Origin of the sequence: Rhodanobacter sp. PCA2 (genome assembly GCF_013620825.1) — a bacterium.
In the GTDB taxonomy this organism is placed as follows: Bacteria; Pseudomonadota; Gammaproteobacteria; order Xanthomonadales; family Rhodanobacteraceae; genus Rhodanobacter_A.
In genome coordinates this window covers 57672-110295 of the sequence record NZ_NJIC01000019.1, presented here as the reverse complement: position 1 = coordinate 110295, position 52624 = coordinate 57672, and the positions used below count along the sequence as shown (strand labels likewise).

Annotated in this window: 39 protein-coding genes (1 of these 39 running past the window's edge); 10 read left to right on the top strand and 29 right to left on the bottom strand. The window is 68.7% G+C overall.

All coding sequences use genetic code 11. The features are described from left to right. Positions 1–273: ESPR domain-containing protein (locus tag PCA_RS07605; RefSeq protein WP_219918608.1), on the bottom strand; the 273-nt coding region annotated here is incomplete at its 3' end. A 256-nt stretch (positions 274–529) separates the two neighbouring features. Between PCA_RS07605 and PCA_RS07600 the strand changes: the two genes are divergently transcribed. Further along, on the top strand, positions 530–1306 hold the full coding sequence (locus PCA_RS07600) for a DNA-binding response regulator (protein ID WP_181301987.1): 777 nt from the start codon (positions 530–532) through the stop codon (positions 1304–1306). Positions 1307–1328: 22 nt separating this feature from the next. On the opposite strand, the gene PCA_RS07595 is transcribed toward PCA_RS07600, so the two are convergent. The 10 genes from PCA_RS07595 to abc-f form a co-directional block, all read right to left on the bottom strand. After that, the gene (locus PCA_RS07595) at positions 1329–4850 is read right to left on the bottom strand and encodes an ATP-binding protein (protein ID WP_181301986.1); all 3522 of its coding nucleotides are present in this window, start codon (positions 4848–4850) and stop codon (positions 1329–1331) included. 68 nt (positions 4851–4918) lie between these two features. Next, positions 4919–6439, bottom strand: a complete 1521-nt coding sequence (gene lysS, locus PCA_RS07590) for a lysine--tRNA ligase (protein WP_181301985.1) — start codon at positions 6437–6439, stop codon at positions 4919–4921. Positions 6440–6631: 192 nt separating this feature from the next. Continuing rightward, the gene (locus tag PCA_RS07585) at positions 6632–6982 is read right to left on the bottom strand and encodes a hypothetical protein (protein WP_181301984.1); all 351 of its coding nucleotides are present in this window, start codon (positions 6980–6982) and stop codon (positions 6632–6634) included. Positions 6983–7024: 42 nt separating this feature from the next. Then, positions 7025–8150, bottom strand: a protein-coding gene (prfB, locus tag PCA_RS07580; protein ID WP_181301983.1) for a peptide chain release factor 2 whose coding sequence is annotated in 2 segments (ribosomal slippage) — positions 7025–8074 and positions 8076–8150 — 1125 coding nt in all. Because the reading frame shifts where the segments join, the coding sequence is not laid out codon by codon here. 44 nt (positions 8151–8194) lie between these two features. Next, on the bottom strand, positions 8195–8473 hold the full coding sequence (locus tag PCA_RS07575) for a hypothetical protein (protein ID WP_181301982.1): 279 nt from the start codon (positions 8471–8473) through the stop codon (positions 8195–8197). 76 nt (positions 8474–8549) lie between these two features. Further along, the gene (asnB, locus tag PCA_RS07570) at positions 8550–10232 is read right to left on the bottom strand and encodes an asparagine synthase B (RefSeq protein ID WP_181301981.1); all 1683 of its coding nucleotides are present in this window, start codon (positions 10230–10232) and stop codon (positions 8550–8552) included. Between the two features lie 345 nt (positions 10233–10577). Further along, on the bottom strand, positions 10578–10952 hold the full coding sequence (locus tag PCA_RS07565) for an STAS/SEC14 domain-containing protein (protein WP_181301980.1): 375 nt from the start codon (positions 10950–10952) through the stop codon (positions 10578–10580). 201 nt (positions 10953–11153) lie between these two features. Beyond that, entirely contained in the window at positions 11154–12944 is a 1791-nt protein-coding gene (gene recJ / locus PCA_RS07560; protein ID WP_343204426.1) for a single-stranded-DNA-specific exonuclease RecJ, read from the bottom strand. After that, complete coding sequence (locus PCA_RS07555) at positions 12905–13828, bottom strand: phosphoglycerate mutase (RefSeq protein ID WP_343204425.1); 924 nt, start codon at positions 13826–13828, stop codon at positions 12905–12907. Before PCA_RS07555 ends, recJ begins: the two co-directional genes overlap by 40 nt. Then, complete coding sequence (abc-f, locus tag PCA_RS07550; protein ID WP_181301979.1) at positions 13829–15775, bottom strand: ribosomal protection-like ABC-F family protein; 1947 nt, start codon at positions 15773–15775, stop codon at positions 13829–13831. It abuts the gene before it with no gap. Between the two features lie 217 nt (positions 15776–15992). Here abc-f and PCA_RS07545 point away from each other — a divergent pair, with 217 nt between their 5' ends. The 6 genes from PCA_RS07545 to PCA_RS07520 all read left to right on the top strand — a co-directional run bounded on the left by PCA_RS07545 (position 15993) and on the right by PCA_RS07520 (position 20933). Next, entirely contained in the window at positions 15993–16346 is a 354-nt protein-coding gene (locus tag PCA_RS07545) for a hypothetical protein (protein ID WP_181301978.1), read from the top strand. Positions 16347–16503: 157 nt separating this feature from the next. Beyond that, complete coding sequence (locus PCA_RS07540) at positions 16504–17538, top strand: agmatine deiminase family protein (RefSeq protein ID WP_181301977.1); 1035 nt, start codon at positions 16504–16506, stop codon at positions 17536–17538. Positions 17539–17585: 47 nt separating this feature from the next. Next, on the top strand, positions 17586–18476 hold the full coding sequence (locus PCA_RS07535; RefSeq protein WP_181301976.1) for a carbon-nitrogen hydrolase: 891 nt from the start codon (positions 17586–17588) through the stop codon (positions 18474–18476). A 406-nt stretch (positions 18477–18882) separates the two neighbouring features. Beyond that, positions 18883–20115: a TraB/GumN family protein gene (locus PCA_RS07530; protein ID WP_181301975.1), complete on the top strand. Its 1233-nt coding sequence runs from the start codon at positions 18883–18885 to the stop codon at positions 20113–20115. Between the two features lie 120 nt (positions 20116–20235). Then, on the top strand, positions 20236–20571 hold the full coding sequence (locus tag PCA_RS07525) for a cytochrome c (protein WP_181301974.1): 336 nt from the start codon (positions 20236–20238) through the stop codon (positions 20569–20571). An 11-nt stretch (positions 20572–20582) separates the two neighbouring features. Beyond that, on the top strand, positions 20583–20933 hold the full coding sequence (locus PCA_RS07520) for a cytochrome c (RefSeq protein WP_181301973.1): 351 nt from the start codon (positions 20583–20585) through the stop codon (positions 20931–20933). A 123-nt stretch (positions 20934–21056) separates the two neighbouring features. Here the strand turns inward: PCA_RS07520 and PCA_RS07515 are convergent, their stop codons facing one another. Then, positions 21057–21665 (bottom strand): NfuA family Fe-S biogenesis protein, encoded by a 609-nt coding sequence (locus PCA_RS07515; RefSeq protein ID WP_181301972.1) that lies wholly within the window; start codon positions 21663–21665, stop codon positions 21057–21059. 154 nt (positions 21666–21819) lie between these two features. On the opposite strand from PCA_RS07515, the gene PCA_RS07510 reads away from it, so the two are divergent. Together PCA_RS07510 and PCA_RS17780 are read left to right on the top strand one after the other, a co-directional pair. Continuing rightward, positions 21820–22161, top strand: coding sequence for a 4a-hydroxytetrahydrobiopterin dehydratase (locus tag PCA_RS07510; RefSeq protein WP_181301971.1), 342 nt, complete (start codon positions 21820–21822; stop codon positions 22159–22161). Positions 22162–22163: 2 nt separating this feature from the next. Then, positions 22164–23669 carry a CPBP family glutamic-type intramembrane protease gene (locus tag PCA_RS17780; protein ID WP_181301970.1) on the top strand — a complete coding sequence of 502 codons (1506 nt, stop codon included), beginning with the start codon at positions 22164–22166 and terminating at the stop codon, positions 23667–23669. A gap of 45 nt (positions 23670–23714) precedes the next feature. Here the strand turns inward: PCA_RS17780 and PCA_RS07500 are convergent, their stop codons facing one another. Next, positions 23715–24719, bottom strand: a complete 1005-nt coding sequence (locus tag PCA_RS07500; RefSeq protein WP_181301969.1) for an RluA family pseudouridine synthase — start codon at positions 24717–24719, stop codon at positions 23715–23717. A gap of 342 nt (positions 24720–25061) precedes the next feature. Here PCA_RS07500 and PCA_RS07495 point away from each other — a divergent pair, with 342 nt between their 5' ends. After that, positions 25062–28109: an Rne/Rng family ribonuclease gene (locus tag PCA_RS07495; RefSeq protein ID WP_181301968.1), complete on the top strand. Its 3048-nt coding sequence runs from the start codon at positions 25062–25064 to the stop codon at positions 28107–28109. Positions 28110–28185: 76 nt separating this feature from the next. On the opposite strand, the gene PCA_RS07490 is transcribed toward PCA_RS07495, so the two are convergent. From PCA_RS07490 to PCA_RS07415, 16 genes are all read right to left on the bottom strand, one after another. Continuing rightward, positions 28186–28839 carry a response regulator gene (locus tag PCA_RS07490; RefSeq protein ID WP_181301967.1) on the bottom strand — a complete coding sequence of 218 codons (654 nt, stop codon included), beginning with the start codon at positions 28837–28839 and terminating at the stop codon, positions 28186–28188. 542 nt (positions 28840–29381) lie between these two features. Then, on the bottom strand, positions 29382–30098 hold the full coding sequence (locus PCA_RS07485) for a peptidylprolyl isomerase (protein WP_181301966.1): 717 nt from the start codon (positions 30096–30098) through the stop codon (positions 29382–29384). Next, positions 30095–30802, bottom strand: a complete 708-nt coding sequence (narI, locus tag PCA_RS07480) for a respiratory nitrate reductase subunit gamma (protein ID WP_219918607.1) — start codon at positions 30800–30802, stop codon at positions 30095–30097. The genes PCA_RS07485 and narI overlap by 4 nt, the downstream gene beginning before the upstream one ends. A 34-nt stretch (positions 30803–30836) precedes the next feature. Next, positions 30837–31454 carry a nitrate reductase molybdenum cofactor assembly chaperone gene (gene narJ / locus PCA_RS07475; protein WP_181301965.1) on the bottom strand — a complete coding sequence of 206 codons (618 nt, stop codon included), beginning with the start codon at positions 31452–31454 and terminating at the stop codon, positions 30837–30839. Further along, positions 31454–32995 carry a nitrate reductase subunit beta gene (narH, locus tag PCA_RS07470; RefSeq protein ID WP_181301964.1) on the bottom strand — a complete coding sequence of 514 codons (1542 nt, stop codon included), beginning with the start codon at positions 32993–32995 and terminating at the stop codon, positions 31454–31456. The genes narJ and narH overlap by 1 nt, the downstream gene beginning before the upstream one ends. A 10-nt stretch (positions 32996–33005) precedes the next feature. Then, positions 33006–36764: a nitrate reductase subunit alpha gene (locus PCA_RS07465; RefSeq protein WP_181301963.1), complete on the bottom strand. Its 3759-nt coding sequence runs from the start codon at positions 36762–36764 to the stop codon at positions 33006–33008. A gap of 102 nt (positions 36765–36866) precedes the next feature. Continuing rightward, positions 36867–39599, bottom strand: coding sequence for an MFS transporter (locus PCA_RS07460; RefSeq protein ID WP_181301962.1), 2733 nt, complete (start codon positions 39597–39599; stop codon positions 36867–36869). 843 nt (positions 39600–40442) lie between these two features. Further along, positions 40443–41282 carry a uroporphyrinogen-III synthase gene (locus tag PCA_RS07455; protein WP_181301961.1) on the bottom strand — a complete coding sequence of 280 codons (840 nt, stop codon included), beginning with the start codon at positions 41280–41282 and terminating at the stop codon, positions 40443–40445. 52 nt (positions 41283–41334) lie between these two features. Then, entirely contained in the window at positions 41335–42774 is a 1440-nt protein-coding gene (gene cysG, locus PCA_RS07450) for a siroheme synthase CysG (RefSeq protein WP_181301960.1), read from the bottom strand. 30 nt (positions 42775–42804) lie between these two features. Then, positions 42805–45510, bottom strand: coding sequence for a nitrate reductase (locus PCA_RS07445; RefSeq protein ID WP_181301959.1), 2706 nt, complete (start codon positions 45508–45510; stop codon positions 42805–42807). A 2-nt stretch (positions 45511–45512) separates the two neighbouring features. Beyond that, positions 45513–46745 (bottom strand): FAD-dependent oxidoreductase, encoded by a 1233-nt coding sequence (locus tag PCA_RS07440; RefSeq protein ID WP_181301958.1) that lies wholly within the window; start codon positions 46743–46745, stop codon positions 45513–45515. Further along, positions 46742–47089 (bottom strand): nitrite reductase small subunit NirD, encoded by a 348-nt coding sequence (gene nirD, locus PCA_RS07435; RefSeq protein ID WP_181301957.1) that lies wholly within the window; start codon positions 47087–47089, stop codon positions 46742–46744. The genes PCA_RS07440 and nirD overlap by 4 nt, the downstream gene beginning before the upstream one ends. A 3-nt stretch (positions 47090–47092) precedes the next feature. Next, the gene (gene nirB, locus PCA_RS07430) at positions 47093–49654 is read right to left on the bottom strand and encodes a nitrite reductase large subunit NirB (RefSeq protein WP_181301956.1); all 2562 of its coding nucleotides are present in this window, start codon (positions 49652–49654) and stop codon (positions 47093–47095) included. 26 nt (positions 49655–49680) lie between these two features. After that, positions 49681–51018, bottom strand: a complete 1338-nt coding sequence (locus PCA_RS07425) for an MFS transporter (RefSeq protein WP_181301955.1) — start codon at positions 51016–51018, stop codon at positions 49681–49683. A gap of 422 nt (positions 51019–51440) precedes the next feature. Beyond that, positions 51441–52421, bottom strand: a complete 981-nt coding sequence (locus PCA_RS07420) for an ABC transporter ATP-binding protein (RefSeq protein ID WP_181301954.1) — start codon at positions 52419–52421, stop codon at positions 51441–51443. Continuing rightward, positions 52421–52624, bottom strand: the 3' end of a protein-coding gene (locus tag PCA_RS07415) for an ABC transporter permease subunit (protein WP_181301953.1). 564 nt of this gene lie beyond the right edge of the window; only the last 204 of its 768 coding nucleotides appear in the window; its start codon lies beyond the right edge, outside the window; its stop codon occupies positions 52421–52423. The genes PCA_RS07420 and PCA_RS07415 overlap by 1 nt, the downstream gene beginning before the upstream one ends.

The window sequence follows — 52624 nt, the reverse complement described above, 5'->3', positions numbered from 1 at the left end:
CGACAGGGTCTGGCTGTTCTGCCGGATGGTGGTGACGTTGCCGGACTGCGTGATCTGGCCCGAACCGCTCACGATCTGGCCGCCGGTGGGCGTGTTGCCGGCCCAGGCGAGGCCGCTCATGCCCAGCGACACCGACAGCAGGCTGAGCATCAGCGGCAGGCGTGCAGCTGGACGGCCGCGATCCGTTCCGGCACCCTTGCCCTTCGCCAGTTCGGAAGCCGGCACCCAGGCGCGCAGCGTACGGTTCCAGCAAAGTCGGTAGATGTGGTTCATGGCGAAGACGTCCTGTTCAGGAAAATGAAAGGACGGCTTCAAAAACTGCCCGCGCGCGCACGGATACGCGCGCGGAATACCGCGATAATCGCTACCGTTTGGTGCAATGACGCGCCTGGAACCGCCCTGTGACGCCAGATTAGTGACGGACGTCAGTGCGCACTTTTGCCGCAGGGCGTGACGGCTTTGGCGGAACGCCCATCAGTCCAGAATCGAACCTGGCCGACAGGTGAAGACATCCCAGGGAAGACGTGGCATGGCAGAGAAGCAGGCGTTCGTGCTGATCATCGATGATCGCCCGGAAGACATCCGTGGCATCACCGAGTTGCTGCTTGCCGAAGGCATACGCATCAACCTGGCCACCGACGCCCAGCAGGGCTACCACCGCGCGCAGGCATTGCAGCCGGACATCATCCTGCTCGACGTGCGCATGCCGGGAGCGGATGGTTTCGCCGCTTGCCGCATCCTGAAGGCCGACCCGCAAACGCGGGATATCCCCGTCATTTTCTTCAGTTCGGCCAGCGCCGACAAAGAACGGCTTGAGGGCCTGCTCAACGGGGGAGTCGATTACATCCTCAAGCCCTGCCTGCCCATGGAGGTGCTGGCGCGGGTACGCATCCACCTGAAGCTTGCCGCCCGCAACATGGCGCCGCCCGCGCCGGCGGAATCGCCAGTCTCCCTGCATCCGGACGAGGTGACCCTGCGCGCGGCCATGGGGTTCATTCTCGCGAACCTGGCCGACTTGCCGCAGCTCGGCGAGATTGCGGGCAAGGCCGGCACGCATGGCAAGCGGCTGTCGGCGATTTTCCGCGAGCGGCTGGGCGTGACGGTGTTCCACTGGATTCGCGAGGAACGCTTGCGCCGTGGTCGCGAGCTGCTGGCCAATTCGCATCTTGGCATGCAGGACATCGCCGAGCAGGTCGGTTTCCGCAGCGCCTGCAACTTCACCACGGCCTTCCGCGAGCGCATGGGCATGACGCCCACGGCCTATCGCTCGAGCATGCACGTCGGCGACGACGACGCGGACGATTGAAACGCCCGCGGCGGCGAGGCTTTCAACGGCCCGACAGCCTGCCTTCGATCTCCTGCAGCAACTGCCGCACGCTGACGGGCTTGAGCAGCGCCGCATCGAAATCCAGCGTTGGATCGAAAGCATCCGGGCGGCGCGATGGTGCGGCGGAGCAAAGGATGACCGGCAGGTCGGCGCGTGTCTTGCGCAACTCCGCCAGCAACGCCCAGCCGTCCATGTCGTCCATGTATTGGTCGGCGATGACCATGGCTGGACGCTGCGTAGCCACGATTCGCAAGGCTTCCTCGCCACTGCTTGCAGGGAAACTGGCGAAGCCGTAGCTGTCGAGCAGGTCGCACAGCATGTCGCGGTTCTGCGCCTGGTCGTCCACCACCACGATCGCCTGGCCATTGCCGTCGTAGTCGGTCTCCATCGGATCGTCGCCGAGCAGGCTGGAGTCCACTTCGGCCTCGCTGGCGGTGTGGAAATCCAGCACGAAGGAGAATTCGCTGCCGCCCGTGCCCAGCCGGCTGGCCCGCAAGTGCGCATGCATGCGAGCCAGCCAATGCGTCACGATGGACAGGCCCAGTCCCCTGCCCTCGCGGTGCTCGACATTGCTGCCGCGCACGAACGGTTCCAGCAGCGATTCGAGCTTGTCGGCCGCAATGCCGATGCCATTGTCGCGAACGGCGAAGCCGAGGCGCACGCGTTCGGCGTCGCCCTGCACCACCTTCACGTCGAACTCGACCAGGCCTCCATGGGTGAATTTGGCGGCGTTGCCGAGCAGGTTCAGGAGAACGCGCCGCAGGCGGCGGAAATCGGCCTTGACGACCATCGGCAAATTGTCGTCGAAGCGATGGGTGAACTGGTTGCCGCCGCGCTCCGCCATCAATGCGGCCTGCGCCACGATCTCGGCAAGGAAGGCATGCAGATAGCCTGGCGCCTCGTCCAGTTCGGCGCTGGCGTGCTCGTCCTGCGCAAATTCCAGCAAATCGTCGATCAGCCCGATCTGCAGCCAGATGCTCTGCTCGATGATGCGTGGATAATCGCGCCGGGTGTCGCCGGCGCGCCACCGGTTCACGCATTCGATGATGTTGGCCAACGGCGAGCGCAGGTCGTGGCTGATCCTTGCAAGCAGGTCGTTGCGTGCATGCAACGCCAGCCTGAGCCGTGCCGTACGCCGCTCCACCGTGTGTTCGAGCCGGCGGTTTCTGGCCACCAGGGTGGCGTTGCGCCAGCGCCATGCAAACGCCACGGCGACACCGATCGGCAAGGGAAGCGCGAGCAACGGCGCCCACGGCGACTGCCACCACGGCGCAGTCAAGGTGAATGTCCACGCGGCGATAGCCGACGCATTTTCGTGGTTCAGGTCTATCGCCTGCACTTCGAAGCGGTAGGTGCCGGCATCGACCAACGGATAGGCCACGCTTCGATCGCTGGTCTCGTGCCACTCCTTGTCGACGCCTTCAAGCCGGTAGCGATAACGTACCGGATTGGCGGTGCTGTTGCCGGTGACGGCCAGATGCAGGGTGACGACCTTGTCCCGGTCGAATGGGGTCGCAGGAGCGGGCAAGAGATCCGTGCCGCCGTAATCCGCCGCAATGACCCTGGGCCGCCAGACGGGCGGAACCACCAGCCGCATGGGATGGGCGAGATGCGACAGGCCGGTCTTCGCGGCGATCCATACGGAGCCGTCGTCGTCCGCGTGGAAAGACAGGTTGCCCTGCTCGTCCAGCAACAACCCGTCGCGTGAGGAGAGACGCGTCCAGCGCGTGCCGTCGAATACCCCCACGCCGGTGGCATTGCCGGTCCACAACCACCCGCGCTTGTCGATCCTGAGGAAGTCGAGCCGCGTCCCGGCGCGCAGGATATCGCTGGCCGGTTGCACGAGCAGCTTGTGCGCCATGCTTATCTGCGACACCAGCAACCTGGCGTCTTTGGTGCTGATCCACAGTCGGCCATCGGGGGTGATGGCAATGCGCTCAGGCGCGATCGGAACGGTCCGCGACCCATGCGCGGAGTACAAGGCGACCTGCTCCCACTGCCCGTCGTGGCGATAGAGGCCGGTACTGCAGGCTGCCCAGATGCGCCCGGCATTGTCTTCGACGGCATCGGAACAACTGGTGCCCTGCTGGATATGGCCGGCACGCGTCACCACGGCGCTTTCCGGATCCAGGGTATCGATGCCGCCTTGGGTATAGATCCAGAACTTTCCCGTACTGGTGGCCAGCACGCCGCGGATGTAGGCCTTGAGCACGACCACCGTGGTCGGGCGGATGGCACCCGGCCGTCGCCGCGTGATTCGCCCATCGAAATGGAAGTGCCACATGGAACCGTCCGGCGCGGCCAGCGCCATGTGCGCCTGGCCCGGCGGCAACGAAGTCAACGGCCAGCGCTTGTTGCGCTGGTCGCCAGCGCCGGATCGCGAGTCGGTTTCGTCGGGCACCCAAAGCGTGAGCTCGTCGATGCGATGCAGGGCTGCGTACTCGGCCTGGCTCCATCCATCCCACGCGCCCCAATTCTCGACAGCCGCGTTTCTCGCCCAATGGAGCACGCCCGCACCGGAGTTACCCATCCACAGGCTGCCGTCGCTGTCGGCAAGCAGGGTCGATACGGGCAGCGCGGGGTGGTCCGGCACGATGCCTTGCTTGCTGCCGTACACCTTCCAATCCTTGCCTTCGAGACGTAGCAGGCCTGTCGTCGTGCCTACGACGATGCCGTCGTGGGCATCCTGCGCCAGCAGCCCGCTGGCGCCGTAAACCCATGCTTGTCCGGCGGGAAGACGCTGTTCGACAAAACCCGGTGCACCGGGCGCCATATGCAGCACCGTGCGATCCCCGCGCACCCACAGGGTCCCGTCGCGTGCAACCAGGATGTCCCGCCATGTATCCGCAGGCACGCCTTCCCGGATTCCGAAATGCCGGATCGCCCCGCGCTGGAGCCGGCAGAGTTCGTCGCCGCAGCTGAACCAGACCGCGTCTGCCTGCGTGGCCACGACACCAATCCGCTCCAGCAGCGGATCCTGCTGGCGCTGCTGGAGCGAAAAGAGCGGCTGCGCCGTCCAGTCTCCGCCAGCCTGTCTTGCCACGACCCGCAGGCCATGGCCGCTGACCACCAGCCGGGTGTGATCGGGTTTGACCGCCATCGTCTGGCCGGGGTCGGCAATCAGTGGATGCCCGTCTGGCTCGACGGTCGCAAAGCGCCCCTGGTGGTATACCTGCATGCCGACCGACGTGGCTATCCAGAGATCGCCGGAAGCATCCTGGCTCATGCCGACGACCGCAGAGGAGTCGAACCCCTGCGCGCTCCCCATGTGCAGGAAACCCACACCGTCGAAGACGTACAAACCCTTGTTCGTGCCAGTCCACACCAGCCTGTCGCGATCCTGGTACAGGACGCGAATGTCCTGCCGGTCCAGGCCCACGTCGACACCAAGAATGGCAATGGGCAGATCGACTGCACCGACCATGCACGCTTTCAGCACGCCGTACAGCAGCACGAACGCCGATGCGATGGCGCGCCAGCGCACTCGCCGCCCGAACAGGGCGGCAACGCACGGCATGATCATGTCCGAATCTGCTTGCAGTACACGGCGGGCCCCTTGCGACGCCAGGGCGCCAGAACGCGCCCCCTTGCTCAGGCCTCGGGCCGCATGTACGGGAACAGCAGCACGTCGCGGATCGAGGCGGAGTCGGTGAGCAGCATCACCAGGCGGTCGATGCCGATGCCGAGGCCGCCGGTGGGCGGCAGGCCCACTTCCAGCGCGCGGATGTAGTCGGCGTCGAAGTGCATGGCCTCGTCGTCGCCGGCGTCCTTGGCTTCCACCTGGGCCTTGAAGCGCGCGGCCTGGTCTTCCGGGTCGTTCAACTCGGAGAAGCCGTTCGCGATTTCCTTGCCGTTGACGAACAGCTCGAAGCGGTCGGTGATGCCCTTGTCGGTGTCGTTCTCGCGCGCCAGCGGCGACACCTCCACCGGGTGCTGGGTGATGAAGGTGGGCTGGATCAGGGTGTGTTCCACCGTCTTCTCGAAGATTTCCAGCAGCAGCTTGCCCCAGCCGTAGCCGTCCTTGACCTGCACGCCGAGGCGCTTCGCGTGCGCGGCCATGGCGGCGCGGTCGCGCAGTTCCCCGCGCTTGATGTCGGGGTTGTGCTCCAGCACCGCGTCTTCCATCGTCCAGCGGCGGAAGGCCGGCCCGACGTCGATGCCGGCACCTTCCCAGGTCAGTTCAGTGGTGCCGATCACCTGCTTCGCCGTCTCGCGGATCACGTTCTCGGTGAGGTCCATGATCTCGTTGTAGGTGGCGTAGGCCTGGTACAGCTCCAGCATGGTGAACTCGGGGTTGTGCCGGGTGGACACGCCCTCGTTGCGGAAGTTGCGGTTGATCTCGTAGACGCGGTCGAAGCCGCCCACCACGAGGCGCTTCAGGTACAGCTCCGGCGCCACGCGCAGGAACAGGTCGAGGTCGAGCGCGTTGTGGTGGGTGATGAAGGGCTTGGCCGTGGCGCCGCCGGGGATGATGTGCATCATCGGCGTTTCCACTTCCATGAAGCGGCGCGGCGCGGCTTCCAGCCACTGGCGGATGAAGCCGATGATGCGCGAGCGCTTCTGGAAGGTGTCGCGCGCTTCCTGGGTCACGATCAGGTCGACGTAGCGCTGGCGGTAACGCTGCTCCACATCGGCCATGCCGTGGTGCTTGTCGGGCAGCGGGCGCAGGCTCTTGGTGAGCAGGCGCAGCGCATCCACCTTCACCGACAGCTCGCCGGTCTTGGTGCGCATCAGCAGGCCTTCGGCGCCCACGATGTCGCCCATGTCCCAGCTCTTGAACGCCTCGTAGGTTGCCTCGCCCGCCGTGCCCTGGTGGATGAACAGCTGGATGCGGCCGGTCATGTCCTGGATCTGCACGAAACTGACCTTGCCCTGCACGCGCTTGAGCACGATGCGGCCGGCCACCTTCACCCGGCGCTGCGCCGCCTCGACGGCCTCGGCGGGGTACTTGTCCTTGTCGGCGTACTCGTCCTGCAGGTCGCCGACGAAGCTGTCCACCTTGAAGTCGTTCGGGAAGGCGATGCCCTGCCCGCGCAATGCCGTGAGTTTTTCGCGGCGCTCGGCGATCAGCTTGTTCTCGTCGACGGGCTGGGTATCGGTGGTCTCGCTCATGGGGCTTCCGTGGTGGCCGGCGCATTCATGCCGGCGGATGTGGGGGCTTCCGGGAATGGCTTGCGATTTCCGTACACGCCGAGCGTAGCTTGCGGCAGCAAGCGAAGTCGAAGCGACCGGCCATTCGCCCCCTTCGACTCTGGCCCTTCGGGCCGACGCTCAGGGTGAACGGGATGAAACATGTCGGAACGATCAATCGTCCTTGCCGAACACCTTCCTGGTCGCGTGTTTGGTGGCATCCCAGCCTTCTTTCGCGCCGTGGCCGACGGCGACACCGGCATCCCTGGCGCCATGGCCGACGGCGATGCCCGCCTTCTTCGCGCCATGGCCGATGCCGGTGCCGGCCTCCTTGGCGCCGTGGCCGATCTTGTGGGCGACATGCTTGGTGGCATGACCCACGGCCCGGGCGCCGTTGGCGACACCGTGGCCGACGTCCTTCGCACCCTGCTTGATCTCCTGGCCGGCGCTCTCCTGCGCGACCGCGCCGAACGCCGCCAGGGCGGCACAGGCAAACAGGATGCTGCAAATCTTCTTGGCATTCATGCTGGCTACCTCGTCTGTGGTTCGCGTGATCTTGGACCTTGCTCAGGCATCGACGCGCTTGGCGCCCGCGTCCAGGCCGGATTTCAGGCTGGCCTCGATGAACTCGTCGAGGTCGCCGTCCAGCACCTTCTGCGTGTCGGAACGCTCCACGCCGGTGCGCAGGTCCTTGATGCGGCTCTGGTCGAGCACGTAGTTGCGGATCTGGCTGCCCCAGCCGATGTCGGACTTGGTGGCTTCCAGCGCGTCCTTCTCGGCGTTGCGCTTCTGCACCTCGAGCTCGTACAGCTTCGCGGCCAGCATCTTCATTGCGCGGTCGCGGTTGGCGTGCTGGCTGCGCTCGGTCTGGCAGGCCACCACCACGCCGCTGGGTACGTGGGTGATGCGCACCGCGGACTCGGTCTTGTTGACGTGCTGGCCGCCGGCGCCGGACGAACGATAGACGTCGGTCTTGAGGTCGGCCGGGTTGATCTCGATGTCGATGTCGTCGTCGACTTCGGGCGACACGAACACGCTGGTGAAGCTGGTGTGGCGGCGGTTGTCGGAGTCGAACGGGCTCTTGCGCACCAGGCGGTGCACGCCGATCTCGGTCTTCAGCCAGCCGTAGGCGTAGTCGCCTTCCACGCGGAACGTGGCCGACTTGATGCCCGCCACTTCGCCGCCGGAGGCTTCCAGCAGCTCGGTCTTCCAGCCGCGCGACTCGGCCCAGCGCAGGTACATGCGCAGCAGCATCTCGGCCCAGTCCTGCGCCTCGGTGCCGCCGGCGCCGGCCTGGATGTCCACGAAGGCGTTCGCCGAATCCATCTTGCCGGAGAACATGCGCTGGAATTCCAGCTTGCCCACGCGGGCTTCCAGCCTGGCCACGTCGTCCACGACGGAGGCGACGGTTTCCTCGTCGCCGTCGGCGGCGGCCATCTCCACCAGTTCCCCGGCGTCGGAGAGGCCCGCGGTGAGTTCGTCGATGCCGGTGACCACGGTATCCAGGCGCGCACGTTCGCGGCCCAGTTCCTGCGCGCGCGGCGGGTCGTCCCAGACGTTGGGGCTTTCCAGCTCGCGGCTTACTTCTTCGAGACGCTCACGCTTGGTTGCGTAGTCAAAGATACCCCCTAAGCGACTCGACGCGGGCCGTGAGGTCCGCGATCTGCGCGAGGATCGGATTGGTTTCAATCATGGGAATGATGACGAACGGCAAAGGCCGGAAGAATAGCAGATACGTCACAGAGGGGACTGTCGCAAAGCCTGTAATCCGGCTTCGTCCGACGTCCGACCGCCGATGCCGGCCCGGGCGAAGCCGCCTCCTTCCCTGCCCGGGCCGTTGCCCGCACGAACGAGCGATTCCAGTCCCTGGTATACGGCCCCGCCCTCGCCCTTGCCGCGGGATGGGTGCTCCACCTCGGCAGGAAAATCTTCAGGCTGATCGCCTTCAGCGTCCTGGTGGTCTACGCGATCGTCGGCCTGGCTTGCCTGCTGGCCCGCATCCGGCACCCGTTCCATCGCCGTGCTGCTGTCCGGCAATGCCGACCTCGACGAGAACCGAGGCCCTCGCCAAGGTCGATGCACCGACGCCCCGTTACGCCAGCGCTTGCGCGTGCACCCCGCGTACCGCGCGTCCCGACGGGTCGGCCAGCGCCGCGAAGGCCGGGTCCCAGGCCAGCGCGGCGGGCGAGGAACAGGCGATGGACTTGCCGCCCGGCACGGTGGCGGCGCAGGCCTCGCCCGGATAGAACTGCTCGAAGATGCGCCGGTAGAAATACGCTTCCTTGGTGGCCGGCGTGTTGAACGGGTAGCGCGAGGCCGCCGCGGCGAATTCGCGATCGCTCACCTGCTGTTCGGCATGCGCCTTCAGGCCGTCGATCCAGCCGTAGCCCACGCCGTCGCTGAATTGCTCCTTCTGGCGCCACAGGATTTCCTTCGGCAAGGCGCCGTCGAAGGCCGCACGCAGCACGTGCTTTTCGATCTTGCCGTTGCCGGTCCCGCTCTTGTCGACCATTTTGTGGGCGGCGTCCATGCCCATCGCCACGTCGATGAATTCGAGGTCGAGGAAGGGCACGCGCGCTTCCACGCCCCAGGCCATCATCGCCTTGTTCGCGCGCAGGCAGTCGTAGCTGTGCAGCGCGTCGAGCTTGCGCACGGTTTCCTCGTGGAAGGCCTCGGCCGAGGGCGCCTTGTGGAAGTACAGGTAGCCGCCGAAGATCTCGTCGGAGCCTTCGCCCGACAGCACCATCTTCACGCCCATCGCCTTGATGCGGCGTGCGAGCAGGTACATCGGCGTGGCGGCGCGGATGGTGGTGACGTCGTAGGTTTCCAGGTGGCGGATCACCTCGGGCACGGCGTCCAGGCCTTCCCAGAAGGTGTAGACGAAGCCATGGTGCACCGTGCCCAGCGCATCGGCGGCGATCTGCGCGGCGGCGAGGTCGGGCGAACCATCCAGGCCGATCGCGAAGGAGTGCAGGCGCGGCCACCAGGCCTCGCTGCGGTCGCCGTCCTCGATGCGCTCGCGGGCGAACTTGGCGGCGCAGGCGGCGACCAGCGAGGAATCGAGGCCGCCCGAAAGCAACACGCCGTAAGGCACGTCGGTCATCAGCTGGCGGTGCACGGCCTGCTCGAAGGCCTGGCGCAGCTCGCCCGGCGCGGGCCCCTGGCCCCGGGTCGCCGCGTAATCGCGCCACGGCCTGGCGTAGTAGCTGCGCAGTTCGCCGGTGGCGCTGTCGTAGACGTGGCCGGGCGGAAACGTGGCCACGTCCGCGCACACGCCGGCCAGCGCCTTCATCTCCGAGGCCACGCACAGGCGGCCCTGCGCGTCGTGGCCCCAGTACAGCGGGCAGACGCCGATGGGATCGCGGGCGATCAGGTAGCGCTGCGCCGCGCCATCCCACAGCGCGAAGGCGAAGATGCCGTTGAGCTTCGGCAGGAAGTCTGCGCCGTGCTCGCGATACAGGGCGTTGATGACTTCGCAGTCCGAGCCGGTGGTGAAGTCGTAGCTGCTGGCGGCGCGCAGCTCGCGGTGGTTGTAGATCTCGCCGTTCACCGCCAGCGCCAGCGCGCCGTCGCGCGAACGCAGCGGCTGCGCGCCCGAGGCCGGATCGACGATGGCCAGGCGCTCGTGCACCAGGATCACGCCCGCATCCACGAACACGCCGCTCCAGTCCGGCCCGCGATGGCGCTGGCGCTGCGACAGCTCCAGCGCCTGCCGGCGCAGGGCGGCCAGATCGTCGCCCGGCTGCAGGTCGAACATTCCGAAAATCGAACACATGGCGAAGCTCCTCGGTAACGGTTGTGGGTGCCGCTCGGTTTGAAAGTGGCCACGGATGGCCGGAATGCAGTTGCGCGGGTGGATACGCGCACAAACGAAGAGGCCCGCACTGGGCGGGCCTCGATCGCGTGTCTGGTGGTGTTGCTTTCAGCTACGCGCGGGCCCGCCAACGATTGGCGTTGTTGTTCGCGCGATTGTTGTTGACGGCCGCCACGAGGCCCCGCGCGGCAGGCGCGGTGGCGTTCGGGAACGTGGCGATCATGAAGGTCATGCGCCGACTACAGCAGAACGCGGACGGTCGCGCAAGTGACGATTCGGCATGAGCGTGTTCGGCCGTCCATACGTTCAGCCATCCACGGGCTCGGCGATCCACTGTGCCGCCGCCTCGCGCTCGGCCAGCCCGAACAGGCGGAAGTCTGCCGGCACCAGGAATCGGGTCGCCTTGGTCGCGGTGCGCAGCCACGGCACGTCGGTGACCAGCGCCACCCGGTCCCAGCCGCTGATGTGGCGGATGCCCAGCATGAAGTCCTGCCACATCGCGCCGGCGTCGAAACCGGTGAAGTCGGGTTCCACCACGAACAGCATGCGCAGCTTGCGATTGAGCGCCAGCACCGCTTCCACGTCCGGCACGAGCAACTGTTCGTAATCGGCCGCGGTCACCTGCCCGTGGGCGCGGAAACCCAGCGCGCCGGGCGGCAGTCCATCGATCTGTTCCAGCATGGCGATCTCCGTTGCGGGCGGAGCGTCCAGTGTGGCGCAAGCGGCGTTAATTTGCTGCCGCGCGAATTTGCTGCCGCGCACGTCAGGGATGGTCTGATTCTGCTCGTCATCCCAGCGAAGGCTGGGATCCAGTGCCTGTAAGCCACGGAACACAAAGGCACTGGATTCCTGCTTTCGCAGGAATGACGAGCAGGCAGTCGGTTAATCCGACGGTTCGACATGCCGCAGCAACAGGCGCGGCGATTCCCGCCCCTGCCAGTCGTTGACGACCAGCTCGTAGGCGGCGCGCAGTCGCGGCGGCGGCGCAGCGGACCCGACATTGAACATCACCGCATCGTGCACGCTGCCGTCGCGTGGGTCGCGCAGGTTGAGCCGCCAGTGGCCTTCGCCCATCGGCTTCCAGTGCGCGCATTCGAACAGGTTGTCGAACACCGGCTCGGGGAAAGCCTGGCCCCACGGGCCGGCCTCGCGCAGCTGCCGCGCCAGTTCCAGCGACAGGCTGCCCACCGGCAGTTCGCCGTCGGTGTAGAGCGCGGCCTGCAGGCGTTCCGGCGCGATCAGCTCGCGGGCGGCGGCGTCGAACGCCGCGGCGAAGCGCGGGAAATCTTCCGTGCGCAGGCTCAGCCCGGCCGCCATGGCGTGGCCGCCGAAACGCTCGATCAGGCCGGGCTGGCGCGCGTCGATCATGGCCAGCGCATCGCGCAGGTGGAAGCCAGAGATCGAACGGCCCGAGCCGCGCAAGCTTGCCGTATCGTCTTCGCTGGCCGGCGCGAACGAAATCACCGGGCGATGCAGGCGTTCCTTCAACTTGGAGGCCACCAGCCCCACCACGCCCGCATGCCAGGAGGGTTCGTACAACGCCACGCCCACCGCATCGATGTCGCGCAGGCCGGCCGTCATCGCCTCGGCTTCGGCCACCATCGACGCCTGCAGGTCGCGGCGTTCGCGGTTGATCTCGTCGAGCTGCATGGCGTAACGGCGCGCCTGCGCGGCATCGTCGGTGAGCAGGCATTCCACGCCCAGTTGCATATCCTCCAGCCGCCCCGCCGCGTTCAAACGCGGCCCAACCGCATAACCGAGATCGCTCGCGCACAGCGTAGCCGCGCTGCGCTTGCCGCATTCGATCAGCGCGGCGATGCCGGCGCAGGCCTTGCCGCCGCGGATGCGCCGCAAGCCCGCTTCCACCAGCACGCGGTTGTTGAAATCCAGCGGCACGAGATCGGCCACCGTGCCCAGCGCCACCAGGTCGAGCAGCACGGAAAGATCGGGCTCGCCCTTGGCGAACGCACCGTCCCCGCGCAACTTCGCGCGCAAGGCCAGCAGCAGGTAGAACATCACGCCCACGCCGGCCAGGTTTTTCATGCGTGCGTCCTGCACGCAAGCGTCAAAAAGCGGGCGTTCCTGCCCGCACTCCCCAGGATTCACATTGGGGTTCACGAGTGCATCGCAGGCCGGCAACTGTTCGCCGGGCAAATGGTGGTCGGTGACGATCACCCGCATGCCCAGCGCCTGCGCCCGCGCCACGCCGGCCACGCTGGCCACGCCGTTGTCCACGGTGACGACCAGTTGCGGCCGCGGCTGCAGCGAATCGACCAGCGCCGGCGTGAGGCCGTAGCCGTGCACGAAGCGGTTCGGCACGGCGTAGCCCACACGCTTCGCGCCCAGCATGCGCAGGCCGCGCACGGCGACGGCGGTGCCGGTGGCGCCGTCGCAGTCGTAGTCGCCGGCGACCAGGATGCTCCAGTCGTCGCGGATCGCCTCGGCCAGCAGCGCGGTCGCCGCCTCCAGTCCGCCCAGCGATTGCGGCGGCAGCATGCGCTGCAGGCGGTGCTCCACGTCCGAAGGCTGCAGCGCGCCGCGCGCCGCATAGATACGCTGCAGCACCGGGTGCACAGTGGCGTCCCAGCCCGAGGGTTCGCCCTGCAGCGTGCGCCGGCGCAGCTCCGGCGCGTTCAACGCGGCGCCCTGCGCCAGAAACGCCAGCGATGCCACGGGCGCCACGACCAGCGCTCGCCGCCGGCGAACACCAGCTCCAGCGTCTGCCTTCGCGCCAACGCCTGCAACGCCGGCCACGCGTCGCGGGCGAATTCGCCGGCGGGCAGCTCCTGCAGGTCGATCAGCCAGCCGGCCTTGGCCATCGCCACGGCCTGCGGCGCGTACGCCCGGCCCGGGATGCCGGCACGCGCCGCCAGCGCGTGCAGCAATTCATCGTTGCCGACCACGCCGGCGAAGCGGCCGTGCAGCGGTGCGGGCAAGCGCCCTGCCCCCCACAGCCACACGCTGTTGACCGGCGCCAGGCTGCGCGCCTGCCGCGCGGCATTCAGCGGGTGCTGATGCAGCAGCACCTGCACCTCGTTCAGCAGCACGCGCCACGGGCGGCCTTCCGCGCCCTGCGGCAGGTGCTGGTACAAGTCCTCGCCCAGCGCCTGCGCGGGCGCGGCGAACGCCGGGAGCGCCGTACCCGGCGGCAGGCGCAACTGCCAGTGGGTAGGCGCGGTGATCTCCAGTTGCAGGCCGGCCTCGGCGAATGCCGGCTGCAACGCCTGCGCGAACGCTTCCGCCTCGCCCGGCGCCATCGGCATCGCGCCGCAGGCGAGCAGGCGCACGCCGGTCATGTCCGGCTGCACCCAGGCGGGATCGGCGTTGAGCCAGGCCGCGTCGCCCGCATCGCCGGCGAGGCGTTCGCGCAGCAGCGCCGCGGCCGGCAAGGGCGATTCCGCGCCGAAGCCGTGGGCGAGTCGGGCCATGCGGTCGCGCGCGTCGCCGTCCAGGCGATCCGCCTGCGCCAGCAGGCGGTGCAGCGGGTGCGCGCGGTCCACGTGCTCCAGCGGGGGCAGCCACACGCTTGCCGGATGCGTGTCCATCGGTGCGTCCACTCAGGCTTCCAGCACTTCGTACAAGCTCATCCACTCCGCTTCCAACGTTTCCTTCTCGCGGCGCAGTTCGGCCTGCTGCTGGCCCAGCTTCATCAGCGCAGCCGTGGAGCCGTTGTAGGTTTCCGGGTCGGCGAGTCTGGCCTCCAGCGCGGTCAGTTCGGCATCGATGGCGGCCATGCGCGTCTCGATCTTCTTCACGCGCTGGCGCGAGGCCTTTTCGTTCTCGCGCTGCTGGGCCGCGGCGCGGCGGCGTTCCTCCGGCGATTCGACCGGCGTTGCCGGCTTCGCCTCGGCCTTGGCGGCTTTCTTGTTCGCCGCGCCGCGCGAGCGCAGCCAGCGCGCATAGTCGTCGAGGTCGCCGTCGAACGGCTCCACCACGCCATCGGCCACGCGCCAGAAGCTGTCGCAGACCATGCCGAGCAGGTGGCGGTCGTGCGACACCAGCACCAGCGCGCCGTCGAAGTCGGCCAGCGCGTCGGCCAGCGCTTCGCGCATGTCGAGGTCGAGATGGTTGGTGGGTTCGTCGAGCAGCAGCAGGTTGGGTTTGTCCCAGGCGATCAGCGCCAGCGCGAGGCGCGCGCGCTCGCCGCCGGAGAAACCGTCCACCGACTCGAAGGCGCGGTCGCCGGCGAAGTTCCAGGTGCCGAGGAAATCGCGCAGCGCCTGCGCGGCCGCGTTCGGCGCCTTGTCCTGCAGGTGGTCGAACGGGCTGCGCCCGGCATGCAGGCTTTCCACCGTGTGCTGGGCGAAGTAGCCGATCTTCAGATCCTTGTGCGCCTTGCGCTCGCCACCCATCGGCGCGAGTTCGCCGACCAGGGTCTTGACCAGGGTCGACTTGCCCGCGCCGTTCGGGCCGAGCAGGCCGATGCGTTCGCCGGCTTCGAGGCGGAAGCGCACGTCGCGCAGGATGATCGCGGCTTCGCGGCTGGGCGCATCGTGGCCGGGCAGATGGTCGTCGCCTTCCTCGCGCGAACCGGCCGGGTAGCCGGCGGCGATCTCTTCCAGCTGCAGCATGGAATCGGGTACGCGGTCGGGCTGGGCGAACTGGAAGTGGAACGCGCGCTCGGCGCGCACGGCCTCGGTGCCGGCCATCTTCTCCAGCCGCTTCATGCGCGACTGCGCCTGCTTGGCCTTGCTGGCCTTGGCCTTGAAGCGGTCGATGAAGCTCTGCAGGTGCGCGCGCTCGGCCTGCTCGCGCTCGTGGGCGATCTGCTGCTGGCGCAACTGTTCGGCGCGCAGGCGTTCGAACGCGCTGTAGTTGCCGGTGTAGAGGCGCGCGCCGCCGTCGACCAGGTGCAGGGTGTGGTCGATCACGCCGTCGAGGAATTCGCGGTCGTGCGAGATGATCAGCAAGGTGCCCTGGTAGCGGCGCAGCCATTCTTCCAGCCACAGCACGGCGTCGAGGTCGAGATGGTTGGTGGGCTCGTCCAGCAGCAGCAGTTCGGACGGTGCCATCAGCGCGCGCGCCAGGTTCAGGCGTACGCGCCAGCCGCCGGAGAATTCCTTCACCGCGCGTTCGTGCGTTTCCGGCGCGAAACCCAGGCCATGCAGCAGCCGGCCGGCACGGGCGCGGGCGTCGTAGCCGTGCAGTTCCTCGATGCGGTGGTGGGCGCGCGCCATCGCCTCGCTGTCGCCGCGCGCCTGGGCGTCGGCTTCGTCGCGCAGCACGGCGGCCAGTTCGACGTCGCCGCCCAGCACGTAGTCGATGGCCGGATCGGGCAGCGCGGGCGTTTCCTGCGCCACCGAGGCCAGGCGCAGTTTCGCCGGCAGGTCGATGTCGCCGGCATCGGCCTCCACCTGGCCCTGCAGCGCCGCGAACAGGCTGGACTTGCCGCAGCCGTTGCGTCCGATCACGCCCAGCCGCCAGCCGGCCTGGATCACCAGGTCGATGTCGGACAGCAGCAGGCGGGCGCCGCGGCGCAGGGCAAAATGGCGGAACGCGATCATGGGATACGTCAATCGGGCGACTCGGCCGCACATGATAAGGCACCTCGCGATTTCGGGACGCCCACCGCCAGGCGCGCCGCTCCCCCAACCGCCCGGATCGAACCCGCCCCGGTGCGCGCAACGGCCATGTCCGTCACAGCCGCCGCGCCTGCCCGTGGATAGTCGCAAACAGTTCTGCTACAACGGCGCGGCCACGCCTTGCTGCGGAGAGGGGACCATGTTCAAGCATCGCCACGGGCTGCCCTTGCTGGCAGCATTCGCCATCGGCTTCGTCGCCGTCGGCTGCGCCGCGCCGCAGACGGCCCGGGCCGACAACCTGCTGATCCACCGCGTGCAGCAGGAAAAAGGCATGAACCTGCCTGCGCGCGGCATGAGCATGGCCCAGGTCGAGCAGCGCTACGGCGCGCCGCAGCGCAAGCTTTCGCCGCGCGGCGGCGACAGCAAGAGGCATCCGGTGATCAACCGCTGGGAGTACGCGAACTTCATCGTCTACTTCGAGCACAGCCACGTGGTCCATTCCGTACTCAACACGCCGGCCGGCAACAACACCCACCCCGCCTCCGCGAACTGAGTTCCGCCGGATCGCAACGCGGCCCGCGGCGACGCGGGCCGCGTTTTCGTGCCAAAGCCCTGGCAAGCAGGCCGAACGCGCGCCTGCCGTTTGTCATGCGCATTCGCTTAAAATGCGCGGCCCGGCGCCGCGCGCCGCCCCGCACGAGAACCCCGTCATGACCGACCCCCGCTGGCGCCTGCCCGCCGAATGGGAACCGCAAGCCGCGGTGCTGATCGCCTGGCCGCATGCCGGTACGGACTGGGCCGAACGGCTGGCCGAGGTGGAAACCACCTACGTGGCGCTGGCCGCGGCGGTGACGCGCTTCCAGCGGCTGATCGTGGTGGTGGCCGACGCCGGGGTGCGTGCGCATGCCGAGTCGCTGCTGCGTACCGCGGGCGTCGACTTCGGCCGCATCCGCTTCGTGGAACTGCCCTACGACGACACCTGGCTGCGCGATTCCGGCCCGGTCACGCTGAAGGCCGACGACGGCCGTTTCCAGCTTGCCGATTTCCGCTTCACCGGCTGGGGCGGCAAGTTCGGCGCCGAACAGGACGACGCACTGATCGCGGGCCTGGTCGATGCCGGCGTGTTCGGCAAGGCCGGGCACCGGCGCATCGACTGGGCGCTGGAAGGCGGCGGCATCGAGAGCGATGGCGCGGGCACCGTGCTCACCACCTGGAAGTGCCTGCACCAGCGCCACCCGGAGCAGAGCCGCGAGGCGATGAACGCGATCCTGGAGGACAGCCTGCACGCCGGGCGCATCCTGTGGCTGGACCACGGCTACCTCGAAGGCGACGACACCGACGCGCACATCGACACCCTCGCCCGCTTCGCGCCCGGCGAACACATCGTCTACCAGGCCTGCGACGACGCGGGCGACAAGCACCACGCCGAACTCGGCCGCATGGGCGAGGAACTGGCCGCGCTGCGCACCCTCGACGGCCGCCCGTACCAGTTGCATCCGCTGCCCTGGGCGCGGCCGATCATCGACGAAGGCCGCCGCCTCGCCGCCTCCTATGCAAACTACCTGGTGATCGACGGCGCGGTGCTGGTGCCCGCCTACGGCGACGCCGCCGACGACGAGGCCGCGCGCATCATCGGCAGCGTGCATCCGGGCCGCGACGTGGTGCAGGTGCCCTGCCGCCCGCTGATCTGGCAGAACGGCAGCTTGCACTGCATCACCATGCAGTTGCCGGCCGGGCTGGTATGAGGCGCATTCGCTAGAATGCATGGTTCGGTAGCACGAGGATTTCCCCGATGACCCGCAAGACGCTCAAGGTCGCGCTGCTGCAGGAAACCGACCGCGGCAGCCGCGACGCCAACCTCGACGCCATCGAGGCCGGCCTGCGCGAAGCCGCCAGTGCCGGCGCCGAACTGGTGCTGCTGCAGGAGCTGCACAACGGCCCGTATTTCTGCCAGCACGAGTCGGTCGAGCTGTTCGACCTGGCCGAGAGCATTCCCGGCCCCGGCACCGCGCGCCTCGGCAAGCTGGCCGAAGAGCTGAAGCTCGTTGTGGTGGCCTCGCTGTTCGAGAAGCGCGCGGCGGGCCTGTACCACAACACCGCCGTGGTGTTCGACCGCTCGGCGGCGATCGCGGGCAAGTACCGCAAGATGCACATCCCCGACGATCCGGCGTTCTACGAGAAGTTCTACTTCACGCCGGGCGACCTCGGCTTCGAGCCCGTCGACACCTCGGTGGGCCGCCTCGGCGTGCTGGTGTGTTGGGACCAGTGGTATCCGGAAGCCGCGCGCCTGATGGCGCTGGCCGGCGCGGAACTGCTGCTCTACCCTACCGCCATCGGCTGGGACCCGAACGACGTGCAGGACGAGAAGGATCGCCAGCGCGAGGCCTGGGTCACCGTGCAGCGCGGCCACGCGGTGGCGAACGGCCTGCCGCTGCTGGCCTGCAACCGCACCGGCCACGAGGCCGATCCCTCCGGCGTGGGCGCCGGCATCCGCTTCTGGGGCACCAGCTTCGTCGCCGGCCCGCAGGGCGAATTCCTCGCCAGGGCCGGCACCGACGAACGCGAATTGCTGATCGCCGAGATCGACATGCAGCGCAGCGAGCACGTGCGCCGCATCTGGCCGTTCCTGCGCGACCGGCGCATCGACGCCTACGGCGACCTGCTCAAGCGCTTCCGGGATTGAGCGTACTTGGGCGTTCGTCTTTGAACGCGAGAATCGCACGGGCGGCTGTCCATGGCCGCCCTACTTCCCTGCCTGTCGTCATTCCTGCGAAGGCAGGAGGCGCTTCACAACAGCGAAGCTGGTCATCCAGCGTCTTTGTGTTCCGTGGCTTGCAGGCACTGGATGACTCGCTGCGCTCGCCCCTTCGGGGCCGCCCTGCAGGCGTTCTGCGCGCTTTGCGCTTGTCCAGCTTTCGCTGGGATGACGAGCAACATCAGACCATCCTTGACCCTTTGCCCTTGACCCTCTGCGATCATCCTTGATCGCGGGAATCACGCGGGCAGCCGCCCTTGGCAGCCCTTCCGACTTGCTTCGTGCGGGGCGCATCCCCATGCTTGGATTCCTCCCGCAACCAGTACGCCCGCGCATGAGTGTTCCCGACCCCGCCCTGCCCTTGCCTTCCGTGCTGCAGGACCAGCCGCTCGAACGCGTGCAGCGCGATGGCGTGGAGTACGTGGTGCTGGGCACGGCCCACGTGTCGCGCACCAGCATGGAGGCGGTGCAGGCCCTGCTGGAACACGAGCGCTTCGACGCGGTGGCGGTGGAGCTGTGCGAAAGCCGCGCGCAAGGCATGCGCGATCCGGACGCGTTCAAGCGCATGGACTTGTTCCAGGTGATACGCCAGGGCAAGGCCGGCATGGTCGCCGCCAGCCTGGTGCTTTCCACGTTCCAGAAGCGCCTCGCCGAACAGTCCGGCATCCAGCCCGGCGCCGAGATGAAGGCGGCGATGGACGGCGCCGAGGCACGCGGCCTGCCGCTGTGGCTGGTCGACCGCGAGGTCGGCACCACGCTCAAGCGCGCCTGGCGCAGCGTGGGCTTCTGGCAGCGCTTCGGCCTGCTCGGCGGCCTGCTCGCCAGCGTGTTCGAGCGCGAGGAGATCGAAGCCAGCGAGATCGAGAAGCTCAAGCAGGGCGACATGCTGGAAAGCGCGTTCAGCGAGTTCGCCAGCGAGTCGAAGCCGCTGTACGAGAGCCTGATCGCCGAACGCGACGCCTACATGGCGGCACGCCTGCGCGAGGAAGCCGCGCGCAGCGCCGCCGACACTCCGCGCCGCGTGCTGGTGGTGATCGGCGCGGGACACCTGAAGGGCCTGTGCCAGCTGCTGCGCGAGCAGCAAGGCGATCCGGCGGCGACCGCCGCCGTGCTGGCGCAGACGCCGCCGAAGGCGCGCTGGCCGAAGTGGCTGGCCGCGGGCCTGGTGCTGGCGGTGTTCGTGGCGATCGCGTTCGCGTTCCATCGCAACACGGCGCTGGGCGCGCAGGCGCTCACCGCATGGGTGCTGTTCACCGGCGGCTTCGCCGCGCTGGGCGCGCTCGCCGCCGGCGGCCATCCGCTGAGCATCCTCGCCGCCTTCATCGCCGCGCCGGTCAAGCCGTTCCGCCCCGGCATTCCCGCCGGCGGCATCAGCGCGATGGCCGAAGCCTGGGTGCGCCGGCCCAGCGTGGCCGATTTCGACACGCTGCGCGACGACATCGGCCACTGGAGCGGCTGGTGGAAGAACCGCGTGGCGCGCACCTTGCTGAACTTCTTCCTGGTGAGCCTCGGCACCATCGTCGGCGAGTACAGCGCGGGCATCCACATTTTCCGCAGCCTGGTCTGATCGCGGGCTGCGCGGCGGTCCCGGCGGTGCGACATGTTGTCCATGCCGGGACGTGCTGTCTATACTGCACCGGTTGCTGTACTGATTTGCATCTGTCGCCGCAGCTGGGGAACGATCTCGATGATTCGATTGCAATTGCTTGGTCTGGCAGCCGCTGCCGCCTTGCTGGCCACCGCCAGCGCGCACGCCGAAGGCGGCGACAAGGCGGCCGGGCGCACGCTGGTCTACACCTGCGCCGGTTGCCACGGCGTGCCGGGTTACAGCAACGCCTACCCGGACTATCCCGTGCCGAAGATCGTCGGGCAGAACGAGCAATACCTCATCAATGCGCTGACCGAGTACAAGAACGGCGGCCGCACCTACCCGACGATGGCCGCGCAGGCGCAAAGCCTGTCCGATCAGAACATCAAGGACATCGCCGCCTACCTGTCCAGCCTTGCGCCGGCAAGCAAGTAAGAGGATTTCGCATGCAACGCGCATCAGCCCTGCTTTCGCTCGGCGCCGTCCTGGCGCTCGCTTCCGCTCCGCTGCTGGCCAACGGCAATGCCGCGAACGGCAAGACCAAGGCGGCCGCCTGCTTCGCCTGCCACGGCGCCGACGGCAACTCGATCGACCCGCAGTATCCGCGCCTCGCCGGCCAGTACAGCCAGTACCTGCAGCAGGTATTGCACGAGTACAAGAACGGCGAGCGCAGCAACCCCATCATGAAGGGCATGGTCACCACGCTGTCCGACCAGGACATCGAGGACATCTCGACCTACTTCGCCGGCCTGCCGACCAAGCTGGACACGCTGAAAGGCCATATCCAGGGCGACTGAGTCCGTCCGTTCCCGGAAACGAGAAACCCGCCGCGAGGCGGGTTTCTCGTTCAAGGAGTGCGGCCATGAATCGCCGCCCGTTCGATTTTCGCGATCGGGACGAACGCGAATACCCGCACCGGCTCAGCCCAGCGCCGACTTCCCTTCGTGCTTGCTGTAGTACGGCTGCTTGCCGCCGCTGTGGTCGGTAGCATCGCGCACCGCAGTCACCTCGGGCACGCGCTCGCGCAGGGTTTTCTCCACGCCCTGCTTCAGGGTGACGTCGACCATGCCGCAACCGTGGCAGCCGCCGCCGAACTTCAGCAGCACCACGCCTTCGGCGTCCACTTCAAGCAGCGTGACGCGGCCGCCGTGCGAGGCCAGCCGCGGGTTGATCTCGGCGTCCAGCACGTAGCGCACGCGCTCGATCACGCCGGCCTGCAGCCCGGGCACGTCGCCCTTGATCTTCGGCGCGCGGATGTTCAGCAGGCCGCCGGTGGCGTTCGGTTCGAAATCGATGCTGGCGCCATCCAGCCACGAGGCGCTGTCGCCATCGACATGGAAATCGAAGCCCGCGCACTCGACCGTCCATTCGTTGCCGGCCAGCTCGGCCGGCTCGCAGAACTCCAGCTCGCAATTGGCGGCCGGCGTGCCCGGTTCGGTCACGTGCAGGCGGATGCCCAGTCCCTCGCTGCCCTGCTGGTCCAGCAGGTGGCGAAAATGCTGCTGCGCGCGTTCGGAAATCTCGATCATGTTTCACCTGTGGCGGATGTCACGGCGGCCGCGTCAGCGCGGTCCATCGAATCAGCACCATTTTAGTACTGTTTTGCACGCGTTGCGGGCTTTGACATTTGGGCGCGCAACTTCGACGCTGCGCAACCCACCTTTGCGTCGTGACGGAGCCGCCATGAACATCCACGATTTCGCCAGCCAGCACTGCCAGCCGCGCAAGGGCAAGGAGCATGCACTGGGCGCGGACAAGATTACCCAACTGCTGCAATTGCTGCCCGACTGGGCGCTTGTCGCCGACGGCCAGGCGATCGTCAAGGACTTCCGTTTCCCCGATTTTCACCGCACGCTGGGCTTCATCAACGCGGTCGGCTACATCGCCAACCACGAGGATCACCACCCCGACATCGAGGCGGGCTACGGCCATTGCCAGCTGCTCTGGTCGACCCACGACGTGGGCGGGCTTTCGCTCAACGACATCATCTGCGCGGCCAAGGTCGAGGCCTTGCTGGCGCGCTGAGCGTGCGGCAACTTACCGCGCCGCCGACGCCCCGCTGGCGGGCCGCCGCAGGCTACGCCCTGCTGGTGGCGCTGCTGCTGTTCGGGCTGCACGAGCTGGCCGCACGCATCACCGCGGCCCACCTGCAGCGCGTGGCCAATCTTCAGGCGGCGCTGATCGAACACGGCCAGCCGCCGTGGCGGTGGCGGCTGCGCCTGCCGCACGATCTCGTCGCCGGCCGTGCGTTCGGCGCCGCCGACGTGCAGCGCGACGGCAACGGCCTGCGCATTCGCAGTCGCGACGGCACGCCGTTCGAGCTGGGGCTGCCGGTCACCGGCATGCTGGACGCGGGCCACTGGCCGCTGCTGGCGGTGGACGGCATGGCCGATGCGCCGTTCCGGCTGGGCGTGGCCTGGCAACCGCGACTGGGCCGGCCGGGTTGCCTCGCCTGGCAGGATGCGCCGGTCGCCGCCGGCCCGCTGCACGCTGTGGTCGACCTGCGCCGCCTGCAATGGCAGGGCGAGGGCTGCGCCGCACCGGAACGGATCGAGGTGCTGCGGCTGAAACTGGAACTGCCCGCCGGCATGTCGCTGCGCCTGGCCGAAGTGTCGCTGCGCCGCGCAACGCCCTTGCCCCTGCCCACGCAGCCCTCGCTGCAACTGTCGGCCGATCCGGCGACGGCGGCACGGCAACTTGCCGACCCTGCACTGCCGCCCGCCGCCTGGATTGCGCTGCCGGCGGGGGCCTCCGCCGAAACGCAGCTGGCCTTGCGCGAACAGGTGCGGCAGCAACGGCCGGGGGCGCTGCTCCTGCCGCATGGCGTCGCGCCGGAAGCGGCGGGCGAAACCGGCGCACCCGCCTGGCTGCCCTGGGCCGGCGCGACGGGCTATCTGCTGGCGCTGATCGGCTTGGCCGTGTGGCCGCCATCCCAGCCGCGGCGGCGCTGGCTGGAACTTGCCGCCTGCATGGCCGGTCCGCTGTGGCTGGTGATGGGCCTGCACCTGGGGTTGCGCCTGTCGCCGCCCAGCCTGCTGTGCTTTGCCGGCGCCGTGCTGTTCGCCGCGCACGCCGAGTGGCGGCAGCGGCCAGCCGACTGGCGCTGGGTGGGCGACTGGCGCGACTGGCTGCCGCCCTTCGCCCTGCTGCCATTGGCGGTATTGCTTGGCATTTTTTTCGGCCACCCCGGCAAACCGCCCACGCCTGGGCATGTCGTGCTCTACCCGCTGTGGGCGATCCTGCAGCAATGGCTGATGCTGGCCGTGGTGCTGCGCCGCCTGGAAGGCGGTCGTCTCCCGGCCGGCCTCGCCGTGCTGCTCTGCGCCCTGGTGTTCGCGCTGATGCACACGCCGAACGGCGTGCTGATGCAGCTCTGCCTGCTGGCCGAACTGTGGTGGGCCTGGTGTTTCCGGCGCTCGCGCGCCCTGCTGCCGGTCGCCGCGGCGCATGCCGCCTGCGCGCTGGTGGTGGAAGCCAGCCTGGCGGGCGGCCTGCTGCGTTCGCTGGAGGTCAGCGCCCGTTTCTTTCTTTGATTTGAAAAGTGCAGCCATGGATGGCTGCCCGTTTGATTCTCGCGATCAGGAATGATCGCCGCGGGATTTCAGCGCCTGGACGTACGGCAGGTGCTTGCCCTTCACCGCCAGCACGTCGAGGAAATCCTTGAGGTCGTCCGGCAACGGCGCCGAGAAGCTGTAGAGGCGCCCGTCCAGCTCGAAGCTGAGATGCGCGGCGTGCAGGAACAGCCGCTGCAGCCCCATCTCGCGGAAGCGCTTGTTCATCTCGCGGTCGCCGTATTTCGGATCGCCCGCCAGCGGATGGCCGATGTGGGCGGCGTGCACGCGGATCTGGTGGGTACGGCCGGTGCCCAGGGTGGCCTGCATCAGGCGCGCGCCGGGGTACTGCTCCATTTCGCGGAAGAAGGTCAGCGCCGGCTTGCCGTCCTCGCTGACCCGCACCATGCGCTCGCCGCCCTGCAGGGCGAACTTGCGCAGCGGCGCGTTCACGTCGAATTTCGCCTTGGACGGATGGCCGACCATCAAACACAAGTACTGCTTGGTGACCTCGCCGGCGCGGATCGCCGCCTGCAGGCCGGTCAGCCCCGCCCGCGACCTCGCCAGCACCAGCACGCCGCTGGTGTCGCGATCCAGCCGGTGCACCAGTTCCAGCGACTCGTGCGGGCGCGCCGCCCGCAGCAGCTCGATCGCGCCGTGGCTGACGCCGCTGCCGCCATGGCTGGCGATGCCCGAGGGCTTGTCGATCACCAGGAAGTGCTTGTCCTCGAAGATCACCGTCTCCGCAAGGGACGAGACCAAGGCGCCCGGCGCTTCCCGCCCTTCCGGTCGTTCTGCCACCCGGATCGGCGGAATTCGCAGCATATCGCCGTCACTTAGCCGCGTATCGGGCTTGGCCCGCTTGCCGTTCACGCGCACCTGGCCGGTGCGCAGCAGCCGGTAGATCATGCTTTTCGGCACGCCCTTGAGCAGGGTCGCCAGTGCGTTGTCGATGCGCTGGCCGTCCCGCTCGGGGCCGATCGCCACTTGACGCACACCGTGAGGTACGTCGCGGGAAGTTGCCGTCTGCATTGAAAAAAACCTGTCGGAATAGGATACTGGTCGAGCGTCAATCCCAGCCCACCGAGACCGGTTCGGGCCGGGGCCCCGCCCGTCACGCCGGCGAGGATTGCGCCGCCTGCCCAAGGACGATCCCGGGCAACGGTCGCGACTCCCTTTCATCGTAACGGTTCGGGCTGCCGTTTGCCCGAAGCCTTGCGGCCACGGTGCGGCAGGCGCAGCTGACCGAACATCCGGGCGCCGGGAACGGCGCCGTCACATGAGCCGCTCCCCCGCTGCGGCGCGATCCCCGGCAGGCCGCCATCACGGCGCCACCGTGGCACGCGACGCGCGGGCGAGCCGAGGAAAACTACAATGAAGCGCATGTTGATCAACGCAACTCAGCGTGAAGAGTTGCGTGTGGCCATCGTCGATGGCCAGAACCTCTACGATCTCGATATCGAAATCCCCTCCCGCGAACAGAAAAAGGCCAACATCTACAAGGGCCGCATCACCCGCGTCGAGCAATCCCTGGAAGCCTGCTTCGTCGATTACGGCGCCGAACGCCACGGCTTCCTGCCGCTGAAGGAAATCGCCGACCAGTACTTCACCCCCGGACTGAACCCGCACAAGTCGGGCATCCGCGAGCTGCTGAAGGAAGGCCAGGAAGTCGTCGTCCAGGTCGAGAAGGAAGAGCGCGGCAACAAGGGTGCCGCCCTGACCACCTTCATCTCGCTGGCCGGCCGCTACATGGTGCTGATGCCGAACAACCCGAAGGCCGGCGGCGTCTCGCGCCGGATCGAGGGCGAGGACCGGCAGGCGCTGAAGGAAGCCCTGGAGCACGTCACCGTGCCCGACGACGTGGGCCTGATCGTGCGCACCGCCGGCCTCGGCCGCGACGCCGAAGAGCTGCAGTGGGACCTGGACTACCTGCTGACCCTGTGGCGCTCGATCTCCGACGCCGCCAGCAAGCGCAAGGCGCCGTTCCTGATCTACCAGGAATCCAAGCTGTTCATCCGCGCCCTGCGCGACTACCTGCGCAGCGACATCGGCGAGATCCTGATCGACGAGGAAGCGCTGTACGAGGACGCGCGCGAGTTCATGCAGCAGGTGATGCCGACCTCGCTGCGCAAGCTCAAGCTGTACAAGGACGACACCCCGCTGTTCAGCCGCTACCAGATCGAGACGCAGATCGAGAGCGCGTTCGATCGCCAGGTGCGCCTGCCCTCCGGCGGCTCGATCGTGATCGACCAGACCGAGGCGCTCACCGCCATCGACATCAACTCGGCCAAGGCCACCAAGGGCTCGGACATCGAGGAGACGGCGTTCAACACCAACCTCGAAGCCGCGGTGGAGATCGCCCGCCAGTGCCGCATCCGCGACGCCGGCGGCCTGATCGTGATCGACTTCATCGACATGGACAGCCCGCGCCACCAGCGCGAGGTCGAGGAAAAGCTCAAGGACGCGCTCAAGCTCGACCGCGCCCGCGTGCAGGTGGGCCGCATCAGCCGCTTCGGCCTGCTGGAGCTGTCGCGCCAGCGCCTGCGCCCCAGCCTCGGCGAAGCCACCCAGATCGTCTGCCCGCGTTGCGAAGGCCACGGCCACATCCGCAGCGTGGAATCGCTGGGCCTGTCCACCCTGCGCCTGATCGAAGAGCACGCGATGAAGGACAACACCGGCCAGGTGCTGGTGCAGGCCCCGCCGACGGTGGCGAACTTCCTGCTCAACGAGAAGCGCGCCAGCGTGGTCGAGATCGAGCTGCGCCACAAGGCGCACGTGGTGATCGTGGCCGACGACAAACTGGAAACGCCGCACATCGAGATCCAGCGGATCAAGGAAGCGGACATGGGCGAGCACAGCAAGCCCAGCTACGAGCGCCTCACCGCGGTCGACGCCACGCCGATCCCGAAGATGGGCCAGGCGCTGGGCAGCAACGAGCAGCCCGCGGTCAGCGGCATCGTGCCCGCCACGCCCGCCCCGGTGCGCGAGGAGGCCCCCGCGCCGGCTCCTGTTCCGCAGCCGGCGCAGGCACGCCGTCCGGCGGCGCCCGCGCCGGTCGCGCCGCCCGCTCCCGGCGGCGGCATCATCTCGCGGCTGTTCGGCTGGTTCCGCACCAGCGCCGCCGCTCCGGCTGCAGCGCCCGCGGCGGCCCCGGCCAGCAGCAATGGCAGCGGCAGCAGCAATGCGCGCGGCAATCGCCAGCAGCAACAGCCGCGTCGCGACGAACGCAACCGCAACGCGCAGGGCGGCAACGGCAACGGCAACCGCCAGCGCCGCGACGGCTCCGCGTCGGGCAAGTCGAACCAGCCGCAGAACGCCCAGCAGTCGAACCGCGGCAACCGCCAGCAGGGCGGCGAGAACGCCTCGCGCCAGCAGCAACCGCAGGCGAACGCCCAGGCACCCAGGCAGGAACGCCAGCAGCAGCCGCGCAACAACGCCGCCGACGGCAAGCCCGCCCAGCAGCAGGAACGTGCCGAGCGCAAGGTCGCTGCCGCCACTGCGGTAGCCGCCGTCGCGGTCGCGAAACCGGGAGCGCCCAGCCCGCAGCCTGCAGTCGCCGCCGTTGAATCGGCGCCCGACGAGGTCAAGCTGATCGCCGCACCGGTCGCGGCCGGCGAGGAAGCCGGCGACGCCGCACCCGCGGATGCCGAGAATCCCTCGCGCCGCCGCCGTGGCCGCCGTGGTGGCCGCCGTCGTCGCCGCCATGAGGACGGCGCCGTCGGCGCGACGCCGGAGGCCGGTCAGCTCGGCGAACTCGACGACGAGGATCGCGACGAGTCGGAAACCGGGAGCGAGGAAGCCAAGCCCGCAGTTGCGGCCACCGCAGCCGTCATCCCCACGCCGGTGGTTGCCGACGCGGAGGCCGGCGAAGCCGCTGCCGTGCAAACGGCGGCCACCACGCCCGAACCCGTCGCGCCGCGCCCCGCTCCCGCACCGCGCACCCAGCCGGTGCAGGTGGAGCGCCACGAGCCTGCGCGCGTGGTGCTGACCGAAGCGCCGCTGGCCGCCGCCGTCGCCACCGCCTTCAGCCTGCCCCCATTGCCGCCGATTCCGGAGAAGTCCGCACCGGCCGCCACTGCGGCGACGGATACGGCGCACCCGGTCCAGACGGATGTTTCCGCCCCCGATCCGGTGGATCAGGCGGTTGCCTCGCCGGCCCCGGCTGATGTCGTGGAAACCCGGGAAGCTGCAGCCGAGCCAGTGGCCCCGGCGCCTCTCGTCGAGGTCCGGGAAGAGCCGGCGCATGCAGCCGTCAACGGCCATGCAGCGCCCGCGCCCGCCGTCGTGGTGCAGCCGCGGCAGGGCGACCTGCTCGGTCATCCCGCGGTCGAAGATGTACCTGCCGCCGAAGCGGAACCTGCGCCTGCACCCGATGCGTCCGCAGAAACCGCCGACGAGCACCGCAAGGACGCCGCGCTCTGAGCGCTGCGCCATGTGTGGACAAAAAAGCCGGACCCAGGTCCGGCTTTTTTGTGGGCGCGATTCCGCTGCGTCGGACTCAGGAGCCGACCTGGTGGTTCGGGGCATCGATCAGGCCGTGCGCCGTCATCAGATGGGCCAGCCCCAGCACGTGCTCCACGTGCAGCTTCTCCATCAGCCGCTGCTTGTAGGTCGATACCGTCTTGGGGCTGAGGTTGAGCTGCTCGCCTATCATCGTCAGCGGCTTGCCGCGCACCAGCATCATCGCCACTTCCAGCTCGCGACTGGACAAGGCATCGAACGGCGAGCTGCTGCCGTCCAGCGTCGCCAGCGCCAGTTGCTGCGCCACCGCCGGCGCCAGATAGCGCCGGCCCGTGGCGACCTGGCGCACCGCCGTCACCAGTTCCTCGGCGTTGCAGCCCTTGGTCAGGTAGCCGAACGCGCCGGCATCGAGCAGGCGCTTGGGAAAGCGCCCGTCGTCGACCACCGTGACCACCACGATGCGCGTGGCGAGTTCCGCCCGGTTCACCCGCTCGGTGAGCTCGATGCCGCTCATGCCCGGCATGTGCACGTCCACCAGCGCGATCTCGGGCTTGAGGCAGCGGATCAGGCGCATGCCCTCCTCCGCGCTTGCCGCTTCGCCGCAGACGGCCATGTCCGGCTGTTGCTGCAGAATCATCCGGAAACCCGTGCGCACGAGTTCGTGGTCGTCGATGAGAACGATCTGGATCATGACCTACCCTCCTTGATGGGGCGCTCCCGGCCTCCGATATGCCACGGTGTGGTGGTGCATGTGCACCCGCGCACAACACCGCGCATGGATGGAAACTAGGCGGCTTTGCCGCGGTATGCAAGCAGAAAAATGCGTCGCGATTCGCAGCATCCTGCGGGCCGCGACAACGCCCCTGCAAAGGATATTCCGTGCGATACCGGCACGGCGACGGATCGAACGGACAGGGTCTGCGCCATGCATCCTACGCGTGCCCCAGCGACTCGCCTGCACGATCCCTGGGCCGATACCCACACGCGTGTGGTCTGCGCCCTTCGCGATCCAGCTCGCGGACCAACCCGTGCCGGCCGCTGGCGCTACGCGCGTGCGAGGCATCGCCGGACGATCGCCCCAACCCTGCGCCGAGCGGACGTCTCGCGCCCCGGATGCGGGGCAGCTCCGCAACACGGGAAGTGATCGAACGCTGCCCGGGAAGCCCACCGTCCTGTCCGTCGGGGCGGCTGCGCGCCGCCCGTCGCAAGGGCGCATGCCGCAAGCGCCCGCGATCACTGCACCAGCGGGGACGTGGCGGCTTCCAGCGTCACGCCGTCCAGCTCGGCATCGCCGGCGAGCACGCGCACGTACTGGCCAAGCGCACGCCGTTCGGCGGCGGTGCGCAGCTCGTTCGCCACGCGTCCGGCCACCGCGTCGTACGGCAGCAGCTCGCCCGGGATGCGCAAGTCCACCGCCACGATGTGGAAGCCGTAGCGGGTGGCGACCAGCCGCGGCAGCACGCCCAGTTCGTTGCCGGCGAAGATCGCCTTCTCGAACTCGGGCACGGTGGCGCCGCGCTGCAACTGGCCGAGCTGGCCTTCCTGCGCACCCGAGGGACAATTGGATTTCTCGCGCGCACGCGCCGCGAACAGCTCCGGCTGCGCGCGCACTTCCTGCAGGATCGCCTCGGCCACGCCGCGGATCGCCGGCACCGGCGTGCCGGGCGTCACCTGGAACAGGATGTGCCGCGCATGCACCAGCTCGCCGCTGCGGTAGCGTTCCGGATGCGCGTCGTACCAGCGGCGGCATTCCTCCGGCGTGGGCTCGGGCACGCGCACCTCGCGCGCCAGCAATCGTTCGATCGCCTCGCCGCTGGCGGCCTCGTCCGCGCCTTCGTCCAGCAGTTCCAGTTCCCGCGCGCGCTGGCGCAGCAACTCGTGCACCGCGGCCAGCTCGTCGCTGGGCCAGTCGCCGGTATCGACGGCGACGCCGTTGACGCGCACGCTCACGAACGCACCGCCCGCTTGCGCGTGCGCACCAGCTGGTAGGGGCGGAACAGGTAGGCCACGCCGGCCACGCCGCTCCAGATGTGCACCATGCGGGTGAACGGCGAGACCAAGAAGATGCTGAAGCCGAGCAGGATGTGCAGCTGGTACACCCACGGCACGCCCTGCAGCAGCGCGGCGCCGCCGCCCTGGAGGTAGACGATGCTCTGCACGTAGTGGCTGAGCAGCTCGAACATCGCGCCGTCCATGTGCCTGGCCGACATCGGCACCGTGGAGAGGCCCAGCAGCAACTGGAACCACAGCATCACCACGATGGCGATGTCCCACTTGCGGCTGTTGCGGCGCACGCGCGGATCGCCCACGCGCCGCCAGATCAGCAGGCTGAGGCCGATGATCGCCACGATGCCGGCGAGGCCGCCGCCCACCATCGCGAGCAGCTGGTGCTGGCCGGGATCGAGCAGCCAGCCGATCGCCCATTCGGGCATCAGGAAGCCGGCGAAGTGGCCCAGCACCACCACCAGGATGCCGTAGTGGAACAGGTTGGAGCCCCAGCGCAGCGTCTTCGCACGCAGCACCTGCGATGAGTCGCTCTTCCACGAATACGGCTCGCGGTCATAGCGGATCAGGCTGCCCAGCAACAGCACGGTGAGGCAGATGTAGGGGTAGATGCCGAACAGGAACTGGTTCCAGGCGGGGGACAGGGTCATGGCGGGCACTCCTGGACGGAAGCGGGATCGGTGTTCATGGCGCGGCGGCGATGGGCGGCTCGAAAGCGGGGCGCTCTTCCCAGCTCTTGTCGAGGTCTTCGGGCGGCGGCACCGGCGTGTGCGGGTCGAGGCCTTCCACCCCGGCCAGCGCGAGCAAGGCGGCCGGCACCGCGGCGTAACGGCTGCCGCGATGCGCCAGCGTGTTGCCCAGCTTGCGCAGCACGTGGGCGCATTCGCCCAGCAGTTCCGGCGTTTCGGCGGGGTCGCAGCAGCTCAGGTATTCGAGCAGCACCGGCAGATGGTCGGGCAGGTCGTGGCCGCTCTGCTGCAGTCCCATCCGCTGGTAGCGCTCGCGCAGTTCCAGCATCGCGGAACCGCGTTCGCGGCCGTCGCCGTGCACGTGCTCGAACAGGTTCAGCGAGGTGGAGCGGCCGCGGTCGAACAGTTCGACGTAGCGTGCCTCGGCATCGAGCTGTTCGCCCTGCCCCAGTTCGTCGGCCAGCGCGAGCAGTTCGCCGCGGCGCTGGGCGTCGAGACCGCGTGCGTCGCGCAACGCGGCGGCGATCTCCGGCAGCGCGGCGCGCAGATCCTCGTCCGGGTAGGCCAGCAGCGCGGCCAGCGCGCGCAAGGTGGTGGCGTGTGCGGTGGCCATCAGGTGTCGTCGTCCACCATGCGGATGGGGATCACCTTGCGCCGGCCCATCTTGCCGCCGAACAGGCCGGCCTTCGCGTCGATGCCGTCGCAGCCGTTGCCGAACGTGAAGCCGCAGCCGCCGCGCAGCTGGTAGGCGTTCTCCGCTTCCTCGCGGTGCGCGGTGGGAATCACGAAGCGGTCCTCGTAGTTCGCGATCGCCAGGTAGCGGTGCATCGCCTCGGCGGTGGCCTGGTCCAGGCCCACCGCGTCGAGCATCGCCGGGTCCTGCGGTTCGCCCAGCTGCTGCGCGCGGAACCAGGCGCGCATCGCCAGCATGCGCTTCAGCGCGCCGGTGACCGGCGCCTCGTTGCCGGCGGTGAGCAGGTTGGCGAGATAGCGCACCGGGATGCGCAGCGAGTCCACGTCGGGCAGGCCGTGATCGGTGCTGTCGATGGCGCCGGCGTTCGCGTGCGCCTGGATCGGCGACAGCGGCGGCACGTACCACACCATCGGCAGGGTGCGGTATTCGGGATGCAGCGGGAAGGCGATCTTCCACTCCACCGCCATCTTGTACGCGGGCGAATGCTTGGCCGACTGGATCCACTCGGCCGGCACGCCGTCGGCCAGCGCCTGGCGCTGCACCTCCTTGTCGTACGGGTCGAGGAACACGTCGAGCTGGGCCTGGTAGAGGTCGTGCGGGTTCTCGGTGGCGGCGGCCTCGCTGATGCGGTCGGCGTCGTACAGCAGCACGCCCAGGTAGCGGATGCGACCCACGCAGGTTTCCGAGCACACCGTGGGCAGGCCGGCCTCGATGCGCGGGTAGCAGAAGGTGCACTTCTCCGCCTTGCCGCTGGTCCAGTTGTAGTAGATCTTCTTGTACGGGCAGCCGGAGACGCACATGCGCCAGCCGCGGCACTTGTCCTGGTCGATCAGGACGATGCCGTCTTCCTCGCGCTTGTAGATCGAGCCGGACGGGCACGAGGCCACGCAGGTGGGGTTGAGGCAGTGCTCGCACAGCCTCGGCAGGTACATCATGAAGGTGTTTTCGAACTGCCCGTAGATGTCCTTCTGCACGGCCTCGAAGTTGTAGTCGGCGCTGCGCTTGCTGAACTCGCCGCCGAGGATTTCCTCCCAGTTCGGGCCCCATTCCACCTTGTCCATGGTGCGGCCGGAGATCAGCGAGATCGGCCGCGCCACCGGCGCGGTGGGCAGTTCCGGCGCGGTCTGCAGGTTCTCGTAGTCGAACGTGAACGGCTCGTAGTAGTCGTCGATCTCCGGCATCGCCGGGTTCGCGAACAGCTTGGCCAGCACGGCGAAGCGGCCGCCCTGCTTCGGCACCAGCTTGCCGCCGGGCTTGCGCACCCAGCCGCCGCGCCAGCGCTCCTGGTTCTCCCAGTCCTTGGGGTAACCGATGCCGGGCTTGGTCTCCACGTTGTTGAACCACGCGTACTCCATGCCCTTGCGCGAGGTCCACACGTTCTTGCAGGTGACCGAGCAGGTATGGCAGCCGATGCACTTGTCGAGGTTCAGCACCATTGCGATCTGCGCGCGAACTTTCATCGTGGTTTCCTCACGCCAGCCGGGTGTTGAGTTCGTCTTCGCGCGCCTTGTGCTGCACGCGGTCCATCCAGTCCACCTTGGCCATCTTGCGCACGATCACGAACTCGTCGCGGTTGGAGCCCACGGTGCCGTAGTAGTTGAAGCCCCAGCTGAGCTGCGCGTAGCCGCCCACCATGTGGGTGGGCTTGAGCACGGTGCGCGTCACCGAGTTGTGGATGCCGCCGCGCATGCCGGTGACTTCCGAACCGGGCACGTTCACGATCTTCTCCTGCGCGTGGTACATCATGCACATGCCCTCCTTCACGCGCTGGCTCACCACCGCGCGCGCGGTGAGCGCGCCGTTGAGGTTGTAGACCTCGATCCAGTCGTTGTCGACGATGCCGGCCTTGGCCGCGTCGACCTCGGAGATCCACACGATGGGGCCGCCGCGCGACAGCGTGAGCATCAGCAGGTTGTCGGTGTACGTGCTGTGGATGCCCCACTTCTGGTGCGGCGTGATGAAGTTGAGCGTTATCTCGGCATGGCCGTTGCCTTTCTTGCCCAGCAGCGGCGCCACCGTGCGGGTGTCGATCGGCGGCCGGTACAGCGCGAAGCCCTCGCCGAAGTCGCGCATCCACTCGTGGTCCTGGTAGAACTGCTGGCGCCCGGAAATCGTGCGCCAAGGGATCAGTTCGTTGACGTTGGTCCAGCAGGCGTTGTAGCTGACGTGCTCGCTCTCGATGCCCGACCAGGTGGGCGAGGAGATGATCTTGCGCGGCTGCGCCTGGATGTCGCGGTAGCGGATCTTCTCGTCTTCGCGCGGGCGCGCGAGATGGGTGTGGTCGCGGCCGGTGATCTTCGACAGCGCAGCCCAGGCCTTCACCGCCACTTCGCCGTTCGTTTCCGGGGCGAGGTACAGGACGGTCTCGGCGGCGTCGATGTCGCTTTCGATGCGCGGGCGTCCCTTGGCCGGGCCGTCGGCGACCGTGTAGTTCAGCGCGGCCAGGCCCTGCACCTCGTGCCCGGTATCCCAGGCGATGCCCTTGCCGCCGTTGCCCAGCTTGTCCATCAGCGGGCCGAGCGCGGTGTAGCGGGCGAACGTGGCGGGATAGTCGCGTTCCACCACCGCGATGGCGGAGGCGGTGACGCCGGGGATCAGCTCGCACTCGCCCTTCTTCCAGTCGCGCGCGTCGAACGGCTGCGCCAGCTCACCGGGCGTGTCGTGCATGATGGGCGTGAGCACCACGTCCTTCTCCACGCCCAGCCTGCCTTCGGCCAGTTCGGAGAAGCGCTTCGCCACCGCCTTGAAGATCTCCCAGTCGCTCTTCGACTCGAACACCGGGTCCACTGCCGCGGACAGCGGGTGGATGAACGGGTGCATGTCGGAGGTGTTGAGGTCGTTCTTCTCGTACCAGGACGCGGTGGGCAGCACCACGTCCGAGTACAGGCAGGAGGTGGACATGCGGAAGTCCAGCGTCACCACCAGGTCCAGCTTGCCCTCGGGCGCGGGCTCGCGCCACACCACTTCCTCGGGCTTGGCGCCGCCCTCCTCGCCCAGGTCCTTGCCCTGCAGGCCGCAGCGCGTGCCGAGGAAGTGCTTGAGGAAATACTCGTGCCCCTTGCCGGAGGAGCCGAACAGGTTGGAGCGCCAGATGAACAGGTTACGCGGGAAGTTCGCCGGATCGTCCGGGTCCTCGCTGGCGACCTTGAGCGAGCCGTCCTTGAGGCCGGCGATCACGTAGTCCTTGGGGTCCACGCCGGCGGCCGCGGCATCGCGCGCGATCTGCAGCGGGTTGCGGTTGAGCTGCGGCGCGGACGGCATCCAGCCCATGCGCTGGGCACGCACGTTGCAGTCGATCAGGCTGCGGCCATGGCGATTCGGATCGGCCAGCGGCGACAGCAGCTCGCTCACGTCGATCTTCTCGTAGCGCCACTGGTCGGAGTGCACGTAGAAGAACGTGGTGCCCGCCATCTGCCGCGGCGGCCGCACCCAGTCGAGCGCGAACGCCAGCGCGGTCCAGCCGGTCTGCGGGCGCAGCTTCTCCTGCCCCACGTAATGCGACCAGCCGCCGCCGGAGACGCCCACCGTGCCGCACAGCATCAGGAAGTTGATGATGCTGCGGTAGTTCATGTCCTGGTGGTACCAGTGGTTCATGCCCGCGCCGATGATGACCATCGAGCGGCCCCTGGTTTTCTCGGCGTTGTCGGCGAAGCCGCGCGCCACCGCGATGGCGTGCTGCGCCGGCACGCCGGTGATCGCCTCCTGCCATGCCGGGGTGTAGGGCACGTTGTCGTCGTAGCCCTTCGCGCCGGCGCCGCCCAGGCCGCGGTCCAGGCCGTAGTGCGCGCACAGCAGGTCGAACGCGGTGGCGACCACCACGTCGCCGCCCTTGGTGGACAGCCGGCGCACCGGCACGTGGCGCAGCAGCACGTCGCCCTGCTGGTCGTTGTGCGGGAAATGCTCGCTGACCATGCCGCCGAAATACGGGAACGCCACCGGGCAGATGTCGTCGCGGCGGTCGATCTCGCTCAGCTGCAGTTCGATCTCGGCGCCGTCGGCGCCCTTCTGCTCCAGGTTCCACTTGCCGTGGTCGGGGCTGTCCTTGCCCGGCCAGCGGAAGCCGATCGCGCCCTGCGGCACCACCGGCTTGCCGTCCCGGTCCAGGCCCACGGTCTTCCAGTCGGCGTGGTCGGGGCTGCCCAGCGCGCCGTCGAAGTCGCTGGCGCGCAGGTAGCGGTCGGGAACCCAGCGGTCGCCGTCGCGGCGCAGCGTCACCAGCAGCGGCAGGTCGGTGTAGCGGCGGCAGTAGTCCTGGAAGTACCCGGCCTGGCGGTCGAGGAAGAACTCCTTGAGGATCACGTGGCCCATCGCCATGGCGAGCGCGGCGTCGGTGCCCTGCTTGGGATGCATCCACAGGTCGGACAGCTTGGCGACCTCGGCGTAGTCCGGCGTCACCGCCACCACCTGGGTGCCGTTGTAGCGCGCCTCGACGAAGAAGTGCGCGTCGGGCGTGCGCGTCTGCGGCACGTTCGAGCCCCAGGCGATGATGTAGCCGGAGTTGTACCAGTCGGCCGATTCGGGCACGTCGGTCTGCTCGCCCCAGGTCTGCGGGCTGGACGGCGGCAGGTCGCAGTACCAGTCGTAGAACGACAGCAAGGTGCCGCCGATCAGGCTGAGGTAGCGCGCGCCCGAGGCATAGGACACCATCGACATCGCCGGGATCGGCGAGAAACCCACCACGCGATCCGGGCCGTGCGTCTTCACCGTGTGCAGGTTGGCCGCGGCGACCATGTCCAGCGCCTCGTCCCACTTCACGCGCACGAAGCCGCCCAGTCCGCGCGAAGCCTTGTAGTCCTTCCTGGCGGGGTCGGCCATCAGCGCCGCCCATGCCTCCGCCGGCGCCATGGTTTCGCGCAGCTTGCGCCAGTGCTTCAGCAGGCGGCCGCGGATCATCGGGTACTTCAGCCGGTTCGCGCTGTACAGGTACCAGGAATACGAGGCGCCGCGCGAGCAGCCGCGCGGTTCGTGGTTGGGCATGCCCGGGCGGGTGCGCGGATAGTCGGTCTGCTGGGTTTCCCAGGTCACCACGCCCTGCTTGACGTGGATCTTCCAGCTGCACGAGCCGGTGCAGTTCACGCCGTGCGTGGAGCGCACCACCTTGTCGTGCGACCAGCGGTTGCGGTACCCGTCTTCCCATTGGCGCGCTTCCTCGCGCACCTCGCCCCAGCCGTCGGAAAAGGGTTCGCGCGGACGCGAGAAATAGCGCAGGCGTTCCAGGAACTGGCCCATGTCGGCAACCTCAAGCTTGGATCGTGGATGGCGGGAGGCGGCAATCGCGGCAATCCGCCTGCCACGCCCCGGTGGTGGAAAACGGCATCGGCGCCATCGCGGTCACCCCATGAACTGGCTGGGCGAGAAGAACCGGCCGTGGCGTTCGACGTCGTGCAGCAGGCCGCCCTTGCGCGTGTAGACCGCCCAGGTGAGGACCACGCAGCTTACGTAGAATGCCAGGAACAGCCACAGCGCCCATATCGCTCCCACGGTGGCGTACAGCACCGGGATCAGGAAGAAGCCGTACGCGGCGATCGCGGAGGTGAACCCGGTGATCGCCGCCGATTCCTTTTCGGCCTGGCGCAGGCGCGTGTCGATGTCCGCGGTGGGCATCAGCCGGATCATTTCCTGGCGCATGATGTTCGGGATCATCTGGAATGTCGACGCATTGCCCACGCCGGTGGCAAAGAACAGCAGCATGAAGCTGGCGAAGAAGCCCCAGAACGCGTTCGGCTGCTCCTTGACGCTGAGGAAGTACAGTACTCCAAGCACGCCCACGATCATCAGCACGAACACCCACAGCGTGATGCGCGCGCCGCCCCACTTGTCGGACAGCCAGCCCGCCGCCGAGCGCGAGATCGCGCCGATCAGCGGCCCGAGGAACACGTACTGCATGGCGTTGACGTCCGGAAACTGCGTCTTCGTCAGCAGCGGGAAGCCCGCGGCGTAGCCGATGAACGAGCCGAACGTGCCGAGATACAGCCAGCACATCAGCCAGTTGTGCTTGCGCTGGAAGATCACCGCCTGGTCGGCGAACGACGCCTTGGCCGAGGCGATGTCGTTCATGCCGAACCAGGCGGCGAACGCGCTGAGCGCGATGAACGGCACCCAGATGAAGGCCGCGTTCTGCAGCCACAGCGGCGTCTTCTCCGGACCGACCAGGGTCGGACTGCCGCCGAACCAGCCCAGCACGCCGGCGGTGATCACCATCGGCACGACGAACTGCACCACGCTGACGCCCAGGTTGCCGAGGCCGGCGTTGAGCGCGAGCGCGTTGCCCTTCTCCGCGCGCGGGAAGAAGAACGAGATGTTCGCCATCGACGAGGCGAAGTTGCCGCCGCCGAAACCGCACAGCAGCGCCAGCCCCAGCATCATCCAGTAGGGCGTCTGCGGGTTCTGCACGGCATAGCCTATGCCCAGCGCGGGAATCAGCAGCGACCAGGTCGCGAGCGTGGTCCACATGCGCCCGCCCAGGATGGGCACCATGAAGGAATAGAAGATCCGCAGCGTGCCGCCCGAGAGGCCGGGCAGCGCCGCCAGCCAGAACAGCTGGTCGGTGGTGTACGCGAAGCCGACCCGGGGCAGTTGCGCCACCACCACCGACCAGACCTGCCATATCGCGAACGCCAGCAGCAGGTTGGGTATGGAAATCCAGAGGTTGCGCCGTGCGATCTTGCGGCCGCCGCCCTCCCAGAATTTCTTGTCCTCGGGCTGCCACTCGGCGAGCACCTTGCCCGCCATCGCGCCGACCATGTCCGGCGTGTGCACCGGCTGCATTTCCGGGAATTCGGGCAGCTTCCGCAGCGCCTCGCCCGTGGCGCCGCGCTCCATCCGGCGGATCGACACGTGCATCCAGGTCAGCGACACCATGACCAGCGCGAACAGCAGCATGAAGCAGGTCTGCCAGACGCCTGTCAGGTCCACCAGCAGGCCGAACACCGGCGGCAGCACGGCGCCGCCGAGGCCGCCGATCATGCCGACCAGGCCGCCGACGGCGCCCATGTTGTGCGGGTAGTAGACCGGGATGTGCTTGTAGACCGCAGCCTTGCCCAGCGCCATGAAGAAGCCGAGCACCGACCCCATCACGGCGAAGAACAGCAGGCTCATGCCGTAGTGGAAGGTGACCGGGCCCTTGACGGTCCTGACCACGATGTCCATCGCCGGATAGGACAGCACGAACGTCGCCGCCGCCCCCACCATCAGGCTCCAGTACATCACGCGCCGCGCGCCGTAGCGGTCCGCGAGATGGCCGCCGTAGGCGCGGAAGACGCTGGCCGGGATGGAGAACGCCGCGGCGATCTGGCCGCCGGTGAACAGGTCGATGTTGTACACCGCCATCAGGTATTTCGGCAGCCACAACGAAAGCGCGACGAAGGCGCCGAACACGTAGAAGTAGTACAGCGAGAAGCGCCAGACCTGGATGTTCTTCAGCGGCTGGAACTCCAGCCATGCGCTCTTCGGCTTGATGCCCTTCTCGCGCCGCTCGCGCACCACGGGGTCCTCTTCCGAGAAGATCCAGAAGATGATGCCCATCACGAAGATGGCGGCCGCCCAGATGTAGGCCACGTGCTGCCAGCTGAAGCCGTAGAACTCGATCAGCGGCGGCGCGCTGAGCTTGGTCACCGCGGCGCCGACGTTGCCCGCGCCGAAGATGCCCAGTGCGAGGCCCTGCTTTCCCGACTCGTAGAAGCGGGTCACGTAGGCCGTGCCCACCGCGAAGGAGCCGCCCGCGATGCCGAGGAACAACGCGGCGACCAGGAACTGCGTATAGGTGTGCGCGAGCGTCAGGCAGAACGCCGCCACCGCCGCGGACAGCATGACCAGGGTGAAGATCCGTCGTCCGCCGTACTGGTCGGTCCACACGCCCAGCACCAGGCGGATCAACGAGCCGCTCAGGACCGGGGTGGCCTGCAGCAGGCCCAGTTCGAAGTTGCTGAGGCCGAGTTCCTTCTGGATCTTGATGCCGATGATCGCGAAGATCATCCATACCGCGAAGCAGACCGTGAACGAAATCGTCGAGAGCCAGAGAGCACGCCCTCGATGCACCACACCCGAACCGGCCGCTGTCGTCATGAATAAGTCCCCTGGATGGATTCCTGCAGCGCGCGCGGCGGCTGCCTCATGCCTGGTGCCCGGCCCGCCGCAGCCGGATCATGCACCCTGGACGGCCGGGACAGTGGGGTAGCGGCCGGCCGGTTCGCCGCACGGATCGGCGGCACGGCACGCCGGTCGCGATGCCGCATCGACAGCAGGAGCATCCATGCCGCAAGGCACGCCGCGCATGCATGTTCACTGGCGAACAACACAGGATGGGCGACACCCATGACGCAGTCCCTCGTCCTCTGGCTGGTCTCGGTCGTTGCAATTCGAGCGGCATCCTATACCGCGTGTCACATTTGTCCTTGCCTACGATCAAGCCCCTGCGACAGCTTTGGCAGCCCGTCGCGAAACGGTTCCGTCCACGACGGACGAAGCCGCGCGAAACCCGCGTGCGGCGCAGCCCCAAGCCGACCCGCAGCGGATCGCCGCGGGCGTCAGGCCCGGCAAAACGTCGAAGCCGCATTGTTCGATGGCAGTCCGGCCCGCAACCGCGCGCGTCCGCGATGCAGGCCGGGCGGCGTTCCCTCGCGCCAGCTTGCCACAGCTCATGGTTCGCCGAGATGACACCGGCGAACGCAACGGGCGACATCATGCAACACGATGTTGGCGTTGCGAAGTACCCGTTCGCGTCCGCTGCATCGGCGAACAACATGTGCATGGGCAACAACCGTTCCGCCTTCGAACACGGCAGGAGAGCGCGCCGCAAGTACCGGCGGGGCGATCGCGAAACATGTGGCGCAGGCCCTGCTCCAGGGGGATTCCGTTTCCGCCGGTTGCGCAGCGCCGCGGTTCCGCGCGGATGCGCGGCTGTGCCACTCAGCGCGCAAACGCATCCATGAGCGCCTGCGTCAGCGGCTTGATGTAGTAGCGGCTTTGCGGAACGACACGGGCCTGCACGCCGTGCCTGGCCAATGCATCCGACACCAAGGGACCGACCGCGGCCACGAGGCTCCCGGACAGCGCGGCGCGCCACGCCTCCTGTCGCCCCAGCCGGTCGGCGACGCGGAAGAGTCGTTCCACCTGCTGCAGGCTGGTGAACGCGATCGCATCGACATCGCCGCGGCTCATGCGCTCCATCAGGCGTTCCACCATTTCGTCGTCGGCGCCATCGACATAACGATAGGGGGCGACGGCAAGCACCGAGGCGCCCGCGGTCGCGAGGAAGTCCATGAGCGCGGGGTTGGGATCGGTGCCGTACAACTGCACGCCCACGCGCCTTCCGCGCAGATCCAGCGTGCGCAGGTGCTGGATCAGCCCCTGCGTGGTGGCCGGCTCCACCACCTTGTCCGCCCGCAGCCCCAGTTCGCGCAACGCGCGCGCGGGTTTGGGCCCGCGCGCCATGACGCGCATGCTGCCCAGCCGTTCGACGAAGGCGGCCCGCAACGCAGGCGCGTGCCGTTCGATGGCGCCCAGCAGACGTTGCAATCCCTCCCCCGTGTACAGCACGAGGTCGTCGCAGCGGCCGGCATTCACTTCGTCCACCCACGCCAGCACCGGCGCGGGATCGTCCGCATCGCGTATGTCGACCAGCGGACAGCGCAGCACGGCGGCCCCGCGACATTCCAGCAGCGAAGCGAACACGTCCAGCTGGCGCGACTCGGGAACGGCGATGCGGCGCCCGCTCAGTGGCCCGTTGCCCTCGTTCTGCGGTGTCATGGCTGTGCTCCCTCCGGAACGGACCAGCATGGCGGCATGTCCATGGCCTGCCTCAGGCGACCGCGACGCTGGCGCAATCCTGCGTTGCGCCGGCCGTGTCCGCCTCGACCAGTTCGCCGAACCAGGCATGTTCGCGCGCGAACGCGGCGACCTCGCCCACGATCAGCAACGCGGGCTTGTTCACCGCCTGCAGGCGCAGCAGGCCGGGAAGCGTGGCCAGCGTGCCGGCGATCACGCGCTGCTGCGGCAGCGTGCCGTTCTCGACGATGGCGCACGGGGTTTCCGGGGCGCGTCCCCGGGAGATCAGCCGTGCGGCCAGCTCATCGAGCTTTTCGGCGCCCATGTAGATGGCCAGCGTTTGCCGGGAGTCGCCCAGCGCGCGGTCTTCCAGCGGGTGGGTGGCCCGCCTGCCGTGCGCCGTCAGCAGGCAGACGGACTGCGCATGGTCGCGATGCGTGAGCGGTATGCCGGCGAACGCGGCGCACGCCACGGCCGCGGTGATCCCCGGAACGACTTCGCAGGCCACGCCATGCGCACGCAGGAAGGCCAGTTCCTCGCCGCCGCGGCCGAACACGAAGGGATCGCCGCCCTTCAAGCGGACCACGCGGCGCCCCTCGCGCGCATGCGCCAGCATCATGCGCTGGATGCGCTCCTGCGCCATCTGCCGCCCTCCGCAGCGCTTGCCGACGTCGATGCACTCCGCGTCGCGCCGCGCCATCGCCAGCACCTCGGCGCTCACCAGCTGGTCGTGCAGGATGACGTCCGCCTGCTGCAGCGCCCGCAGCGCCTGCAAGGTCAGCAGACCGGGATGCCCAGGCCCCGCGCCGACCAGCGCCACGGAGCCCGCGGCGGATTCCTGCCCATGGGTCGCCAGGGCGTCGAGCAGCGCCTGCTCGGCTTGCGCGTGCCGGGCGTTCCGCAGCAACGGGAGCACCGGTCCGTCGAACAGCCAGTCGTAGAAGCGTCGCCGCGCCGCGATGTCGGCATGGCGGCGCACGATGCGGCCGCGCTGCCGGTCCGCCAGGGCCACCAACGCACCCAACGCGTGGTCGAGCACGCGCTCCAGCGTCTCGCGTATCCGCCGCGCGATGGCCGGCGCCGCGCCGGCGGTGGAAATGGCGACCAGCAGCGGCGAGCGGTCCACCACGGCAGGGACGTGGAAGCGCGAGAGCGCGGCGTCGTCCACCACGTTGGCCAGGATGCGACGCTCCCCGGCGCAGGCGGCGACCCGGGCGTTGAGCGCGCGGTCGCCGGTGGCCGCGATGACCAGCCACTTGCCATCCAGCCACGCGGGATCGAACGCCCCGTGCAGCACGTGGATGCTTCCCGCATCGATCCACGATGCCCATGCGGTGCCGAATGCGGCGGCGCCCACCGAAACGCGGGCGCCTGCATCGAGCAGCGACTTCGCCTTGCGCCTTGCGACCTTGCCGCCGCCCACCACCAGCACGGGCAATCCCGCGATATCGGCAAACACCGGATAGAGCCTCATGCGCCACCTCCATCGCATCGATGAGCCATGTCATGTCTCCCGGGTCATGCGCGCCTCGGCGATCAGCCGTTGCAGTTCGGGCACGCAGGAACCGCAATTGCCGCCCGCACGCACGGCTGCGGTGATTGCCGCGGGCGTGTCCAGGCCACCCTTGCGGATCGCGTCGCAGATCGTGTTCCTGCCCACGCCGAAACACGAGCACACCACCGGTCCGCTGTCGAAACCTGCGCCCGGCGGCTCGCCGATCAGCAGGCATGCGCGGTCGGCATCGTCGAGATGTTCGCGCGCGAACAGGCTGGCCAGCCACTGGCGCGAAGGCAGGTCGGGCCGGGCGGAGAGGAACAGGCAGGATTCGATGCGTTCGTCGCGCACGTGCACGGCGCGATAAACGCCGCTGCCGCTGTCCTCGTACTCCAGCCAGTCCGCGTCGGGGTCCCCGGCGCCCAGCCAGGTCCTGGCCCAGGTGCCGCAATCCGCGGGCCGCTCCCAGTGCGCCAGCTCGTATCGGAAGAAGCGCTCGCCGCGTATCAGCGTCCAGTAGGTGAGTTCCGAGGTCGGAAGAAAGCGCCGCCCGAACGCGAAACCGTACCAGCGCACGGGGAACGGCTCGACCCGCACGGGGGTGTGCTTGAACTCGGGCTCGCCCGAGACGGGATCGACGACCGGGTTCACCACCGCCCCCACGCGCGCGTCGGAGGCGAACTGGTCGTTCCAGTGGATGGGCACGAACACGTTGCCGACGAGCATGCCGCCGCCGTGGCGGACGCGGGCCACCATCGATCCCCAGCGCGAACCCACCCGCGCGAGTTCGCCCTCGCGCACGCCGCTGCGCAAGGCGTCGTGCGGGTGCATGTCGATGTAGGGCTCGCCGATGTGGCCCGCCAGGCGCGGCGATTTGCCCGTGCGCGTCATGGTGTGCCAGTGGTCGCGGACACGTCCGGTGTTGAGCACCAGCGGATACTCGCGATCGGGCGCGTTCACCGGGGCACGCGCAGGCGTGGCGACGAAACGGGCACGACCATCGGCGTGCGCGAAGCGCCCGTCCGCGAACAGCCGGCGCGTGCCCGCGCCGTTCGCCCGCACCGGCCACTGCACCGGGGCGAGCGTCGCGTACTGCTGCGGCGTGAGCGCGGACAGGCCCGAAAGGTCCAGCACCCTCGGCGCCGCGGGCGCGCCATCCGCGCGGGGGGCGCGATTCCCGAACGCGGTCAGCCGGGCGTGCTCCGCGAAGATCCCGTGCGGGGTTTCGAACTCGAAGCCGCGCGCGAACCCCATCCGCCTGGCGACATCGCACACGATGCGCCAATCCGCCCTCGCCTCCCCCGGTGCGGGCAGGAACGGGCGCTGCCGGGAGATGCGGCGCTCCGAGTTGGTCACGCTGCCGTCCTTCTCCCCCCAACCCAGCGCCGGCAGCAGCACGTGCGCATGGCGATTGGTATCCGTGCTTTCCATGATGTCGGAGCACACCACCAGTTCGCACGCGTCCAGCGCGCGCCTGGCGCGGTCGGCGTCCGGCAGGCTCACCACGGGATTGGTGCCCATGATCCAGAGCGCCTTCACCCGCCCTTCCAGCATGGCATCGAACAACTCCACCGCCTTGAGCCCCGGCCGCGACGCCATGCGCGGCGACGCCCAGAACGCCTGCACGATCTCCCGGTGCACGCTGTCGTGCAGCTCCATGTGCGCGGCGAGCGTGTTCGCCAGGCCGCCCACTTCGCGGCCGCCCATGGCATTGGGCTGGCCGGTGATGGAGAACGGTCCTGCCCCCGGCTTGCCGATGCGCCCGGTGAGCAGGTGGCAGTTGATGATGCTGTTGACCTTGTCGGTGCCGCTGGAGGACTGGTTGACGCCCTGGGAAAACAGCGTGACCGCCCGGCCGCTGCGCGCGAACAGTTCGTAGAACGCCTGCAGGTCGGGCTGCCGCACGCCGCAGATGCGCGCCACCTCGGCGACATCCGCCGCCTCGCGTCGCGCGACGGACAGCGCCTGCGACAAGCCCCGCGTGTGCGCCTCCACGAACGCGGCATCCATTGCGCCATGCCGGAACAGGAACGCCAGCAGGCCGTTGAACAGCCACACATCCGTGCCCGGCTTGACCGGAAGGTGCAGATCGGCCGATTCGCAGGTGGAGGTGAAGCGCGGGTCGACCACGACCACGCGCGCACCCGCCTCCCGCGCCGCCATGATGCGCTGGAACGCCACCGGGTGGCACCACGCGGTGTTGGAGCCCACCAGCACGACCAGTTCGGCCTGGTCCAGGTCTTCGTAGCAGCCGGGCACCACGTCCTCGCCGAACGCGCGCTTGTGGCCCGCCACGGCGGATGACATGCACAGCCGCGAATTCGTGTCGATGTTCGCCGTGCCGATGTAGCCCTTGGCGAGCTTGTTGACGACGTAATAGTCCTCGGTGAGCAGCTGCCCCGACAGGTAGAACGCCACCGCGTCCGGGCCGTGCCGCTCGATCACCCGGCCGAATCCGCGCGCCACCTTGTCGATGGCGTCGTCCCAGCGGACGCGGGAAAAGGCGCCGCGGCCGTCGCGCACCAACGGGTGCAGCAGGCGCCCCTGCAGGTCCACCGTCTCGCCCAGCGCCATGCCCTTCACGCACAGGCGCCCGCGATTCGAGCCGTGCGCGGGTTCGCCGGCGATGTCGACCGTACCCGCCGCGTCGACGGCCGCAAGTACGCCGCAGCCCACGCCGCAGTAAGGGCAAGTGGTGGAGACGCGGACGTCCATGGCTATGCCTGCGCCGCCATCGGCTGGCAATACGCCTGGCCGAACAGCAGCCGGTCGCGCCACGGCCCCACGTCGGTGCCGCGGTTGATCAGGTCGAAGTACCAGCCGCCGTCCCGGGCATCGCCGTACAGCACCACCCCGGCGAGCCGGTTGCCGCTGAGCACCAGGCGCTTGTAGATGCCGCGGCGCGGATCGCGCAGCACCAGGTCCTCGGTGCCGCAACGGCCGAGGAAATCGCCGGCCGAGTACAGGTCGATCCCGGTCACCTTCAGTCGCGCGTCCGACTGCCGCGTGCGGTACCGCCGGTGGCCCAGCCGCGCCAGGTGCGACGCGCAGACCCGGGCCTGCTCCCACACCGGCGCGACCAGGCCGAAGGTGAGCTGGCGATGCTGCACGCATTCGCCCACGGCGTAGACATGCGGATCGTAGGTCTGCAAGGTGTCGTCCACCACGATGCCCCGTTCGCAGTAGAGGCCGCTCGCCCGCATCAGCGCGGTGTCCGGCTGCACGCCTATGGCGATCACCACCAGGTCGGCGTCCACGTGGCTGCCGTCGGCCAGGCGCACCCGCTCCACCCTGCGCGCCCCTTCGAACGCGGACGTTTCCGCCCCCAGCCGCAACGCCAGGCCCCGGCCTTCGAGATTGCGCGCGAGCAGGTTCGCCGCGTCCCCGTCGAGCTGCTGGTTGAGCAGCACGTGGCTGCGGTGGATCAGGGTGACCTGCATGCCGCGCCGCGCCAGCCCGTTGGCCGCCTCGATGCCCAGCAGCCCGCCGCCGATCACCGCCGCGCGGCGATACCGGCCCGCCGATTCCAGCATGCGTTCCACGTCGTGGATGTTGCGGAAGCAGACCACGCCCGGCAGCCCGCTGCCCGGCACCGGCAACGTGGCCGGCCGCGATCCCGTCGCCACCAGCAGGCGGTCGTACGGACGCAGTACGCCGCGGCGCGAACGCACCACGCGGCGGCTGCGATCCACCGCCACCACCGGGTCTCCCGCATGCAGCTCGATGCCGTGCGCGGCGTACCAGGCGGGCGCGTTGAGCACCAGCTCTTCGGGCCGCTTCTCGCCGCTGAGCAGCATGGAAAGCAGGATGCGGTTGTAGTTGCCGTGGGGTTCGGCGCCGAACACCGTGATGTCGTAGAGCTGCGGCGCGAGCTGCAGCAGTTCCTCCACCGTGCGTATCCCGGCCATGCCGTTTCCCACCACCACCAGGCGCGGGCGCGGTCTGCTCATGCGGTGTCGTACCTGACCTGCACCGTGCAGCCCTCGCAGCGCACCGGCCACGCGCGCACGCCCACGCCGGGCGACTCCAGGCAGGCGCCCGTGCGCAGGTCGAAATGCTGCTTGTGGATGGGCGACGCCACCACGACCTGGCCGCCCAGGTTGCCCACGATGCCGCGCGCAAGCACCGAGGCGCCGGAAACCGGGTCCACGTTGCCGATCGCATGCAGGCCGCCGCCGGACAGCCGGAACACGGCCACCTGTTCGCCGCACACCAGCACGCACACGCCGGTATCCGGCACGATGTCGTCCAGCTCGCACACCGATATCCAGTTCGCCTTCTTTGCGCGCCTCATCGCTCACTCCGTCGTCACCGGGGTCGGCAGCCGGCCGAACCGCGTCTCTTTTTCCCGCGCGGTCGCCGGCCGCAGCTGCCCGCGCACCGGCGCGAACGCCACGCGATCGTCGCCGGCGTCGCTGTTGACGAAGTGGCGGAAACGGCGGCGCACCTGGGGATCGTTCACGGCGCGCTTCCATTCGCACTCGTAGGTATCCACGACGTGCTTCATCTCGGCTTCGAGCTCTTCCGCGATGCCGAGGCTGTCGTTGACGACGACGTCGCGCAGGTAGTCCATGCCGCCCTCCAGGTTGTCGCGCCACACGCTGGTGCGCTGCAGGCGGTCGGCGGTGCGGATGTAGAACATCAGGAAGCGGTCGATGCAGCGGACCAGCGTGTCGCCGTCGAGGTCCCCGGCCAGCAGTTCGGCATGCCGCGGTTTCATGCCGCCGTTGCCGCAGACGTAGAGGTTCCAGCCCTTTTCGGTGGCGATGATCCCCACGTCCTTGCTTTGCGCCTCCGCGCACTCGCGCGTGCAGCCGGATACCGCGAACTTCAGCTTGTGCGGCGAACGCAGGCCCTTGTAGCGGTTCTCCAGGTCGATCGCCTTGCCCACCGAATCCTGCACGCCGTAGCGGCACCAGGTGGAACCCACGCAGGATTTCACCGTGCGCAGCGACTTGCCGTAGGCATGGCCGGATTCGAAGCCTGCCTCGATCAGCTCTTCCCAGATCGACGGCAACTGCTCCACCCGCGCGCCGAACATGTCCACGCGCTGGCCGCCGGTGAGCTTGGTGTAGAGGCCGTACTTGCGCGCGATCTCGCCGATGCGGATCAGGCTGTCCGGCGTCACTTCGCCGCCCGGCATGCGCGGCACGACGGAGTACGTGCCGTCCTTCTGGATGTTGGCGAGGAAGTAGTCGTTGGAATCCTGCAGCGAGGCATGCTCCTTCTGCAGCACGAATTCGTTCCAGCACGATGCGAGGATGCTCGCCGCCACGGGCTTGCAGATGTCGCAGCCCAGCCCGTGGCCGTGTCGTGCCAGCAACTCGTCGAAACGGCGGATCCGTTCCACGCGCACCAGGTGGTACAGCTCCTGCCGCGAATACGGGAAGTGCTCGCACAGGTGGTTGTTCACCGCGAGCCCCTGGCGCTTCATCTCCGCCTTCATGATCTGCGTGACCAGCGGAACGCAGCCGCCGCAGGTGGTGCCGGCGCGCGTCGCCTGCTTCAGCGCGCCGATGGAGGTGGCGCCGGCCGCCACCGCCTCGCACAGCTGCGCCTTGCTCACGTTGTTGCAGGAGCAGATCTGCGCCGTCGCGGGCAGCGCATCCACGGCCAGCCCGGGTTTCGCGCCCTCGATCGCCGGCAGGATCAGCGACTCCGGCGACTCGGGCAGTTCGAGCCCGTTGAGCATCATCTGCAGCCACGTGCCGTAGTCGGCCGCATCGCCCACCAGCACGCCGCCGAGCAGGCGCTTGCCGTCCTGCGAAACCACCAGCTTCTTGTAGACCTGCCTGTGCCCGTCGCTGAACTGGTAGGTCCGGCTGCCCGGCGTCGCGCCGTGGGCATCGCCGATGCTGGCGACGTCCACGCCCATCAGCTTGAGCTTGGTGGACATGTCCGCCCCCACGAACTCGGGCAGGACCGGAGCCTGGCTGCGCACCAGCAGCGCGTTGAGGTGGTTCGCGACCACCCGCGCCATCTCGTAGCCCGGCGCCACCAGCCCGAAGACCTTGCCGCCCCATTGCGCGCATTCGCCGATGGCGTACACGTCGCGGTCGCGCGTGCGGCAGAAGTTGTCCACCATGATGCCGCCGCGTTGTCCCACGCCAAGCTCGCAGGCGCCGGCCAGCTCGTCGCGGGGACGGATGCCCGCGGAGAACACGATGAGGTCGGTCTCCAGATGGCTGCCGTCCGCGAACGTCATGCGATGGCGTTTCGTCTCCCCGTCGCCGATATCCAGCGTGTTCTTGCCGGTGTGCACGACGAGGCCAAGGTCCTCGATGGACTTGCGCAGCAACTGGCCGCCGGCATCGTCCACCTGCACCGCCATGAGGCGCGAGGCGAATTCGACCACGTGCGTCTCCAGCCCCATGTCGCGCAGCGCCTTGGCGCATTCGAGGCCGAGCAGGCCGCCACCCACGACCACGCCATGGCTGGAACGCCTGCCCCAATCGGACAACGCATCCAGGTCGTCCAGGGTGCGGTACACCAGGCAACCGTCGCGATCGTTGCCGGGTATCGACGGCACGAAGGGCACCGAGCCGGTCGCGATCACCAGCTTGTCGTATGCGATGACGCCGCCGTCGCTGGTCGTCACGCGCTTGATGGCGCGATCGATGCCCACCGCGCGCGTCGCCAGCCGCACGGTTATGCCGGCCTGTTCGAAGAAGCCCGGCGCCACCAGCGACAGCTCGTCCGCGCTCTTGCCGGCGAAGAACTCGGACAGGTGCACGCGGTCGTAGGCCGGGCGGCTTTCCTCGCACAGCACCGTGATCTCCAGCCCCGGCGGACGCAATGCCACCAGTTCCTCCAGCAACCTGTGGCCGACCATGCCGTTGCCCACGACGACAAGTTTCATCCCCATCGCGATGACCTCCCGCCCACTCAATCGACCGCCAGCACCGGCCCGCTATCGCGCCGAAGCGCTTCGCGGTGGAGCCGGTCCTCGTCCGCCACCTGTTCGCGGCTGAAGCGCACGGCCAGCACGCATGCGGCGCCTGCGATCGCGAAACAGCCCAGCACCAGAAAGGTCTGCTGCACGGAGCCGGTGTACTTCTGCAGGAACCCCGCGGCCACCGCGCCCACGTTGCCGCCGGCGCCCACGATCCCGGCCACGCCGCCCAGCGCCTCCCGGTCGATGAACGGCATCAGCGCGTAGGTCGCGCCGCAGGCCATGTGCGTGAACAGGCCGAAGACGAGCATGGCGGCGATGGCCACGCCCGCACTGCGCGCGCCGGAGAACCACAGCAGGCCGGCGCCTTCGCAGAGCATCGCCGCGCACAGCAGGTACGCACGTGCGGGCAAGCCGCGCCGCCGCGCCAGCCGGTCGGAGGCGATGCCGCCGAAGGCACGGGCAAACAGCGCCAGCAGGCCGAAGCAACCCACGGCCAGGCCTGCGCGGCCCAGGCTGAGGCCGAAGCGGTCCATGTAGTACGCCGCCGCGACGCCGTGCACGAACAGCTCGATGCCGAAGCAGCCGGCATAGGCCGCGGCCAGCACCCACACGCGGTAGTTGCCGGCCGCCCGGGCGAACGCCGACCAGCCTCCGCGCTTGCCGCTGCCCACGGCGCGGCCTTGCGCGCGCAAGCGGCGATAGTCGCCCTCGGGGCAGTCCTGCGTGTACTTCCAGTACAGCGCGCCGACCACAAGCATCAGCACGCCGGGCAGCAGCATCGCGATGCGCCAGCCCAGCCCCTGCGCCACGCCCAGCGCCAGCAGGCCCGCCAGCAGCAGCGGCATCGCGGCCTGCGCGGCGCCGCCGCCGGCATTGCCCCAACCCGCCGCGGTGGCGTTGGCGGTGCCCACCACGTTCGGCGCGAACATCACCGAGGTGTGGTATTGCGTGATCACGAAGCCCGCACCGACCATGCCCATGGCGAAGCGCGCGAGCAGGAACGAGGCATAGCCCTGGGCCAGCGCGAGGCCGAACACCGGGATCGCGCCCAGCACCAGCAGGCCGGTATACGTCCGCCGCGGACCGAACCGGTCGCACAACGGGCCGACCAGCAAGCGGCCGAACACGGTAACGGCGACGGCGGCGATCGAGATGTTGGCGAGCTGGTCCTGCCGCAGGCCGAACTCGGCGCTGACCAGCGGCATCAGCGGCGCCACCGCGAACCACGCGAAGAAGCACACGAAGAACGCCATCCAGCCCAGGTGGAACGCGCGCATCTGCGGCGTGTGCCACTGGAACAAATCGATCCGCGTCGCCTTGTCCGACATGCACCACCTCCCACGCGAAGATGACGAATCGCTCCCTGCCGGCCGCTGGACGGCCCCGACCATTCAGATGGCCTTTTCGTGTTGCCTTGCATCATGCGTGCCACGATGCCGCGCCGCGAAGAAGTGCGGCGCGACGTGAAATCGCTGGAAAAAAGGACTGGTGAATGCACCAATGGATGCGCGATGTCATCCCGCTTGCACTATTGCGGTGCGGCAATGCCGGACGCACGCCAGCTCGTGCTCGATGCAGAACGTCATCAACGCCAGCGCAGCATGGATGCCGTGAAAACCATTCGTGCGAGGCAATACGCCGCCCGGCAACGGCGGATCGCCGCCTGCGATCCGGTCGCCTCTACCGATGTGAATGGATATCCCTCGTGCTCCGCGGAGGCCGACCGTTTCCGGCCGACGCGATCAGGGTTTCAGGCGGCCCAGCAGCGGATCGCCGCGGGCGGCAGGCTCACCCGGAGTGCTGCAGCCGCATCATCGGACGGCAACGCGGCCCACAGCCGCGCCTGTCCGCAGCGCAAACCGAGTTGCCGGCCTTGCGCGCCCGTCTGCCGCAGCTCCACGCTCACCGCGATGGCATCGGCAAGCGTGGTGCCTGCGCCGTGCAGCACGACGGCTTCCGGTGCGATGTGCCAATCCACGTTCGACCCATCGGCAAGCGTCGTGTGCACCGGCAGCGATACGCCCGCCTCCGGCCACAGCAGGTGTTGCGCACCCTCGGCGCCCGCGATCCGTCCACGGAACACGTTGCGCAAACCCAGCAGTCGTGCCACGGCACCACTCGCCGGTTGCGCATGCACTTGCGCGGGTGTGCCGGTCTGCACGATGCGCCGGTCGTGCATCAGCACCAGCCGGTCGGCCACGGCGGCCAGCGCGGGATCGTGGCTGACCGCGAGCGCGGGGATGCCTGCCGCATGCACTTCGGCGATCAGTTCGGCGAGCACGTCGTCGCGGGTGGCGGGGTCGAGCGCCGAGGTGGGTTCGTCCAGCAGCAGCAGTTGCGGGCGCCGTGCCAGCGCGCGCGCCAGCGCCACGCGTTGCTGCTGGCCGCCCGAGAGTTGTGCGGGACGCCGCTCCGCCAGTTCTGCCAGCCCCACCCGCTCCAGCCATTCAATCGCCTCGTCGCGGCGGCGCGCGCCGCGCAGCGCGAACGCCACGTTCTGCCACGCGTTCAAGTGCGGAAACAGCGCATGCCCCTGCGGCAGGTAACCCACCGCTCGCTGTTGCGGCGGCATGCCGTCGAAGGGTTCGCCGTGCGCCGGCAGCAGGCCCGCGATGGCGCGCAGCAGCAGCGTCTTGCCTTCGCCGCTCGCGCCCAGCAGCACGGTGAAGCCTTCCACCTCGAACGAGGCCGAAAGCGCCACCGGATGTTCGATGCGGTAGTCGATCCGCATCAGGCCAGCCGCCTGCGCACGGCCAGGCCCAGCGCCAGCGGCAGGGGCAAGGCGACGAGGAAGAACACCCACAGCAGCGGATACACCGCCTGCAATCCGACATCCTGCAGGTTCACCCACAGTTTCACCGGGATGCCTTGCGGGTAATACGCCACGATCAGCACCACGCCGAACTCGCCGAGCGCGCGCACCCAGGCCAGCGC

Coding starts and splice junctions, on each gene's coding strand:
- PCA_RS07530 (WP_181301975.1), top strand. CDS start 18,883: ATGAGTGTTCCCGACCCCGCCCTGCCCTTGCCTTCCGTGCTGCAGGAC.
- nirB (WP_181301956.1), bottom strand. CDS start 49,654: ATGAAACTTGTCGTCGTGGGCAACGGCATGGTCGGCCACAGGTTGCTG.
- cysG (WP_181301960.1), bottom strand. CDS start 42,774: ATGAGGCTCTATCCGGTGTTTGCCGATATCGCGGGATTGCCCGTGCTG.
- PCA_RS07500 (WP_181301969.1), bottom strand. CDS start 24,719: ATGCAGACGGCAACTTCCCGCGACGTACCTCACGGTGTGCGTCAAGTG.
- PCA_RS07595 (WP_181301986.1), bottom strand. CDS start 4,850: ATGATCATGCCGTGCGTTGCCGCCCTGTTCGGGCGGCGAGTGCGCTGG.
- PCA_RS07540 (WP_181301977.1), top strand. CDS start 16,504: ATGACCGACCCCCGCTGGCGCCTGCCCGCCGAATGGGAACCGCAAGCC.
- abc-f (WP_181301979.1), bottom strand. CDS start 15,775: ATGATCGCGTTCCGCCATTTTGCCCTGCGCCGCGGCGCCCGCCTGCTG.
- PCA_RS07425 (WP_181301955.1), bottom strand. CDS start 51,018: ATGTCGGACAAGGCGACGCGGATCGATTTGTTCCAGTGGCACACGCCG.
- PCA_RS07575 (WP_181301982.1), bottom strand. CDS start 8,473: ATGGAACGGGTGCCGGATGCGGGCCAGCAGGCAAGCCAGGCCGACGAT.
- PCA_RS07490 (WP_181301967.1), bottom strand. CDS start 28,839: ATGATCCAGATCGTTCTCATCGACGACCACGAACTCGTGCGCACGGGT.
- PCA_RS07515 (WP_181301972.1), bottom strand. CDS start 21,665: ATGATCGAGATTTCCGAACGCGCGCAGCAGCATTTTCGCCACCTGCTG.
- narJ (WP_181301965.1), bottom strand. CDS start 31,454: ATGGCCACCGCACACGCCACCACCTTGCGCGCGCTGGCCGCGCTGCTG.
- PCA_RS07520 (WP_181301973.1), top strand. CDS start 20,583: ATGCAACGCGCATCAGCCCTGCTTTCGCTCGGCGCCGTCCTGGCGCTC.
- PCA_RS07565 (WP_181301980.1), bottom strand. CDS start 10,952: ATGCTGGAACAGATCGATGGACTGCCGCCCGGCGCGCTGGGTTTCCGC.
- narI (WP_219918607.1), bottom strand. CDS start 30,802: ATGACCCTGTCCCCCGCCTGGAACCAGTTCCTGTTCGGCATCTACCCC.
- asnB (WP_181301981.1), bottom strand. CDS start 10,232: ATGTGTTCGATTTTCGGAATGTTCGACCTGCAGCCGGGCGACGATCTG.
- PCA_RS07535 (WP_181301976.1), top strand. CDS start 17,586: ATGACCCGCAAGACGCTCAAGGTCGCGCTGCTGCAGGAAACCGACCGC.
- PCA_RS07525 (WP_181301974.1), top strand. CDS start 20,236: ATGATTCGATTGCAATTGCTTGGTCTGGCAGCCGCTGCCGCCTTGCTG.
- PCA_RS07420 (WP_181301954.1), bottom strand. CDS start 52,421: ATGCGGATCGACTACCGCATCGAACATCCGGTGGCGCTTTCGGCCTCG.
- lysS (WP_181301985.1), bottom strand. CDS start 6,439: ATGAGCGAGACCACCGATACCCAGCCCGTCGACGAGAACAAGCTGATC.
- PCA_RS07445 (WP_181301959.1), bottom strand. CDS start 45,510: ATGGACGTCCGCGTCTCCACCACTTGCCCTTACTGCGGCGTGGGCTGC.
- narH (WP_181301964.1), bottom strand. CDS start 32,995: ATGAAAGTTCGCGCGCAGATCGCAATGGTGCTGAACCTCGACAAGTGC.
- PCA_RS07465 (WP_181301963.1), bottom strand. CDS start 36,764: ATGGGCCAGTTCCTGGAACGCCTGCGCTATTTCTCGCGTCCGCGCGAA.
- PCA_RS07600 (WP_181301987.1), top strand. CDS start 530: ATGGCAGAGAAGCAGGCGTTCGTGCTGATCATCGATGATCGCCCGGAA.
- nirD (WP_181301957.1), bottom strand. CDS start 47,089: ATGAGGCGCGCAAAGAAGGCGAACTGGATATCGGTGTGCGAGCTGGAC.
- PCA_RS07545 (WP_181301978.1), top strand. CDS start 15,993: ATGTTCAAGCATCGCCACGGGCTGCCCTTGCTGGCAGCATTCGCCATC.
- PCA_RS07455 (WP_181301961.1), bottom strand. CDS start 41,282: ATGACACCGCAGAACGAGGGCAACGGGCCACTGAGCGGGCGCCGCATC.
- PCA_RS07440 (WP_181301958.1), bottom strand. CDS start 46,745: ATGAGCAGACCGCGCCCGCGCCTGGTGGTGGTGGGAAACGGCATGGCC.
- PCA_RS07510 (WP_181301971.1), top strand. CDS start 21,820: ATGAACATCCACGATTTCGCCAGCCAGCACTGCCAGCCGCGCAAGGGC.
- PCA_RS07585 (WP_181301984.1), bottom strand. CDS start 6,982: ATGAATGCCAAGAAGATTTGCAGCATCCTGTTTGCCTGTGCCGCCCTG.
- PCA_RS07495 (WP_181301968.1), top strand. CDS start 25,062: ATGAAGCGCATGTTGATCAACGCAACTCAGCGTGAAGAGTTGCGTGTG.
- PCA_RS07460 (WP_181301962.1), bottom strand. CDS start 39,599: ATGACGACAGCGGCCGGTTCGGGTGTGGTGCATCGAGGGCGTGCTCTC.